Origin of the sequence: Acerihabitans arboris (assembly GCF_010131535.1) — a bacterium.
In the GTDB taxonomy this organism is placed as follows: Bacteria; Pseudomonadota; Gammaproteobacteria; order Enterobacterales; family Enterobacteriaceae; genus Acerihabitans; species Acerihabitans arboris.
Genome location: NZ_WUBS01000009.1, coordinates 1 through 57,671, shown reverse-complemented (window position 1 = coordinate 57,671; position 57,671 = coordinate 1). Strand labels below are relative to the sequence as shown.

The following is a 57,671-nucleotide window of genomic DNA, read 5'->3' as shown; positions in this document are numbered from 1 at the left end:
TGTATTTCATACTCTTGTTGCAGCAATTCCTCATTGGAGGAATATTCGCTGTTGACAATAAACCACCGCGGTTCAGGCCCCTGGGCAATCAATACCGGCGGAGGGAAATGCCAGGTGATCCCCTCCACCCGCGCCCATTGCCGGCTCACCCATACGTTTCCCCGCATGCCGCGCGCCTGGCTGGCGACCGCCACGTTTTCCAGCGTCGCCCACAGCGCGAGCGGCTGGAAATTTACCACCCATTCATCCGCCAGGCTCCCATCCATCCTAAAGGTGCGCAGCGCCACGCTTGAGGCATGCAGCAGTTCGGAACGCCGTGGCCGATCAAGACGTAGCAACAGCGCCACCTGGCGTAGCCGGGCAAGCAGGCCAGATTGCGGTGTGGCCGAAGAATTAACCGCAGTCTTTACCGTGGCGCAAAGCGCCGCCAGGTCAGGAAACAACCGTTTGGGATAAGTCCGGGCCGCTAGCTGGTCAAACCGGGATCGGGAAACGCCCCTTTCTTTATAGGGCGCGGGAAGACGGCCTTTGGCATCGGCAATATCAAAACTGCCGGTGAACAATTCATAACGCAGGGTCCAGGGTTCGTGGCCCGGCAACGCCTCCTCCCCCGGCAAGGTATGGTAGCCGGCATCAGACGGTACGATATGCAAAAATCGATCGCCCATTTTCAGGAACATATTGTTCCCGTACCTGAATGCGCCGTTCACCAATGGCGGCAGCAGGATATCGATATAAGGCGCCTGGGTGGCCCGTGGGTTGGCGGCAATTCGCCGGCGCAAGGCTTCGCCAATATGGTGGGCGTTAGGCGGCTCGTCCGGCGAGGCAAACACAAAATCGCCCCCGTCGATCAGATAGGCTACCCGGAACGCCGGCGCGGTTGCCTGGGTTGGATGACGCAACAAAAACGTGGCGGCGTTTTTCTCGGGCGACAGGAGATAATCCGCTTCGCCAATCTTCACGTTTAGATGTGCATCGCCATGGATAGCGGCTAAGAAACCGGCAATACCCTCATCAGCCAGGGTGTAATTAGCCAGCAGCCGGCTCCAGTCCTGTACCCTGTGCAACGCGGCATGGCGTTTGCGACGTTGCGGCAAGGGTGTCAGGTGCAGCCCGAGGGTCCGGTTATCATTACCGGGTTCAATCATCAATGCCCATTCATCCGTCCGGTCCGGCGGCATCTGCCACTCATCAATGTTATCCGCCGGTATCAGGCTCCCGGATTCCAGTTCAAAGGCCCAACGGCGATGGTTGATTTCAAATAACACCCATTGCCGGTCGGCAAAGTCGAGCGTGTGGAGCGGATGAACCACCACCAGTTGCAAAGGCGAACCAACGGAGAGCGACCAAAAATAGGGGCTATTCTTGGTGCCGGGAACATCGGCATTAGCTTCCAGCTCGAAATCCGGCCGGTGCCAGGCGTTAAGCCGGCATTGCGCATTGCCAGTGTAGAGGCAATAGTATTTTTTATAAATACCGAACCGGCTGTGCAAATCCAACTGGGCAAACATCAACTGGCCGTCGGCTGTGCGCTCTCCGGTCTCCACCGCCACCACGCTGCTGTTTTGTATCCGCATTACCGAATAAGGGATGCCTTTCACCGTCACGGTCTGGGGCGTACTCGCATCCGCGCCATAGCTTACCGGTAAATCAAAATCGAGCGTTTCGGTAATAATCTTGGGGATCTGCCCGGATACCTTGGCCAAATGGGGCGACAATCTGCTCAGCCCTATTGCCGCCCTGCCGAGCAGCGCCAGATAAAGTCCTTTGCCCACGATATTCAACGAGCGCAGGGCGGCAAAACCGGGATCGATGCTTTTAAGCGTTTCTTTTTGTATCACCTGCATAAACGGACCGATTTGCAATCGGGTGGCCAAGATACCGCCGCCGATTTGTACCGAAGCGGACGGTATATGCCTGAACACCGTGGTTTCGGCAGCGATAAACATCGGCCCCCCCATCGTCTGGCCGATACCCGTCGCCGTTTCCCGGAACAGGACCAGACCAGCCTTAACGCCGGCAAAGACCAACGGCAAGCCCACCAGCGCGCCATCCACCAGGCATTCGGTAAACGCGGCGCGATGCTGGCGGGCAATCAGGGAGTCGATACAGCCATAAAAGGGGATCACATAACTGGCAACCACCCCCGCAATGCGGGGGAAGGTCGATTGCGTGCCGTTATAGCCCTGGTCATGGATTTTTTGCCGGTAGGATTGATAATGCAGTTCCGCGTAACGTTCCATAAGGGTGGACAACGTGTCGTTCGGCGCTTTTAACCTGGTGTTAGGGTCAACCGGCAGCAGATGAAACCTGTGCTGGGGCAGGAGCCTTGGCGCCGGCCAGTTAATCATATAAGGTCCCAGCGCGCTCAGATCTTTACCCTTCAGCAAGATTTCGCGCAGCAGGTAGCCCTGTTCCGTGATACGCAGGGCAAACAGCCGGCGTGCATGTCCCTGCCTGGCCTGAAAAAAAATCGTGTCGGGTTTACCGTGACAGTGAACCTGCGCGTTTGAATAAAACATATCCTTAGCTCGCCGGATTTGAACCAGCCTGGGGATCACCCATGCAATGCCCGCGCGTTGCAAAAAATCCACGTCTTCGGACTGAAGGTTGTCATCCCGGACATCACTGGCCACAAAAGCGGCAGCCAGCAGCGCGATGTCCAGTTCGCGGATTTTGGCGGCAAAACTATCCACTACCAGCCGATAATACGCGTCCAGATCGGGAACAGGCTCGCCAGATTCACCGCATCGCTGCCCGGACGGCCATTTTATCAACTGTTGAACAGGGCTAAGCGGGGAAAACCGGCTATGCCCGGGCGCCGCCGGATCGGCGCTTGCCAGCGGCGCCTCCGCCCGGCCGCAGTGTCGTTTAATCAGTTCCGCCGCCGCGGTTTCACGGCTGCGCCAGGAGGGCTGCTGATAACCGCCCTCGTAAAGAAGAAAACCGTTATACAGGCGCTGGGCGGTAAGATGCCGCATCTCCATTTCGTCCTTTAACAGGGCGAATGCGGGGTCCAGCGTATCGGATTCCAGCACCTGGCCCAGGCCAAGTTCCGGACGCGCGCGCAGATAATAAAGCAATAGGCCCAGGTACAGGGTGGCCTCCACACCGGATGCCAGCAGGCCCTGCCGGAACAAACCGACCAAACCGATGCCCAATTCAATTAGGCCATGACAGGACACCTGCCGGAGTTTCACCGGGTCAAGCAGCGCCATGGATCGGGCGCCAAATTGCATCAATGTCCAGGTCAGGCTGCCGACCCACAAATTATCCAGATCCAGCGTCGCCGGCAAACCGTTTATTCCCGATGTCTGCCCTTCCCCCGCGCGATAAACACTGTTGAGATAAAGTGCGGGGATTTCCGGCGCTTCATACATTTCCCGCCATATTCGCTCTGCCCACTCGTAACCCCCGGGGTAAGGCCACGAACGCAGCACGGCGATAAAATCCTTCTGCGTGACGTGACGGTTACCGGCGAATAACGTCGCGATACGCAGGACAATACTCTCTTTTTGATAAATAAGCCGGCACAGCGCCTGTCCGATCAGGCCGCGTTGCTGCAGCGGGGTAAGGTTTTCACCGCGACGTTCGCCATACAGCTGGCTACCGTAAAGCGTCAGGCGGGCAATACCCGGCATAATGGACGGCTGGCGCGAGACGCTATCGAGCAGGGTGGCGGCCAGCCGTAACGGCTCGATGCTTTCCGGATTGATCCCGGCCGCGGCGTTTTTATTAAGATACACCCCCAGCAGATATTGCCAGTCCGTACGCAGGTAGCGGGAGGATGGCGCCGCATGGCGTTTGGCGCGTGAACCGTCATTTTTATTGAAACCAGAATATTTAATATTTTCCGCGAGACGGGGAATAGCGCGGTCGTTTATTGCAGAATGGCGGTGAGCAGGAATATCCATGGTGGAATACGCCGCAGTCATGTTCTGATTGAAGTTTGTATTGTACATTTTAACCTGATACAGAGGAGAGGCCGCTGGTGAATGTATGGATAAATCAATGTTATTCATCATAATGAGCACCTGTCTCTTGTTCAGGGCATGGTCGTATCACGGCGTTAAACAGGGAAATCGCGTTGGGGTTTCCAGCTAAAACAAATACCATGACTGTGATTTATATTTAAATTAACTTTAATTATTAGATATAATTTAAATATTAAACATTGTGATAAATATTTTCAGGCATCGTTATTTATTCTTTATTTTCGAAAACGCCTTGGATGCATTGCCAAATCATGTCTGATTTTATGGCGAATACAAAGATATTTTGTGGTAAACAGATATGTCTGATTAAAATATAAGAAAAATATTTTGGCCGTTTTTCAATTTCCGCGCAAGGTGGGAAAGCGTGTGTTGATGGCGTCGACATACATCCACCTCATGTCGATTTTTTCGGGAAACATCAACATGAGCCGGCAGCCGCATAGCCCCTACCATCACCTGCCATTGCTTCCACCGGCCAGGGAATCCATTGAAACGTCTGCCACATCAAAGGCCTGTATCCCTGCCCGCGCCGCTCTGGCAAAGCTGAAACCGGCTGGTGAACTGCCGCCGGTTCAAGCATCCCCCAGAGCCTGCCGATGCTTAACAGCCAAAAATCATTTACCCAGCATCCCCAGCGCATTTTCCCGTTGCTCGTTAGAATACAGATGGGTTAACAACAGCGATCCGCAGGACATGCAAACCGTTGCGTGTCTCGGCTGTTTTAACCCTACCTTGATCAAAAGCTCATGCAATGGATTTTCTCCAGGCAGAGCCCGATATTGCGTGCGCACCAGCTTATGGCATGACTTGCAAACGCTAAGCAATAGAAAATCGCTCGGCACATTATTATTCTGCAATACGATAAAATGACGCGCCAGTTTATCAATAAAGCGGTCCTTATTTTCCAATGTTAGTTCGGAATTCTCATAAGCAGAGTGACCGCAATAAAGCAGGGTTAAATCTTCAACAACCAGGTTCCAGAGCGAATAGATACTGGTATTGTAACTTTCATGGCGGTTGATATCCGCCAATAGCTTTGCCGTTGACTCAGGATCCCGTTGCTGGTTAACTATCTGATGACAAAGACAAAGGGAGTAATTTTTCAGGCCGGCATCCCTGTCCGGCTGGCTTTCGCCCTGCTCGCTTAAAGCCTGCCCGAAAAAGTATTCAACCTCGGTTCCGTCTGGGCTGGCATCCATACCGAGGCTCGCCAGGATAAGTATATTTTGCTCGCCGCAGCCGGCGATGACCTTTTCCTCCGCCCATAAAATACACTCATCCTGGTAAGGCTTACCAAGAAATTTCAGTCCCCATATTTCATCCAATGTCATCCCATCCGCTCCCTGTGTTTTGAAAGATGAAACCATGCCGCTCAACGCAAGCGTAAATCGGTTGGTTCTACCTCGCCAGCCCATAATAAATGTCACAGGAGCCGGCCCCCTCGATGCTTCCTACAGTTTAAAGGCGAAACCGGCAAACAGAACATCAACCAATCCCGTGCCCGACTTGACTCAGGTCACACTTTTTTTAAACAGCTTATCCCGGTGCCAGCGTAAAGACATCCCCCCTTTTTATCAAACAGCGTATCATTTTGTACCGGCAGCATTACGCCATTATGCGGGTTGTGACATTCTGTACCAGGGTCGCATTTCCACCAGGCTCTGCATCCATCAACCGCGATTTGGCGGGCTCGCCGGGGGTTTTATCCGCGTCTTTAATGTCAATATCTTGCGCAATAACATCCAACGTTGGGCCAGCGCCCGTTGTATTCAGCTGCAACAATATAATAATTCATTCGATAAATTAGCATTACAAATAATAATATATACCTATAACATAACGAGAAAATAAAAAACCGCACAAAACTGCTTCTTGACGGCCATGAATACCCTCGTGATATCAGGGTTGCGCTTGATAAAAAGTAAGATAATAATTAAGAAATTGATTATTAAAGCAGATTATTTTTTCTTAACCTTTATATCGCAATCGGGTTATCCAGGCCCGCGCACCGTGTTTTTTTTGATCTGACTCATTTTTATCTCAATTTTCCCGGCCCTCCCCCGGCAAAATCGGTAAAATTTTTACCCCAAAGATGCCATCTGCTTAAGAGTTGCCCGTGCCGACAAGCCTGATCACCCCCGAACGCCAGCTGTTTTCCTATCCGCTTTACTGGGCCGAATGTTTTGGCACCGCGCCGTTCCTGCCCATGTCCCGCGCTGAGATGGACCGACTGGGCTGGGACAGCTGCGATATCATCCTGGTCACCGGCGATGCCTATGTCGATCACCCAAGTTTTGGCATGGCGATCGTCGGCCGGATGCTGGAGGCGCAGGGTTTTAGGGTCGGCATCATCGCCCAGCCTCTTTGGACCCACAAAGCGGACTTTATGCGCCTGGGCAAACCGAACCTATTTTTTGGCGTCACGGCCGGCAATATGGACTCGATGATCAACCACTACACGGCGGATAGGAAAGCGCGCCATGACGATGCCTATACGCCGGGCAATGTGGCGGGTAAACGCCCGGACCGCGCCACGCTGGTCTACACCCAGCGCTGCAAGGAAGCATTCGGCGATGTGCCGGTATTGCTGGGCGGCATCGAGGCCAGCCTGCGGCGTATCGCCCATTACGATTACTGGTCCGATACCGTGCGCCGTTCAGTGCTGGTGGATGCCAAGGCCGATATGCTGATCTACGGCAACGGCGAGCGCCCGCTGGTTGAAGTGGCCCATCGGCTGGCGGCGGGCGAACCTATCAGCGAGATAAACGACGTGCGCAATACCGCCGTATTGCGTAAAACGGCGCTGCCCGGCTGGACCGGCGTCGATTCCAGCCGCCTGGATACGCCGGGACGTATCGACCCCATCCTTAATCCCTATGGCGACGACCTGCCCTGTACCACGCGGACGGTAAAAGCATACGCCCCCAACCCCGTCAGCGTGAGGGCGCCCAAACCCTGGGAAAAGACCTACGTACTGCTGCCCTCGTATGAAAAGGTCAAGAATGACAAGGTGATGTATGCCCATGCCTCGCGCATCCTGCATCACGAAACCAACCCCGGCTGCGCCCGCGCCCTGATGCAAAAGCATGGCGATCGTTATGTGTGGATCAACCCGCCGGCCATCCCGTTGCTGACCGGGGAAATGGACTCGGTATTTGCCCTGCCGTACCAGCGCGTGCCGCATCCGGCCTATGCGAATACCGCTATCCCGGCCTACGATATGATCCGCTTTTCGGTTAATATCATGCGCGGCTGCTACGGCGGCTGCGCGTTTTGTTCCATTACCGAACACGAGGGGCGGATTATCCAAAGCCGTTCCGAAAACTCCATTGTGCGGGAAATCGAGGAAATCCGCGACAGCGTCCCCGGTTTTACCGGCGTGATCTCCGATCTGGGCGGACCGACCGCCAATATGTATATGCTGCGCTGCCAATCGCCGCGCGCGGAGCAGACCTGCCGCCGGGCGTCATGCGTTTATCCTGAAATTTGTACGCATATGGATACCAACCATGAGCCGACCATCAGGCTCTATCGTCGCGCACGTTCGCTGAAAGGGATTAAAAAGATCCTGATTGCCTCTGGCGTGCGTTATGACCTGGCGGTGGAAGACCCGCGTTATATCAAGGAACTGGCGGAGCACCATGTCGGCGGTTACCTGAAAATAGCGCCGGAGCATACCGAAACCGGGCCGTTATCAAAAATGATGAAACCGGGCATGGGCAGCTATCAGCGCTTTAAGCAGCTGTTTGACACCTATTCCCGGCAGGCGGGCAAGGAGCAATACCTGATCCCCTATTTTATCTCGGCGCACCCCGGCACCCGCGACGAGGATATGGTGAACCTGGCGCTGTGGCTGAAGAAAAATCGATTCCGGTTGAACCAGGTGCAAAACTTTTACCCCTCGCCCCTCGCCAGCTCCACCACCATGTATTACAGCGGCAAAAACCCGCTGGCGAAAGTGGATTATAACAGTGAAGAGGTGGAAGTGCCCAAGGGCGACCGCCAGCGGCGATTGCATAAAGCGCTGCTGCGTTACCACGACCCGGCCAACTGGCCGCTGATACGCGAAGCGCTGGCGGCGATGGGGATGCGGCAGCTGATCGGCAACCGTGGGGAGTGTTTGGTTCCACCGGTAACGGCGGAAGAGCTCAGGGCGGGAAAAAACCGGGATCGCGGGGTTAGACCGGCGTTAACCCGGTTTACGGCAATGGGGGCGCGGGCGGCTGGGAGTAAGCCGGCACGGTCGGGGGGAAAGACGGCAGGAAAAACCAGGAAATAACGCTGAGATTGTTAGTGATCCGGTTACTGGCTTAAGGTTTACGTTGTCTGTACGTTTAGGTTTATTATTGACTCCAATAACAGGCGGCATAAACTTGCCGGTTATTGGGGAATCGATAATTGCGGGAACGATCGCGAAACATAAATACTTATTTTTATTGGGTATATTCGGGGTTGCAATAGGCAAAACGGGTAAGGTATAGTCCTCTCGCTGCGACATAATCCGTGGCCGGAATTGGCGTTCCGAATCCCCCAATGGTGCCCGAACACGCATGTTTTGCGTGTTCATTTAAAGGCACAGCTCGTGTTTACCAAGCTTCAATGGTGGCCCGGGCAAGGCTTCCGCAAGGAAGACCGGCAGTCATTGGGGCCGGTACGCCAACCTTGTTCGGGCTACCACCCAATGAGCCTGGCGTCTCTGGTGGTGGCTTTGTAAGTTACCCAATGGAGGCTTGCTTTATGGCTACTTCTTTGTTTCATTCATGCGCAAAAATGTCCCTCAATTCTATAGAGGTGCGCTATGTTTGATAATGCCGCTCTTAGCCTGGAAGAAATCGTGGTTCACTGCCGTGCCCTGTCTTATGCCATTATTGAAATCTCCCATCCGGGGATAAAAGAGCTGTTGTTGTATATCCTTTCGGAAAGGTTAGAACTTCTTAATAAGACATTGGAAATGGACGTGGTCGAGAAATAGGGATTGATAGAGGGTGGTTAGGTTGCTTATCAGATGATCGGAGCTTAACTATCCCTGTGTAAGGACTGGATAAGTAAACGGCTATAATGTAGCGGAAAGTATTTCTCTTCCACTATTAGTGGTAATCACCTATATCAAGGGAATTTTCATGTTGCGAGTATTGCAAGGCAGATTTCGTTTGATCCGTCACTGGAAAGCCCTTGCTTATCCCGAGCTGATCTTTAACAGGTTTGGCACTTGAGTGCCTCATATTAACTTCACTCAACTCGTGTACATGAGTTGGTCGCAGTTGGCATTCCCGCGCATCAGTGAATGTGAATTGCAAGTCGCGATTGTCGCTTATGAGCCTGCAGTGGAGTAGCAGAAGTGATCCCGAATATATGCATAGAAAACGTTACCTATCGCGGACAGGCGTGGCGGGAAAAGCATTGCGCAGCAACAAATTTTGAGAAAAAATTTTGCTAGGATCAGTAGATATGTCATATTAGAAAGCAAGAAAATGCAGAATAATAAGTTGCTGGAGTGAATCAGTCGAAGACTATCAAAGCGCAGCAATTAGACATTTGAAAGATGCAAAAAATTTGAAGGCTAGCGACTCGTTAGACAATGCTGGTTATTTAATAGGTTTTGCGGCCGAATGCGCAATAAAATACAAAATAAGTACCTTAGGCGGGGGTATTGATAACCCTAAAGTACATTTCCCCCAATTAATCGAGGCTGCTAGGAAAAGACTTAATAGTAGATCAGAAATTGGTATGCTAATGATTTTAGACAGTAAAATACTGAATGGTTGGGATGTAAATAGACGGTATCATGCTTCTGGCAATACTACATCAGAAGAAGTAGATTTATGGATAAAAGAGACTACTCGTTTAATGGGAGCTTCAGGCATTAAGGAGCGGCTATAATGAAAAATATTTACTTTGATAATTCTTTACCGCTATTTGCAAAGTTTATACAAAAAGAGCTTGGCTCGGAATATTTGAAAAATAATTTTTTTCTCCGTGACGCAACTGGAGTTCTTTCTTTTATTGTACTCGACTTTAGGATAACATCGGACAAGAGAGTAAAGCTTTCGAAAAAAATAGCGCGTTTGCTCGGGAATTATGTTGGCCATGATGGTTTTGCACTTACTACCGCAGACGAATTATTTGATGATACTTTAAAAGATATATCGATAGCTAGCGAAGTTAAAATTGAAAGTACTGAATTTACTGGTTCTGTACTTCTTTTTGAGCGGAGGCTTATTGGAGCTGACTGGTTAAGAGATCCTAAAAAAAATCTATCACCCAAAACCGCAAAAATCGTCTTCTCCAGTGTTAAGGGTGGCGTAGGACGTTCTACTGCTCTTTGTGTTGTTGCAGCGGCTTTGTCGAGGTCTGGTAAACGTGTTTTAGCCATTGATATGGACTTAGAAGCTCCTGGTCTTGGTAATATGCTTTTAAAAGAAGATGTATTGCCCATCTATGGTCTGTTGGACTATTTTGTTGAGAAAAATCTTTATGAGCTTGGCGCGGATTTTTTTATCGATATTATGGGGCCTTCATGGATATCTCAAGGAAGAGGGAGAGTAGACGTTGTACCAGCCCTGGGTAGAAACTGTTTAGAATATCCGCAAAATGTTTTAAGTAAAATCGCGCGGGCATATCTTTCAAAGAACAGTGATGGCATCATAAAATCATTCATGGATTATATGGATGATTTGATCGGGTTTTTCTCTCTTTCAGGTAATTATGATGTCATCCTTATTGATGCGCGAAGTGGTTTACATGAAACCACAGCTTCCGCAATGGTAGGACTGAATGCGGATATTTTTTGCTTTGGCATTGATCAACCCCAAACGATAACAGGCTATGAATTATTATTTTCTCATTTATCTACATTTAGCAAAAACAATATCTCTTGGGCCAATAAATTACATTTTGTTCATGCCAAGGCCCAAGAAAAATCCAAAGAAAGAGAAAAATTTTCTCAGTTAATAGAGCAAAAAATTATTGATTATTTCATTGATAAAATGCCTGAAAATGACATCGATGTGTCTTCATTAAAAGACACGTTCGAGATGGATTGGAATGAAGCTGACACTCAATTGTTAACAGATATTGAAAATATTGATATAGATGATAAAATAAATCCAGTGATCCCTATTTTAGACGATAACCGTTTTCAAAATTTTAACCCTTTAGCTGATAGTGATTCACTTTCCGAAAGTGTATATACTGTTACTTTCGGTCCTTTACTTGAAAGAGTTCGCACAATAGTCAGCGAAAGTATCGTGGATGATAATTTTAATGAGTGATATCAATTACATAGCAATAAGAGAGTCACTAAGTCGTCTTCCTTCCGATCATGATGCCAGTGGCGAACATAAGCCAACAGTTGATGAAATATTTGCTCCTGAGCAGCACGCAAATGCCTTAGACCCAAATACTAGTGTCGTAGTAGGGGCCAGAGGCACAGGCAAAAGCTTTTGGGCAGGCGTTTTGTCCCAGAATGAGACGAGAATTGTTGCATCCGAGGCCTACCCTAATTTAGGCCTTGATAATCTTATTGTAACAACTGGCTATGATGGATTTATTTCCCCTCTTATAATAGATTCTCTTGTACCCAAAGGTAAAGAAAATTCTGTTGGCTATGCATTCTGGCAAGCAGCGATCATTAGGTCTGTTGAAAAGCAACTATCCAGTAAAGATTTACAGTTATCTGAAATAATGGAAAGGTATGCTAACCCAGAAAAAATTGAAGTTTATTTTGATAAACTAGATGTCAAATTAGAAAAAATCGGCCGTACTCTTTTAATTACTTTTGACGCACTTGATCGTTTGTCAAAAGAATGGGGACGCTCAACATTATTATTAGATGCATTATTCGAAGTTGCATGGGGGCTGCGCGCACGTAAACGCATTAAAGCGAAAATATTCATCCGTCCCGAGCAACTAAATGATGAATCGCTTAGGTTCGTCGAAATACCTAAATTAAGAAGTTCGCGAATTGAACTTGAATGGTCCCAAGTAGAATTATATGGTCTATTATTTTCCCGGTTAGCTTACGCTGAATATGCCAAGGACTTTCATAAGTTGTCCGCTTTAATTGGCGCTCCTTTTAAAAACTTATCACATAAAAATAGGCGATCTTGGTCTCTTGTTTTTGATAAAGATTTACAAAAAAACATGATGACCCAACTAACGGGACCGTACATGGGTAAGAATTTTAAAAAGGGTGGTACCTACGATTGGCCTTATAAACATCTTGCTGACGCCAACGGTAATGTAACACCAAGAAGCTTCATAAAACTTTTTGCTGAGGCTGCTAAAGTTGGCACTATAGCCCCTGCAAAAATTTTATCAGCTGAAGGTATTCGGCATGGGCTTCGTGAAGCTTCAAAAGTGAGAGTTGACCAATTAAGCCTTGAGTATCAATGGGTGAAAAGAGCATTAGCACCATTGGCTGGATTAAGTTTGCCTTGTAAAAAAGAAGACATGTTCAAGCGCTGGCGCGATAGTGATACTATACCCGTTATTATGGAGGCGTCACGCTCTCCTGAAGGAGGTTTTCTTCCTCCTTTTCCACCAGATTTATATAATGGTAAATTCAAATTTGAGGCATTAGCCTTAACTGAAGCAATGGAAAAAATTGGACTTATGGAATATCGTGCTGATGGCCGTGTTGATATTCCCGATCTATTCCGTATCGCCGCTATGATGCTAAAAAAAGGCGGAACAACACCTCTTCGGAAGAACTAAAAGCCGAGCAGGCCTTTTAATTAAAATTGATAAATCGAGCTGAACGCGAAAAAGCGGTGTGATTCTCAGCGCGCTGGTCACCGGTAATAGTGAAACTGAAGGATGTTCGGAAAAAAGGTCAGACGAAATAGTTACATGTAACGCAAGTGCAAACCGACCCTGCCGTGTCGCTACTGCGAGGAGAAGCGCATCAGCTTCATATTTTATACATCAAGGGGCTGTCACCAGCCCCTTGATGTGCTATTTACAATACCTTATTCAAACCCCGCCCTCCTCCACCGCCACCTTCTTTTTCGCGGTAAAGTTATAAATCACCATCAGCACAAACACCCCGGATATCGCCATGGTGATGGTGCCTTTATCCAGGAAGCGCGCCATATTGCCCAGGATGATCCCCACCACGCCAAAATCGGTGTCCGAGAAGGTGGTGTTGGTCAGGCCCGTGGCCCCGAGTACCGGCAGTAGCGCGACAGGCAGGAAAGTGATTAATATCCCGTGGACAAAAGCCCCGGCCATGGCGCCGCGCCTGCCGCCGGTGGCATTGCCGAATACGCCGGCGGTGGCGCCGCAGAAAAAGTGCGGTACTACGCCCGGCAGGATTAATACCCAGTGCAATTGCCCGAGGAAAAACAACCCCACCAGGCCGCCGATAAAGCTGAAAATAAAGCCCAGCAGCACGGCGTTGGGCGCATAGGGATACACAATCGGGCAATCCAGCGCCGGGCGGGCGTTAGGCACCAGCTTTTCCGAGAAGCCGGTAAAGGCGGGCACGATTTCCGCTAAAATCAAGCGCACGCCTTGCAGGATAATAAATACGCCGGCGGCAAAGGTTATCGCCTGAACGAAGGAGTAAACCAGGTAATTTTGGCCATGGCTGAACTGGCTTTCTACATATTCCCTGCCCGCGGAGATCGACAGGATAAAATAAATGATCATCATGGTGATCGAGATCGAGATGGTGCTGTCGCGCAAAAAACTCAGGTTTTTCGGCATGTTCATCTCTTCGGTGGATTTGGATCCCTTACCCACCAACGAGCCTATCCAGCCGGAAAGAACATAACCGACGGTGCCGGTATGGGCTAAAGCCACCTGGTCGTTGCCGATTATCTTGCGCATATACGGCTGGGCCATCGCCGGGAAAATCGCCATCAGCAGGCCCAGCGTCAGGGAGCCGGTATAGATAAGCTGCACGCCCTCGAATCCGGCCACCGATAAAATAATCGCCACCATACAGGCCATATAGAAGGTGACATGGCCTGAAAGATAAATATATTTCAGGCGGGTAAAGCGGGCGACGATGATATTGGCCACCATGCCGAAGGCCATGATCAGCGTGGTCGAGGCGCCATATTTTTCCAGGGCGATGGAAACCATGGCTTCATTGTTGGGGATGATGCCCTGCACATCGAAGGCATGTTTAAAGATATCACCCAATGGCGACAGTGAGCCAACCAGGACGGTCGCCCCGCCGGCCAGCACCAGGAACCCCAGGATGGTTTTAACCGTGCCTTTTATCACGTCGGGAAAGGGCTTTTTCTGCGCGACCAGGCCGAACAGCGCCACTAGCCCGACTAAAATAGACGGTACTTTGAGTACGTCGACAACTACCAGTAAAAGGTTTTGTATGAACATAGCAACCTCAGCGGCAAGATTTATAACCTATTATTTTTTATCAAAATAATCGCTTATTTTGGTTTCAAGCTCTTTAATATCGATGATGCTGTTGACAATAATGAGCTTGTTTTCGGGTAGGTTGGCGCTATAGGCAATATCCCTGCCCATCACGAACACATCGGCCGCGTCCGGCGTTACCGAACCCAGGTCGGAATGGTCAACGTCAGCGGAAATGTTCAAGGTTTTAAGGACTTTCTTGATATTCATTTCCATCATAAAACTGCTGCCTAAGCCTGCGCCGCAAACCGCCATAATTTTCATGATTCACCTCATTGGTAGTATTAGATAATTATCGAAACTCAGTTAAAGCTGTTCAGGATACGGCTTAACTCCGCCCGATCTTGTGCGTTAAAAACGGTGTTCATCACGTCGTCGTCCGACAAAAACTCCGCCAATTGGGAAATCAGTTCCACATGGCTGTTGCCGTCGGGCGCGGAAAACATCACCAGAAAATCGACCGGATCGTTTTCGTCCGCGCCAAAAACCACGCCTTCGCGCAGCTTGAGGATCGACAAGCCAAGCCGGTTGGCCCCCTCCTCCGGCCTTGCGTGCGGCATGGCGATACGCGGCGCGATCACAAAATAGGGGCCGATGGCCTCTTTTTGTTTAATGATGTTCGCCACATAGTCGGCGGAAATCGTGCCATCGTTTAACAACGGCTCGGCTACCCGTTTGATGGCCTCCTGCCAGTCGCCGACGGCGTTAACATACTGGATGCGATCTTCATTTAACCATGTTGATAAAGCTGGCATATTTAACCCATTCAATTGATAAACGTTGAATCCCATCAATGCAGGCTGTGGCACGCGGCAGCCCCGCAAATGACCCCGGCGCGCATTAATCGGCAAGCAGCGCGCGGGCGGCGGCCAGGGCATTGTCTTTCGAGAAACCGAAATGCCCGAACAGCACGGCCGCCGGCGCTGATTCGCCAAAGCTGCTCATGCCGAGGACCTTGCCGTCCAGTCCCGCATATCCCCGCCAGAATCCTTCGATGCTGGCTTCAATCACCAGGCGCTTGCGCACCGCGATAGGCAGCACGCTTTCGCGCCAGGCCGCATCCTGCTTTTCGAAGCGTTCGACGCAGGGCATGGATACCACGCGTACCCGTTTGCCCCGTTCCGTGAGCTCGATGGCGGCATATACGGCCAGCTCTACCTCCGAGCCGCTCGAGATAATGATCAGCTCGGGAACGCCTTCGCAATCACGCAACACGTAGCCGCCCCTGGCGATATCGGCCAGTTGCCGCGCATCCCGGGGCTGCTGCTCCAGCGGCTGGCGGGTAAAAATCAGCGCGCTGGGGCCATTTTCACGTTCAATGGCCTGCTGCCATGACACGGCGGCCTCGACCCGATCGCAGCCGCGCCAGGTTTCCATATTCGGCGTCAGGCGTAATGCGGCGAGCTGTTCCACCGGCTGGTGCGTCGGACCGTCTTCGCCTAAGCCAATGGAATCATGAGTATAGACAAAGATGCTGCGTATCTTCATTAACGCCGCCATGCGCACGGCGTTGCGCGCATACTCCATAAACATCAGGAAGGTGCCGCCGTAGGGGATAAATCCGCCGTGCAGCGCCAGGCCGTTCATTATGGCGGACATGCCGAATTCGCGCACGCCATAGGAAATATAGTTGCCCGACGCATCATCCGGCGTGATATCGCGCGCCTGGCTGTGACGGGTTAAATTGGAGGGCGACAAATCCGCCGAGCCGCCCAGCAGTTCCGGCATCCATTGGATAAACTGATTGAGCGCTTGCTGACTGGCTTGACGGGTGGCCAGATTGGCCGGGTTATCCTGCAGCCGGCGGATATAGTCCTGGCTAGTGGAATGCCAGTCCGCCGGCAGGTTTTTCAGGCTGCGGCGTACTAATTCGGTAGCCTCCGCCGGGTAATTTTTTCGGTAGCGATCAAACAGGTCCTGCCAATCAGCCTGGGCGGCGGCGCCTTGTTCACGCGCGTTCCATTGGGCATAGATGTCCGGCGGAATATCAAAAGCCGCATGGGTCCAGCCCAGGGTTTCCCTGACCAGCGCCACTTCTTCTTTACCTAACGCGGAGCCATGGCTGTCATGGCTGTCCGCCTTGTTGGGCGAACCGAAACCGATGGTGGTTTTACAGCAGATAAGCGTGGGTTTTTGCCGTTCATTCCTGGCTTGCTCCAGGGCTGCCGCCACCTGCCGCGGATTATGCCCGTCAACATGATCGATCACATGCCAGCCATAAGCGCGGAAACGGGCCGGGGTATCATCGGTAAACCAGCCGTCGACATGCCCGTCGATGGAGATATTGTTGTTATCCCACAGCGCGATAAGCTTGCCGAGTTTAAGGGTGCCGGCCAGCGAGCAGGCTTCATGCGAAATCCCTTCCATCAGGCAGCCGTCGCCCAGGAAGGCATAGGTGAAATGGTCAACGACGGGAAACCCGTCCCGGTTAAACCGCGCGGCCAGCGCTTTTTCGGCCAGGGCCATGCCCACCGCGTTGGCGATCCCCTGGCCCAGCGGTCCGGAAGTGGTTTCAACCCCGGGGGTATAGCCATATTCCGGATGCCCGGGGGTTTTTGAATGCAGCTGGCGGAAGTTCCGCAGGTCTTCAAGGCTGAGGTCATACCCGGTCAGATGGAGCAACGAGTAGAGCAGCATTGAGCTGTGGCCGTTGGACAGCACAAAACGGTCGCGGTTAATCCACTGGGGATCCGCCGGATTATGTTTTAAAAAATCCCGCCATAATACGGCCGCCATGTCAGCCATGCCCAGCGGGGCGCCGGGATGCCCTGAGTTCGCCTTCTGCACGGCGTCGATACTCAGGAAACGTATGGCATTCGCGATCTGTTGTTGTTCCACGGTCTTCCCCTATCTAACTGAATTTAATCAACTGTATGAATTTTCACCGCGACATGCCGGTTGCCGGCATACCTGGACCGTCGGCCCTGAAAACACATACATTTTATATTGGTATGTACATCTTAAATTTGTATAGTCATCTTTAGGATGCACCTAGACGTGACTATACACAAGAGGTAAGCTTGCAAAGATGAGCAGACATGATGGCTTTACGGTAAAGCTGTTAACTTGATCACATTTATCATGAACATCGTGCCGGGAAGTGGACTTCTGTTCCCCTGTCCGGAAACAATGCCTTTGGTATGCATAACCTGATAACGCGGCGGAAGACGACAAGATGACCGACAACATTACGGAAAAACAAAAAGAGGTTATCGACTACATCCTCGCCAAAATCAAGGAAGAGGATCTGCAGCCCGGGGATAAACTGGACACTGAAATAGCCATTGCCAAGGCGCTTTGTTTAACTCGCGCAACGGTTCGCGAGGCCACCCGGATTCTTATCGATCAGCGCAGGATTTATCGTATCAAGGGTTCGGGTATCTATATTGGCTCCATCGGTAAAAATAATCAGTCCGGCAGGTTTCATGCGCTGTCCCCGTTTGATTACCAGGCGCAGAAGGGGGGGCATCGCGCCGGTCGTAAAGTCATTTCCGCCAGTATAGTAACCGTGCCGGATGCCTCCATGGCGCAGGCTTTACGCATCAAAAACAGCGATTCGGTTTATAAGATACTGCGGCTGATGAGCTTTGACGATATTCCTGTTTCGCTGGAATATATCCATTTCCCGGTTTCGCTGTTTAATTCCATTGAATTTAAAGAGCTGGAAAATTCAAAATATTCCTATATCGAGCGAATTTCGGGGAAAAAGGTCTACAAACGCGATCAAAATTTCCATGCGTTTAATGCAACGGATGAAGAAATGATCAAGCATATGAATATAAAACTCAATGATGCCATGATGGAATTATACGAAGTGGTGTATCTGGAAGACGGCACGCCCTTTGAGGTTAATATCGCGATCGTGAATACCAATATGCTCCATCTGAGCCAGGTCTCGGTACGGGGCGATTAAATCGTTGTCGTTACAATACGGGGCGATACAGGTATTTTCGCCCCGTCTCAGCCTTTGCATGGTACCCGGCAAACATCATCATCCTGGCTGCCCGCATCGTTATATCCCCCGCTGGGCACTATGCTGTCATAAAAATATAATACCATTATGTTATTATATATGTTATACCATAACAAAATAGCGGTAAGCCCGACCCCCATCGGTGCCAGCGTCTTGGATAGTATTTCAACATAGCAACGCGAGGTAACGAAACGACCACCCATACCACCCCCCAAGATTGACTCTGGAGGTCAATGATGTCGGAATCCGATAAACCCAAATCCGTTGCGCAATTACTTTCCCATCAGGCTCACTCATCGCTCAGCCCCGACGAGCTTCTCCGGTTCGTGAAGGAACGACTGCGGGAAGCCGGCGATTTGCCCAATGCCACCGTCGAGGCGCAAATTCTCCTCGCGGAGGAACTTGCCGAATTTAGCTTAGGCCGCTTCCTGCTGGAAAACCGCGGGCTGAACGCTTATTGGACGCATCAATTGGTAACCTGGGATTCCAACCCGGAAAAACTGCGCCGGTTGGGCAAACTGGAGCGCCTGATTTTTGCAAGGTTGCCCGCCGTGCTGGCGACCCGGGAACGCTTCGGCATATTCCGGCAACAGCTACAGGCGCTGTTACGACCGGGCATTATGATGGCGTCGGTGCCCTGTGGCCTTATGGGCGACCTGCTGTTGCTGGACTATAGCCGCCAGCCCAATGTGTGGCTATTTGGCGTCGATCTGGATATGCAGGCGCTGGCGGGCGCGCTGGAACTGGCAAAAGATCGCGGAATCGCCGATCGCATTTCATTGTCTTATGAAAATGCCTGGTCGATCGCCTCGCTGCCTAAAGTCGACGTGATAACCAGTAACGGCCTTAATGTGTATGAGCCGAACGACGATCGCGTCGTGGAATTGTATACTTCCTTCCATAATCATTTACTTCCCGGCGGCGTGCTGATAACCAGCTTCATGACGCCACCGCCGATACTGTCCGAAAAATCAGCCTGGGTAGAGGCGGAAATCGACCAGTCATTGCTGCCCTTGCAGCACTTGCTGTTTTCACGCATTATCGACGCCAAATGGACGTGTTTCCGCACCCATGAACAAACCCGTGCGCAATTGGAAAAGGCCGGCTTTACCGGGATCGGTTTTATCAACGATCGGGCGCGGATGTTTCCCACGGTAATTGCCCATAAACCTTTGTAATGGGAGGTATTTGATGAGCGCCGCCCCGAATCACGCCAAAAGGCCCGGGCGGCGCGGTTATTGCCGCGCCGACGGATGGCTACGCCATTTTAACAACCAAAATATTTTAGATATTTACTGTAATTCCATCATTTTATATAAAATTTAATTAATATAAGAATGATTAAAATAACTAATTAATATAAAATATTTTGCAACGATTTTTATTATAACTATAAAATGTACAGTCGGTGATTTCCGTCTTTAAATGTTATTATAATCCTTGCTTAGGTCTATTTCTTGTACGGCAGATTGCCGGTTTAAAAAGAGGGGTGATCATGGCAACAACCGCCAGGCTTGAAGCCCGTATCCCGCTTGAGCTGCATGTGTTAATAAAACATGCCGCCGGGCTGCAAGGAATATCCATGACAGACTTTATCATCACGGCGACGCACGACGCCGCCAAGCGCGCGATAGAAGAAACGGCGGTCCTTCAGTTGGCCATGGAAGATCAGCTGAAGTTTGCCGAAACATTGCTGGAAGATCGCGATCCCCCCACCGCCCTGCTGCGCGCCATGGGCCGGCGCAAGGAGTTTGGCAAAAAATAATGCGCAGCCTGAGCTACACGCTAATCTCAAAGCGCCATAATAAGCAGGGTTTTGATTGCGGTGTTCCCGGCCTGAACCACTATCTGGCAATCTATGCCGGGAATGATCACCAGGAACGGTTTACCAAATGTTATGTCGCCGCTGACGACGGGGATAACATCCTGGGGTTTTATACCCTCTCGTCCTATGCGGTCAATATCAATGCCCTGGCGGCATCCGCCACCAGTGAATTGCCGCGCTACCCAACCGTGCCCACCGCCCTGCTTGGCAGGCTGGCAATCGATGTTAACCACCAGGGGAAGGGGCTCGGCGGCTCGCTTATCGTCGATGCCATTTTCAACACCATTAATTCCGCCCTTGGCGTTTGGGCTATTAATGTCGAAGTAAAGGATCGCCAAGCCAAATCATTTTATATAAAGTATGGTTTCTACCCATTTGAAAAAAATGAATATGCGTTGTATCTGCCGTTAAACGACAAAATTACCCGTAATATATTTTTTTTAAAATTACATTAATAAATATTCATATTTAAAATAATAATACGCATAAAAGGCGTTTACTCCGGTTAGAGTGCAAAGCAGGCCTGTTCCCATAGGTTTCGCCCGTCATTTTGCGCTATTTAATCCTCAATTTTAGCTGATAGTCGTTATGCGGCCGTAAGCGGCACGGGCAAAGGGTTCGGTGTAATGCTATCGTCATAGTGTCGTTGTTTGCGCGTTGAAACTAACCTCGCTTCCCGGCGGGAAGCCCCAAAAGAGTCCGGATCATGCTGACAAATCTGAACCATGACGAAAAGAAACGACTGGCGGCGATCAAGCTGCTAAAAGCCGATGAGCATGATCGCGATGAGATTTTGGCAAAAATGACCAGGCTGACCGGCCAGACGCTGGGGATAGCCACCTGCTTTATTTCCATTCTTGACGATGAAAGGCAGTATTTAAAGGCGGCATCCGGGCTGCCGGCGCCGGTACAGCAAACGCGGCGGGAAGAGGCTTTTTGCCTGCACGTCGTCGAGGCGAACGACATACTGGTATGTCCCGATATGCGCCTGGACAGCCGGTTCGATGACCACCCGTTCGTCCAGCCACCCCATGATTTCAGGTTTTATGCCGGAGCCCCGCTGAGGTCGCGGGATGGCGTTATTATCGGCACCCTGTGCCTGATTGATGTCAAGCCCCATATCTTGTCCGACGGCCAGGTCGCGACATTTCGGGTTATGGCCGGGCTGATCTCGGCATTCCTCGAGGCATGGCATAACATCGGTTATGTCGACGCCGTGACCTTGCTGCCCAACCGCCAGCGTTTAATAAACGATCTCCGGCTAATGCAGGCTCCCGGGACGGTTAGCCGGTATCGCCTGATGCTGGTCGATTGCATCGATATGCCCTTCGCCTATGAAATCGCCCGCTCCCTGGGTATGACGGTGGTTGAGGATATGCTGCGGGATATGGCCACCCTGCTCAGGCTCAAGCTGGAATGGCATGACGTGCTTTATACCGTCGCCACCGGCCGGTACGCGCTGATTATGGATGAAGCCAATCCCATCCATTCCGCTACGCTGAAAGAGCGGCTGGTGGGCTTGAGCGCGCATATCAGCACGCGAATCAATATTGACCTGCATATTTCGGCCGGTTTTGTCAGTTTTTCGCCGGGCGAACTTGAGCCGTCTGAAATCCTGCGCCGGGCGGTGAGCGCGCTGCATGACGCCATCAGCCGTAAAAAACGGGTCATGGCCTACGACGCGGCTTCCGATGCCGGCAAAAAGCAGGATTTCCGCCTGCTGAATGATTTTTACACGTACCTGCATGGTAAACCGGGGCTGTATCTGGTGTTCCAGCCTAAAGTCGGCTTGCAAGACGGGCGGGTGACGGGGCTGGAGGCGCTGATCCGGTGGCGGCATCCGGAGTTGGGCAATATCGCGCCCGACCGGTTTATTCCGTTGCTGGCCAAAACCACCTTAATGGCCGCGCTGACCGACTGGGTGATAGACGCGGCCCTGGGGCAGATTGAGATATGGTCGGGCAAAGGAATACAGTTACCCGTTTCCGTTAATGTCAGCGTCAGCGATCTTTCCCGGCCGGGCTTTGCCGACTCGCTGGCGGAAAAAACCAGAGCGCATGGCCTGTTACCCGGCTTGCTGGGCATTGAATGCCTGGAGACCGAGCGGGTGCTGGAAAGCGCCGATGCGTTGCATGGCCTTGAGATGCTTAAACTGCGGGGTTTTACCATCTCGTTGGACGACTTCGGCACCGGATACAGCAATATCAGCTATCTGCGTAAAATGCCGATGGATATCATCAAGCTCGATCGTTCCATTATCAAAACCCTGACCACCGACAAGGCCAGCCAGACTATCGTCAGCCATGTTATCAGCATGCTCAAGGCGCTTGACTATACCGTGCTGGCGGAAGGCGTCGAGGACGAGGCCACATTTGCGTCGCTGCGTGAACTGGGCTGTGACGAGGTGCAGGGCTACTACCACTCGCAGCCGCTGACGGCGGAACACCTGGAAACCTGGCTGGAGAACTATCGAACAACGAACATTTAACCTGCTCAAGACCGCGTCATTAATATGGTATTGACCTTTACTGGGACTGGGCGCCTTCCCATACGCCCTCCGGGGAGCCAGGTGCGGATACAGGGTGTGGAACGTCAGCGCGCTTTGACGGCTTTTCCCGGCTGGCTCAACGCTGCGCCTGGGCCAGCGCCAGCACCGCCTCCAGATAAGCCCGGATAGCCGCCGCCACGTCCGGCGTGGTGACCGCTTCATCGGGGTGGTGGCTGATGCCCCGGTCGCAGCGGACAAACAGCATGCCCACCGGCCAGCATGGCGCCAGGGCAATGGCGTCATGGCCGGCGCCGCTGGTCAATACCGGGCTCGCGCCCTGGACCTTGCGCACGCTATGGGCAAGCAGGGACCGTAGCCGTTCATCGCAGGGCGTGGCGTCGATACGATAAAACTCCTCGGCGCTGAATACACAATCATGCTGCCCGGCAATATCATCGGCACATCCCAGCAGGCTGGTCAATAAAGCAGCCAACGCCCGGTCGTCCGGGCCACGGACATCCAGCGTTAACCGCACCTCGCCCGGAATCACGTTCACCGCCCCCGGCAGGCATTGCAGCGACCCCACCGTCGCCACCATATCCGGGCCGTGCGCGGCCACGATACCGTTAACCCGCGCCATCCAGCGCGCGGCGGTATTGAGCGCGTCCTTACGGTGCGCCATCGGCACGGTGCCGGCATGTCCGGCCTCGCCGTCAAAACGGCAGTTCAGGCGTCTGGCGCCGTTAATGGCCGAAACCACTCCCAGCGCCAGGCCGGCGTTTTCAAGAATGGGACCCTGCTCGATATGCAGTTCCAGGTAAGCGCTGAACGCGGCCTTATCCCGTTTGGCCCGGCCGATATGCTTAGGGTCAAGCCCGGCCTGGCGCAGCGCCTGCCCGACGCTGATACCCCCGGCATCCCGCCGTTCCAGCCAGTCCGCCGGCCAGGTGCCGGCGATGCCCCGGCTGCCGAGGAGCGCGATGCCGAAACGCGTGCCCTCCTCGTCGGCAAAGCCGATGACTTCAATCGCCATCGGCAGGCGCAACCGGTGCTGATGCAGGTAATGTACCGCCTCGATGGCCGTAAGCACGCCCAGCATACCATCGTAACGCCCGGCATTACGCACCGTGTCCAGATGGGAGCCGAGCAGGATGGCCGGCAGTTCCGGCTGTAGTCCTTCATAACGGCCGCACAGGTTGCCAACCTCATCCTGCCACACGCGCATCCCCACCGCGCGCATCCAGTCGCCCACCCGCTGATTGGCGCGCAAATGTTCGGGTGATAGATAAACCCGTGTCAGCTCGCCCGGCGTTGCGCTGATTTCCGCTAACGCATCGCAACGCGCCATCACCCTGAGGGCGGCGCTGTCGGCCAGTTCGGCTGGTATTCGCAGTTCCGCCATTACGCCTCCGCCACGCTCGCGTAATGATCCCACGCCGCCTGCAAACCGGCGCCCTGCGGGCTGGCAAAACCGAGGCGATTCAGCACCGCTTCCAGCGCGGCCAGGGTCTGCATCACGCAATCCTTGCGCGCGTTATACCCCATGGTGCCGATACGCCAGATCTTGCCGTTCAGCGGTCCGAACGAGGTGCCGATTTCAATGGCGAAATCATTTAGCAGCAGTTGGCGCACCTGCTCGCCGTCGACGCCCCCGGGTATCACCACCCCCAGCACATTATTCATTTTATGGGCTATATCGCCGAATACCCCCAACCCCATGCCCCGGATGCCGGACAGCATCGCCGCGCCGTGCAGTTCATGGCGGGCAATGGCGTTATCCAGCCCTTCCTGCAACAGGAGGCGCGCGCATTCGCGGGCGGCAAACAGCATGCTGGTAGCCTCGGTGTGATGATTAAGCCGCTCCGGCCCCCAGTAATCCATGATCATGCCGAGATCAAAATAATTGGAATAGATCATCTCGTCGTCGCCGTCCCGGTGGGTGTCGGTACGGATCCCCTGTTCCACGCATTTGCGGCGGCGGATCTGTTCTTCGAAGCGTGGGCTGAGGGTGACCGGCGCGCTGCCGGACGGGCCGCCGAGGCACTTTTGCAGGCCGGCCGACACCGCGTCCAGCCCCCAGGCATCGGTATCCAGCCGGTTGCCGCCGAACGACGCGGTGGCGTCGCTGTAGAACAGCACGTCATAACGACGGCAGATAGCGCCCAGTTCCGCCAGCGGTTGCAGCATGGTGGTGGAGGTATCTCCCTGCACCGTCAGCAACGCGCGCGGGCGGATCCGTTTAATCGCGTCCTCGATGCGATCGGCGCTGAACACCTGGCCCCAAGGCGCCTCGATGGTATGCACCTCGGCGCGGCAGCGGCGGGCAATTTCGCACAACAGATGGCCGAAACGACCGAATACCGGCACCAGCACCTTATCGCCCGGCCGGATGGCGGACAGCAGTACCGCCTCGATACCGGCGCGGGACGTACCGTCGATCAGCATGGTCCAGCGGTTGGCGGTGTTAAACAGACCACGGTACAGCACCATCACCTCATTCATATAACCGGTCATGGACGGATCATACTGGCCGATCAGCTGGCTCGACATCGCCCTCAGCACACGCGGATCGGCGTTAATCGGTCCCGGCCCCATCAACAGCCGGGCCGGCGGGTTAATCTGGTCATAGCTAGCAATATCCAACATGGTTTATCCCTTCCTACATCATTATCATTTGTAATATCAATACGTTATTCAGGACAGCGACAGCGCGGCGGTCTCACGGGCCGCGCGCGGGCCAATGGCCGGTCTAGGCGTCGCCCAGGCCGCGCACCGAGGCAATGAACTGTTTCAGTTCCGCCGTTTGCGGCCGGGCGAACAGCTCGCGGCTTTCTCCCTGCTCCCAGACCCTGCCCTGATGCATAAACACCACCCGGTCGCCGACTTCGCGGGCGAAATTCATTTCGTGGGTCACCAGGATCAGGGTCATGCCTTCGCCGGCCAGTTTTTCCAGCACCTTCAGGACTTCCCCCACCAGCTCCGGATCCAGCGCCGAGGTGATCTCATCGCACAGCAGTACCTTGGGATCCATCGCCAGCGCGCGGGCAATGGCCACCCGCTGCTGCTGGCCGCCGGAAAGACTGGCAGGATAATAATCCAGCCTGTCGCCCAGGCCGACTTTATCAAGCATCAGTTCGGCCAGTTCGCGGCATTCGGCCGCATTTTTTCCCAGCACCCGGCGCGGCGCCAGCATGACGTTTTGCAGCGCGGTCATATGCGGGAACAGGTTAAAGCTCTGGAACACCATGCCTATCGAACGGCTGATTTCCCGCGCCTGGGAATCGCGGTCGGTAACCGTCATGCCGCCCAGCTTGATGCTGCCTTCCTGATACTCTTCCAGGCCGTTGATACAGCGCAGCAGGGTGCTTTTACCGGAGCCGCTGCGCCCGATGATCGACACCACCTCGCCCGCGTCGATATCCAGATCGATCCCCTTAAGCACATGATTCTGTCCGTAATATTTTTGAACCTGGTTAATGGTGATCAGCGGCATGAAACTTTTTCTCCAGATAGTGGCTGAAGCGGGAAAGGGGATAACACATCAGGAAATAACCCAGCGCCACCAGGCCGAAGACTTTAAACGGCTGGAAGGTGACATTGGTCAGCATGGTTCCCGCTTTGGTCAGCTCGACAAACCCGATAATGGACGCCAGGGCGGTGCCTTTGATCACCTGCACCGAAAATCCCACCGTCGGCGCAATGGCGATGCGGATGGCCTGCGGCGCCATCACCCGCAGCAGAGTCTGGCCGAAGCTCAAGCCCAGGCAACGGGACGCTTCCCATTGTCCTTTGGGCAAGGCATCAATACTGCCGCACCAGATATCCACCAGGAACGCGCTGGTAAACAGGGTCAATGCCAGCGCCGCCGCCAGCCAGGGACTGACATCGATGCCAAACAACGCCAGGCCGAAAAAGGCCAGGAACAGCTGCATCAGCAGCGGCGTGCCCTGGAACAGGTTACTGTAGGCGCGGATGCCATGTTTAAGCCAGCGCCGGCGCGACAGGCGCATCAGCATCAGCGGCAAGGTCACCAGGCCGCCGCCGGCAAAGGCCACCAGCGACAGCAAGAGGGTCCAGCGCGCGGCCAGCAGCAGGTTGCGCAGGATATCCCAGTCGGTAAATGACGTCATAACGCTCCTCCGCCGAAGATCAGGCGACCGGCCCGCAGCAAGACTTGTCGCATCAGCAGCGACAGCGCCAGGTAAATCAGCGTCACCACCAGATACACTTCAAAACTCAGGAACGTACGCGATTGGATGAGGCTGCCGGCAAACGTCAGCTCCTCATAAGAGACCTGGGAGACCACCGACGATCCGAGCATCACAATCACGCACTGGCTGACCAGCGACGGATAAATGCGTTTTAATGCCGGCGGCAACACCACCCGCAGGAAAACCTGGCCGCGCGTCAGGCCGAGCACCCGCCCGGCCTCCCACTGTCCTTTCGGCGTCACCTGGATGCCCGCGCGGATGATTTCGGTGCTATAGGCGCCAAGGTTGACCAGCATCGCCAGCAGCGCCGCCTCCCCGGCGGTCATTTTCAACCCCAGCGCCGGCAGGCCGAAAACGATGAAAAACAGCTGCACCACAAAAGGCGTGTTGCGGATAAGTTCAACATACAGGCCCCACAACCGGCCCGGCAAGGCATACCGGCTGCTGCGGATAGCCGCCCCGCAAACGCCGATGGCGACGCCCCCCGCCGTGGCGACGGTGGTCAGCATGATGGTGACCCACAGGCCGGACAGCAGCTCCGGCAGATAGGGCCACAGGGCGGGGAAATTCAGCTGGTAGGTCATGGGCGCCAGGTCCTCAGGCGCCCAGGTCGGCCGGCAGCGGCGCTTTCATCCATTTTTCGGACAGGCGGTTAAGGGTGTTGTCCTTAAGCGCTTCGCCGATCAGGGCGTCAACTTTCTCTTTCAGCGCCGGTTCATCCTTGCGCAGGCCGACATAACAAGGCGAGTCCTTAAGCATAAATTTCGCCGCCGGCGCCTTGTCCGGATTCTGGCGGGCAATGGCGCTGACCACCAGATTGCCGGTCGCCACATACTGCACCTGGCCGGACATATAGGCGGACAGCGTGGTGTTGTTGTCTTCATAACGTTTGATCTGCGCATCCTTCGGCGCCAGTTCGGTCAACACCATATCCTCGACCGCGCCACGGGTGACCCCCACCGTTTTACCGCCCAGCTCGGCCGGCGCCTTCAGCGCATCGTCCCTAGGCCCAAAAACACCGAGGAAAAACGGCGCGTAAGCGCGGCTGAAATCGATGGTTTTTTCACGCTCGGCGTTTTTACCCAAACTGGAAATCACCAGATCGACCTTATCCGTTTGCAGATAAGGCACCCGGTTGGCGCTGGTCACCGGCACCAATTGCAATTTCAGCTTCATTTTATCAGCCAGATAATGCGCCATGTCGATATCGTAACCCTGGGGTTGCAGGTCGGTGCCGACCGACCCAAAAGGCGGGAAATCCTGCGGAATGGCCACCCGCAGCACGCCCCGCTGCTGGATTTGCTGTAACTGATCGGCCATGGCCGCGCCGGCCTGGGTCAACAACAGGGCCGCGCCCGCCAGGGCAATAAGCTGTTTTCTGATATTCATGGTCGGTTCCCGAGGTGAAGTTATGAAACAAATGATTCTCTATTTAGACAACTGCAACTAATGTGCCAACTGAAACCATTGGGTCACTTGAGGGACGGACAGCGGCCAATGGCTTGCAGGGCGATGGTTGGCAATGGAATAGCAGTTTATTGGCAAAGGAATAATCATCTCTTTGGTGTAAATTTATCGCACCATTATTGAGCAACCGCACCGCGACGATGCGCAGGTTTCATTAGGGCCTCATCGCTTCGCGTTCCTCATCAGCATAAAACCATGTAAGATATTGATTTAATTATAAAATTTTATAGAAATATAATCATATTCCCTTGATCACAAAGCTTACCGCTTGAAAATACACATATAGACGTGGGCGGTTCGATCGATCCGCCAACAGGCTCACTGCCGGTTTTCATCGTACTATCAGGCGGTCTCTAAAACGTGGGGTAATAAAATTTTTTGTTTTAAGGCGAGTCCGATAGTGATCATTTGAATAGACTTCTAATTATTTAATAATATTTATAATAGTTAAACCAAAGTTGAGGCGGGATGTTAGAAGCCACTAAATAATTTTCAGTATAAAAGAGTAGCAACATGGCACTCATCTTACCGTTCCATCTACAACAAACTGAGATAAAACGCAGGTAAACAGTGTTAAAAATAATTATAAACTTCAGAAACAAGATAAATAAAATGGCTGTTTTAACGTGCATTCATAAATTTTCAACTGTGATTATAAAATTTATAGTTTTCAATGCCTAAGTCTTTTCTTAGGAAAATTCTCGCAACAATCACTTTATTTATAAGCATTTTCTTAAAAATTAAAATTACACTGCCTTATTTATAAAGTGATGATTGAATTTTTAATTTCCCAAGTGTAGACTAAATTCGTAATGTTTCTTTAACAAAAGAAATTAAAGATCAAAACAACATTCCCTCTTTTTTTGCAACTATAAATTTTTATATAAGGTTGCGTTTTTAAATAAGATACAGCAAGGAATAAAAAGTGAATAAATCAATTACTCTTGCCTCATTGGTATTTTTTATCATGTTTTCTTCTGGCTGTGCTTATTTTAGCGGCAGCCCGGGGGAAAAGCCTTCTGATACCTCACCCAAAATTTCCACACCTCCTGGTCAAAAACAGTATTGGAATAATGCGAGTTTATTTGGACCTGTACCAAATAATCTGAAAAAAGAGGGGGATAAAAAATGTGCTATGGATGGAAATGGAGAAGCAATTGGTTATCATCCCCGGCCTAAAAAGTATGATGGCAGCTATTTTTCCGGGCCGGGATATTTGTGCTTAATGATATAAATAAATTTTCATAAAAAACAATATTCATCTAATGATCGGCTATTTCTCTGGAATTTACAGGGCCACTCAGGCCTTTTTCCTTTACTATTTTAGCACCCGAATTTCTTTTCCGCTAATCCCGGAAAAAAGCCGTGAGAGGGTCGAACGAAGAAATAGGAAATAATAGTGTCATTGATATTTGCTTGATTTTTAGTCATTTTATACCCAGATGATTGACAAAAAAACGCCGGTTTCCTGAGATGTTTTCTCTCACAGTGGTATCCTTCCACTACAAAACCGTATGCAGATACCGCAAGTTTGAATTGTCTGGAAATTTTCTTTCATATAATTTTTGTGCGTCAAAATTCTGCATTTTTCAGTATTTAACCAACACTCTTAGCACGGATTTTTAATCGATTGGCCCTCACATCCCTAATTCACCAAGCTCGCCATACCAGTGCGCGATAGCATGGATGCGCTGCCGTCCTTGGGCCAAGGCATCGTGCAGCAAGGCGTTGCTGATGAGGTTTACCAGGCTCATGGCCGAAGAGTAGGAATCAAAGGCCGATACGCTGTCCAGCGAAGCGGCAAAATGCCAACGCGCCAGTGGAATAAGCGCCTGCGCCTGGGGTTCGCTTATCAGCAACACCGGCACGCCGTTATTTTTAAGCTGCAATAATAGCGGTCGGATTTGCGGCGTGCGCCGGCGAAACGCCACCACCACCACCATATCTGCGCCGGTCAGATCCACCGTCTCTTCGGCCAGGGTCTGCCCCGGCTGCGGCAGCAGGCTCACCTGCCCGCGCACCTGCAACAGCTGCTGGCGCAGGTGCATCGCCACCGGATAGCTGTTGCGCAAGCCCACCAGGCAAAGGCGCCGGGCGTCGGTCATCGCCGTTATCACCTCGGAGAAGCACGCGCCGTCCAACCGGTTGACCCAGTAGGTCAGGTTGGCCATTTCCTGCTTGTAATGCCGCGACAACAGCGTGTTGCCCTGCACCGCGTCGCGACTGTCGGTCAACGGCATCCCGCTTTGGCGCAGCACCCGCAGTTCGTCGCGCATCTGGCGGTAGCTTTCATAACCCAGACGCTTGAACAGCCGGCTGACGGTAGCCTTGGAGACGCCGCTTAAGCGCGACAGCTCCGCGCTGTTATAACCGATCAGATCGTCAAAATGATCGAGGATAAATCCGGCGACCCGCTGCTCCTGCGGCGAAAGCTGCGCATAGCTAGCGCGCAGGCGCTCATCAAACTGCTTCATATCCCCTTCCCGGCTGCAACCTTCGTTTCATGTTACCCTAACATATCCTGCCGTGGTGCAGGCAAATGAATCTTGCTGAGCAGGTTGGAACGCCTCTTGCTTAACAGTTGCCAGACTTTGCCCGTTAACCAGAGATATTGACCACTATGATCAACAGTAGCATGGCGCCGATGGGCATGGCGGTAACGCCGCATCATCTTGCCAGTGAAAGCGCGCTCGCCGTCCTGCGCGCGGGCGGCAACGCCATCGAGGCGATAGTGGCCGCCGCCGCTTCCATCGCGGTGGTTTATCCGCATATGAACGGACTCGGCGGCGATGGCTTTTGGCTTATCGTGCCGCCGCGCGGCGATCCCATTGCCATCGACGCCGGCGGGCCAGCGGGTTCGCTGGCGACGCCCGCATTTTACCGGGATCAGACGCGTATCCCCCATCGCGGCGTAAAATCGGCGCTGACGGTGGCGGGCACGGTGGCCGGCTGGGCGGAAGCGCTGGCCCTGTCGGCGGAGATGGGATATCCGGGGCTGCCGTTGTCCCGACTGCTGGCGGATGCCATTCGTTATGCCGCCGACGGCATGCCGCTTTCGTTATCGCAGGAGCAGGCCTCCCGCGCTAAATTTACCGAACTGGCTGGCCGCGCGGATTTTGCCCGGCTGTTTTTCCCCCACGGCGAAATCCCGCTGGCCGGCAGCCGGTTTACCCAGCCACGGCTGGCCGCCACCCTGATCAACCTGGCGGAACAGGGACTGGACAGTTTTTACCGTGGTCCGATAGCGGCCGGCATGGCGCGGGAGATGGCGGATATAGGCATGCCGGTCACCGCCGCGGATTTGGCCGCCTTCCGCGCCAAACGACGTACCCCGCTGCGCCTGGCGCATGGCAAAGGCGAACTGTTCAACCTGACGCCGCCTACCCAGGGGCTGGTCTCGCTGGCGATCCTGGGCATTACCGATCGGCTGTCCATGGCCGGGCAATCGGAAAGCCAGACCATACATCGCATCGTCGAGGCCACCAAACTGGCATTCGCGCTGCGCGATGAGTTTATTACCGACCCCGCGCACATGGCCCGCGATCCCCAGTCCCTGCTGACGGCGGGCTTCCTCGACGGGCTGGCGCGCCGGATAGATGTCGAACGGGCCGCGTCCTGGGGCAGCCAACTGGCGCCGGGGGATACGGTTTGGATGGGCGCCGTCGACAGCAGCGGGCTGGCGGTCTCCTTTATCCAGAGTATTTATCATGAATTCGGCAGCGGCGTGGTATTGCCCGAAAGCGGTATATTATGGCAAAACCGCGGCGCGTCGTTCAGTCTCGATCCCGGACATTTATGGGCGCTCAAACCGGGCAAATACCCGTTCCATACGCTCAATCCCGCCGCCGCAAGGCTGCATGACGGCCGCACCCTGGTCTACGGCTCCATGGGCGGCGACGGCCAGCCGCAGACCCAGGCGGCGATCTTTGTCCGCCATATTATGCAGGGCATGCCGCTGCAACAGGCCATCAGCGCGCCGCGCTGGCTGCTGGGACGCACCTGGGGACAAACCACCGATACCCTGAAGCTTGAAGGGCGATTTAGCCCGGCCATCTTTGACGCCCTGCGCGCGCTCGGCCACGAGGTGGAGACCCTACCGGACTTCAGTGAATCCACGGGACACGCCGGGGCGATAGTGCGCCATACCAACGGTATGCTGGAAGGGGCGTTCGACCCGCGCAGCAACGGCAGCGCCGCCGGCTTTTAATCATCTTTAACCCGGAGAACGCGATGAATACTCCATTAGTACCGGCCGATTGGACGGCTTATATCCGGCAGATGGAAAGCATGCTGGAACTTGAACTCGACGACGCCAGACGCGAAGCGCTGCTGGCGCAGTTTACCCGCATCGCCGCCATGGCTGGCCCGTTGATGGCCTTCCCGCTGGATGACCGGCTGGACGTGGCGGGGGTATATAAGGCATGAATATCGACACCCTCGCGTCGTTGTCCATCGCGGAGATTACCGGCTCGCTGGCCGCGGGCGAGGTATCGGCCCGTGATATTGCCCGCGCCACCCTCGACGCTATCGACGCCGCCAATCCGGCGCTGAACGCCTGGACGCACGTCACGGCAAATCGGATGTTAAACGAAGCCGACGCGCTGGATACATTGCGGCAACGCCACGCCCCCCTGCCGCCGTTGGCCGGCGTGCCTTACGGCGTAAAAAACCTGTTTGACGTAGCGGGCGAGACCACGCTTGCCGGCGCCAGCCTGTACAGCGAACGCCCTCCCGCGCGCCAGGACGCCTGGGCGGTGGCAAAGCTGGCCGGCAGCGGCGCCATGCTGTCCGGCATGCTGAATATGGATGCCTACGCGTATGGTTTTACCACCGAAAACAGTCATTATGGCGTGACCCGTAATCCCCGCGACCTGACGCGCATCGCCGGCGGATCGTCCGGTGGCTCGGCCGCCGCGGTGGCCGCCGGGCTGGTGAAGTTTTCCCTGGGCAGCGACACCAACGGATCGATCAGGGTGCCGTCGTCCCTGTGCGGCATCCTGGGTTTAAAACCGACCTTCGGCCGGCTGTCGCGCAGCGGCACGCATCCGTTTGTCGCCAGTTTGGATCATATCGGGCCGATGGCGCTTTGCTGCGAAGATCTCAGCGCGGTCTATGACGCCTTGCTGGGTATTGACCGCGAGGATGGATTCCAGGCCGACCGGCCGACCGGCCCGACCCTGCCGCTGCTGGGCCGGGGACAGGAGGGACTGCGCTGCGCCGTGTTGGGCGGCTATTTCCGCGACTGGTGCGACGCGGAAACCACCCATGCGCTGGACACCGTCGCCCGGGCGCTGGAAGCCGGCGACGAGGCGATATTCCCCGACGCGGCGCTCGCCCGCTCCGCGGCCTTTATCCTCAGCGCGTCGGAGGGAGGCAACCGCTACCTGCCGGCGTTACGGCGGGAGCCGGAAAGGTTTGAACCCCTATCGCGCGAGCGCCTGCTGGCCGGGGCGATGATCCCCTCCGCGTGGTACATCCAGGCGCAGCGTTTGCGCCGTTATCTGCGGGAGCAGATCCAGCCGTTATTTCAACACTGGGATATTTTGCTGGCGCCGGCCACGCCCTGTAGCGCAACGCTTATCGGCCAGGAAAATTTCACCATCAACGGCCAGGAATTACCGGTGCGCGCCAGCATGGGCATGCTGACCCAGCCGATATCGTTCCTGGGCCTGCCGGTGGTCACCGTACCGGTCAATAGCTTAGGCGGCATGCCGGTCGGCCTGCAGCTTATCGCCCCGCCGTGGCGTGAAGATCTCTGCTTGCGCGCCGCCAGGGCGCTGGAGCAGAGCGGCGTGGTTAAGGTGACCACGGCCCGCGTGAAATGAATACGGCGAGCGCCGCGGATCCGCGCGGGGGGCATGCAGTCCCGGCGAGGTTAATGCATGCTCATGGCAGGCGCAGGCGCGGCAATGTAAAGCATGTGCATGGCCGGAGCAGGCGCGGATACCGCGAGCGTCCCGGCTGTTAAATGCCCGGCCAGCGCCTTATTTTGGCTGGGTGTGCTGGAGTTGGGTGTATTGGGGCCGGGTGTAGTGGTTTAGCCCGCTAAAGCGGCCGCTGATTTCTTTTTGCACCGGGTAGTTGAGATCGCCGTATTTACTGGTGGACAGCCCCATGGCATAAAGGGACTCGATCAGCTTGATGGCGGCGCTGACGCCGTCTATCACCGGCAGTTGCAGCTCGCGGGTAAGCTCACCCGCCAGATCGGCCATGCCGGCGCACCCCAGCACGATAGCGCCGATGTCGTCGTCGCGCTTGGCCTGGATACATTGTTCACGCACCTGCTGCTGCGCCAGCCCCGACGCATCCTCAAGCGCCAGCACCGGTAAATCGATGGCGCGCAGCCGCGCGCAGTGACGCTCAAAACCATAGTGGTGCAATAGATGTCGGGCTATGGTCAGGGTGCGCGGCAGGGTGGTGACCACCGAAAAACGGGTCGCCACCAGGGTCGCCATATGCATTGCCGCCTCGGCAATGCCGACCACCGGCGCGCCGGCCAGCTCACGCGCCGCCAGCAGGCCCGGATCGCCGAAACAGGCGATGACATGCCCGTTCACGCCCTGTCCGCGCCCCTGTTTAACCAGTTGCAGCACCCCCATGGTCGCCACCGCTTCGTCGAAATGTCCTTCCACCGAAGGCACGCCCTCCGCCGGACAGACCGCCACGATCTCGGTGCCCGGCGCGGCGACAAGGCGCGCCGCCCCCTGGATCCGTTCGGTCATGGCTATGCTGGTATTGGGATTGATTAATTGTATACAACAAGCGGCCATAATCGCGGCTCCTTTCTACGCCTGTGCCGAATATACGGCGATGTTTACCCGGTTGCGCCTTGGGCGGGCGGACATGTATTCCCCGTCCCGCCCAAGGCAAAAACCGGACACATTGCTACCCTTTTATCGCCGGCGAGAACAGGCGCGTAAAGTCCGGCGTGGTTTCGCCGCTGCGCTCGAAATGAAGATTCGCCATGATGTCGTCGAAATGTTGTTCCATCTGATGCACCAGCGGCCCGGCGGCGCCCGCTTGTAGCAGCGCGACCAGCTGTTGATGATCATGACAGCGGCAGCCCTGCTGCCACGGCGCGCCATAGGCGGCGATCACCAGCGAGGAGCGCAGGGTCAGTTGCGATACCATTTGCGTCAGCACCTCATTGCCGGAAATGGCCTGCAATTGCACATGAAACAGCGCGGAGAGCCGGATGGCGGTGGCGCCGTCCCGCTCTTCGTGCGCCCTGGCCTCCCCCGCCAGCAGATCCTCCAGCGCGCTGATATGCACCGCCTCACATTTCTCCACTACCCGCGGTAAATTCGCGCACTCCAGCATGCAACGGGTCACCAGCACGTTACGGGCCTCATCCACTCCCGGCGTAACCACCTGCGCACCGCGTTTGGGCGTAAGCCGGATCAAATGCACCGCCGCAAGGCGTTGCAGCACTTTGCGAATGCCGGTACGGCTGATGCCGAATGCCGCCGCCAGCGCCTCTTCGGGTAATTTACTGCCGGGAGGCAACTGATGTTCGACGATGGCTTTCACTACCGCGTGGTAAATCTCATCGTCCTTATCCTGCGAAAATATAGTGCTTTTTAGCCCGTACCAACTGGACATTGACAACTCCTGTATACTATTTTTATCTGTTACCGTATACCAAAATTAAAATTTAAGTATACATATATTGTCATATTGGCCTGGATCCTGCAATTCACTACCCGGTAATAAATAAATAGTTGCTTAGCAAATTAGTAAGCCAACAGCCAAGGGTAGTGATAAGAGGAGCACATTTCATGCCAAATAATCACCAGGTAACCGATAGCATTGGATCCATCGATCACAGCCAGTATAGCCCCAAGCTCTGCAACGAGGATTTAGCCCCCACCCGACAGCAGGACTGGAGTTGGTACAATATCTTTTCATTTTGGATGTCGGACGTGCACAGCATGGGCGGCTACGTGGTGGCCGCGAGCTTTTTCACCCTGGGGCTGGCAAGCTGGCAGGTATTGTTATGTCTGCTGCTCGGTATCTGCATCGTGCAAATCTGCGCCAATCTGGTGGCGAAACCCAGCCAGATGGCAGGGGTGCCCTATGCGGTGATCTGCCGCCAGGCGTTCGGCGTGTTCGGCGCCAATATCCCGGCGGTGATCCGCGGGCTGATCGCCTTTGCCTGGTACGGCATCCAGACCTATCTGGCGGCTAACGCGCTGATGCTGGTGCTGCTGAAATTCGCGCCATCATTACAGCCGCTGACCCAAAGCCATTGGCTGGGACTGTCCACGCTGGGATGGATATGCTTTGGCGTGATGTGGGTGCTGCAGGCGATGGTGTTCTGGCACGGCATGAGCGCCATCAAGAAGTTTATCGATTTTGCCGGCCCGGCGGTGTATGTCGTGATGCTGGCGCTGGCCGGCTGGATCCTGTACCAGACCGGCCTAAGCAATATCTCCTTTACCCTGAGCAGCAAATCCTTGACCACCGGCCAGCAGGCCTGGGAAATGCTGACCGCGGTGGCGCTGGTGGTGTCCTATTTTTCAGGACCGCTGCTGAACTTCGGTGATTTCTCCCGCTATGGTAAAAGCATGGATGAGATCCGCCGTGGCAATCGCTGGGGCCTGCCGTTTAACTTCCTGCTGTTTTCCATTGTCACCGTGGTGATCGTCTCCGGCACCCAAAGCCTGTTCGGCCAGATGATTACCGATCCGATTGAAACCGTCAGCCGGGTCGGCAGCAGCGTGGCGGTGGCGCTGGGCCTGCTGACCATGATTATCGCCACGATCGGCATCAATATCGTGGCGAACTTTGTCTCGCCGGCGTTCGACTTTTCCAACTGCTCGCCGCAGAAAATCAGCTTCCGCACCGGCGGCATGATCGCGGCGGTGGGTTCGGTGCTGCTGACGCCGTGGAATCTGTTCCAGTCGCCGGAGCTGATCCATTATACGCTGGATGTGCTCGGCGCCTTTATCGGTCCGCTGTTCGGCATCCTGATTGCCGATTTCTATGTAATCAAGCGCGGCAAGGTATCGGTGGACGACCTGTTTAACGCCACCCCGTCGGGCCGTTACTGGTACAACAACGGCTTTAATCCCAAGGCGATCATGGCCCTGGTGCCGGCGGTGCTGATAGGCCTGGCGATAAGTTTCACCCCCGGCCTGCATCAGGTGGCGAACTTCAGCTGGTTTATCGGGGTATTTTTGGGCGCCGGCTGCTATCGCTATCTGGCGCGCCGCGATATCGTGGCCAGCACCGCCATGAATTACGCGGGCCTGGCGTCGGCGCCGAAAGAGTAAGCATCCGCGGAGAAATGCATACCCTGGACCTGATAAAATCCGGGGTTGATTATCAGCCGGTGGAGGATCATAAAAAACTGTCTTGATGATATCCCATATCTTTATTGCGCGGCAAAAAAATGCCCTTTATGCAATTTGGATTTATGACAGCTATTTGGATGTGATTTTGCTCCCGGAAACCGGCGTTGGGGTAGAGTTCCTTTCCTTCCCAAAATGCGGCTCTGACAGTATCGAATTTACTTCCCTCAAACTTGGCCTTGTTATGGGCCCATCGAATAACCGCGCAATCGAGCTCGCGTTTTTTGAAATCAGTATCTTTAGAAATGAAAGACTGATTGGATGGTAGGAATTTTTTTTCTTTCCTGACATCTTCCTTAAAATTTTCATACATAAGCGCTAAATGATCTAAGTGCTTCTGGTTAAGAAGATCCAGGCAGTTACCTAAATCAATCACAGCACCCAAAACAAAAGGTCTTTTTACCGTTGAAGATCCGCGTCTGCTTGTTTCATCAGCATACTGTTTAGCCCGTTCAAAATTATTCTCCCAAAAATAGGTGCCGTCACCTAACCAATCATAATTATTTTTACTTACTTTGAAATATCTTTTACCATTTAATATTTCAAAAGCTATATTTTCGTCTGTTCCATGGAAACCATATACAAAAGAGGTTTTGGTGTTGTACATTATAAAACCGTCGGTTTTCCGTTAGCTCTATCCCTGGCAATGGTTTCCTCAGAAAAGAAACCTTCCTTATAATAGCCTTCTTCATCAATGATATGCGCATCACGAAGCAGTTTTATCCGCTCCGCGCGCGTCATGGTTTTAGACCTTTCCATTATTCTTCGGCCCAACTCTTCGATATCCATTATTTATCTCCTTGAATTGACGTCTACCTGACCATTTTGATTCTACCCTATCCGCCGGGATTTATACAATAAGCGCCATGTAAATATCAGCTTTTGGCCAACACTATAAATAAGAGAAGAGTATTAATGAAAATTATTTAATTTAAAATAACTATTATTTTGACGTCATGCTTATTTATCGGTTTTAGTTAATCTTCCCGCTAATTCTTACGCCGCTATTATTACCTGAAGTAAAGACCGGAGGGTTAATCCTGATAAAAAAGAGGATCCGTTTATTCAGGAAATATTCCCGCTCGCATTACAGGGGCGTATAAACCGCTGCTCGACCATTTCCTTACCCCATTGCCGGCCGGGGAATTCCTCGGCCAGGACAAAACCGAACGACTCATAGAGGCGCCGCGCCGCATCCAGCCCCCTGAACGTCCACAGCTGGGTGGCGGTAAACGCCCGGCGATCGCAAAACGCCAGTGCCTCCCGCAGCAATCGCCGGCCGACGCCCGCGCCACGCAGGCCATCGTCAACGATGAACCAGCGCAGATGGGCCTGGCGGTCGGCCAGATCCTCGCCGTCGATGGCCACCGAACCCACGATGCGATCGCCATCAACCGCGGTCCATAATTGATTGGCGGGATGGTCCAGCCTGGCGGTGAATTCGGCCAGGCCGCCGGCAACCTTGCCTTCAAAGTACCGGCCGAAACCCGCGTGGCGCGCATAAAAACGCGCATGCATTTCCACGATGCGGCCGATAACGGCGGGTTGATAACCGGTCCCGATGCGTACCGGCGCGACGGCCCGCTCCGGCGGGCCCTGCCGGTGAGACGTTAATGACCGGGCATAGATTGCCAAACCCCGGGCCACGGCCCGCCGCTCTGCCGGTTGCATGCGATCCAACGCCGCGCTCACCCGCCGCCGCGCAAAGGTTTCGATGGCGGCCCGGGTATGCTGGCCCTGCGCGGTTAAGGCCAGGAGTTTAACGCGTCTATCTTCAGCGCCGGCAGTCTCTTTCAGTTCACCCGCATTGATCAGCTTGCGCACCATACGGCTCACGCTGGACTTTTCCAGGCCCAGCAGTTCGCTAAGCTGTGCCGCAGCCATCCGGCCCCGCGCGCCAATTTCCAGAATGGCATGCACGGCGGATGGCGCGTAGTTCGTAGCCGCCAGGGTTGACTGCATAAAACCCAGTTCGCGCACCATCTGACGCGAGGCCGCGCGGATACCATCAATCAGCGGAAGGTTATGATCTGCCATAAGTCGCCCACAGATATAGTTGCATAATACAACTTATTATATGGCCGCTCCATGGCCGCTGTCCAGAGTGACGGTGGATTAAGATAGCGCTGCTAAAACCTGTAACGCCATTAGGCTTTAATCGTTAAAGCTGGGCTTCGATGGCTGCTTTATCTATAACCGACCATACTTGCCAAATTTTCCCTGCCTGGAATTCATAAAAAACATTCTCGTTGAAGGAAACCCGCTTCCCATTTACCGGCAGTCCAAGAAACTGCCCCTTGGGGGCACAGTCGAATTTCAGCCGGCTCGCTATATAAGGCGCATCGGAAATCAATAGTTCAACAGCGAAATAAAGATCGGGGATTTCAGCAAAGTCGCGCTCCAGCATCGCGCGATAGCCTGATAACCCGATCCGCTGGCCGTTGTAATGCACGTCATCATGAACGAACCGTTTCAGCGTTGGCCAATCCTGCTGATTAAGGCAGGCAATGTACGCACGATAGACGTCGGAGAGATCGGTGTTAATCATGGCAATGATTCCTCTCATTCTGCAATAAGGTAGCGCAGGGTGGAATTCCGCTCCCCTGGTAAAATCCCGGCAATCGGTTTGGTTGCCCCCGCATTTGCCGCTGCCCCCCGTCCGACATCGATTCAGCGCGATCGGCCGGGTGTGCGCGAACTCGCGCCGCCAATATCCTACCTGTATGAACCCAGCCTCTCATTGATCGTCCGCGGCCGCAAGAGGATGACCTTGGGAGATATGACCTACATCTATGATGAGTCGCGTTTTTTGCTGACATCGGTGAATCTTCCGACCGTCACCGAAGTGCTTCAGGCAAGCGACGATACCCCCTATATTTCATTGCTTATGCGGCTGTATTTACCTCTGGCTCGCCGGTTGATAGCGGACATTGAGCAGCAAAATACCCCTTTGCCGGTTAAAGGCACGGGCATGGCCACCAGCCCGGCAACGCCTGAACTTTTTGCAGGTGGTCCCTGTAACAGGTGCGGCTCATCAATCCTGTCGCTGGAAAGAAACCGATAAGCGGCTTTTGTCGCTGCACGATCCCGGCAGGAAAAAGGAAGGCTGTTGCCCATCCCGCGCCAGAGTTTTTGCAACAAAGATTTAAAGCGACTGGCATGGCGGCGATCGCTAAACACAGAACAATTAATTTCCTCATCTAGCCATGAAAGCAAAACTTGTTCCTGATTAACCATTGTTCAGCCATCAATGAAAATAACTTTATCCGATTATCCTTATGATTATATTAGTATAATTGTGGGTAGTTGCAAGACGCCCAATCCCTTCTGTTAATTACCCGCTGGACTTCAAATCAACCTGGTTGAGCAGGTGCTCAGCCCGGCGGGAGTACCCACTGGAGAACGTGCCGGTGGCGACGTTCCGGCTCGTCGACACGGTGGTTATTCTGTCGGCGCCGAAATTAAACCGCAGGGGGATCCGCAACCAGGCGCAGGAGCGTGATTTCAGACGGGGCGGCCAGTCGTATCGGCGGCCCCCAATAGCCCGTGCCGCGGCTGGTGTACACCCAAAGATCATTGAGCTTGGCCAGCCCGTGAACAAACGGCTGCTGTAACCGGATAAAGAAATTCCAAGGCAGAAACTGGCCGCCGTGCGTATGGCCGGACAATTGCAGCGTAAAGCCAGCCTGCGATGCGGCCGCCGCAGAGCGTGGCTGATGGGCCAGCAGCAGCCGAAACAGGATATCGCTCGGCGCACCCTGTATGGCTTTCGCCGGATCGCTCATGTGCGCCGGGTCAATATTGCCCGCGCCGTAATCCGTCACGCCCGCGACGATAGCATGTGCGCCGTCGTGATTCACGACCACATGTTCGTTCATCAACACGTTGAAGCCAAGCCTGCGAAACTCAACGATCCAGTTATCCGCACCGGCATAGTATTCATGATTTCCGGTGACGAAAAAGGTCCCGTGCCGTGCCGATAACGCGCCAAGCGGCCGCGCATCAGCCGCAAGTTGAGGCACGGTTCCATCGACGACATCACCCGTCACCGCAATCAGGTCCGGGTTAAGCGCATTCACCGTCGCGACGATTTTCTCGACATAGCCTCGTTTAATGGTGGGACCGATGTGGATGTCGGTGATTTGCACTATCGAGAAACCATTCAGCGCCGCCGCCAGCCCCGCGATAGGGACATCGATAATCTTCACCGGCGCATTCCTACGCGCGTTATAGACCCCCAACAAAGTAAGGAGTACGGCCAACACCGGCACGCCCAGCGCGCTAGGAGCGATAAAATCCGCCATGATCGCGCCTACGCCCCACACACTATTCACGGCGTAAAGCACGAGAAGCAAGATATCGCGAAGAATTGTCAGCACCAATAGCGACGAGAAGAAACCCATCACAAGATAGCCTACCCACGCGAGCAGGTCTGACAATGGCTGTTTTCCGATGTTGCGCGCGGCCATGCCGAGCGGGATCAGCAAAACAGACGCAACCAGCAGCAGCGCCGCGGACCATTTGAACGGGATGCCGACAGGCAAGGCAGGAATAAGCCGCGCGCCGATATACCCATGCAAAAGAATGACGATGCTGATGAGGCGAATGAAAAATGCAGAGCGAAGCATAGGCAATCTTCCCTTTTTCAAAAGGGATCCCAATGAGAATTTATGTCCTCAACGCATGTCTTTGCATTGACCTTATGCCACCAAGCCCATGCGTGGTCGTAGCCCCGCAGCCATCCCGGGGCGAAACGCTGTACTTCTGCAATATGCCTAAGCCAGTCTGATTTAGACAGCCATAATGTGCTGTGCGGTGGTATCCTGGTGTATAAGCGGAACTCGCGCCGCCGTATCGCTTGTAGCGCCGGAGATCCTTTTCAGCTAAAGCGATCACGCTACGGGTCATCAGCACCCTCTCCCGGATGACCTTTGGTAGACATCATCATCGATCAAAATAGTGTTTACCTCCACAAATTTTATTAGCATCCCCAACGGATGACCAGGCAATATCTTTCATCATGTACTGATAAAGAAAACATAACGTTTAAAAATCTGATTAATATCATTGATGAAATGGAATTAAAATATCAAATTAAAAAGTGAAGCTGTTGCATAATTAGCTTTATATTTTTAATTTGCCGAAAGCTTATGAAATATAAATCTATCTGGCCTATATGAAAAACAAGCCCCCGGGGGCATGCTTGCACAAAGGTCGCACCGGGGGTCTACAAGAATGATATTAATCTTTCCCTGTCGTTTGATCAATATGGTGGCATAGCATAAAAAGAAGCAGAAAGTGGCCGACAAAAGACTTCCCAGATCGGGCGTCGGCAATCAAAGCATGGGTAAAGGCTTAATTGAATGCTTTATGTTTTTTTTAAAAATCGTCTATCGACATGCCATTGATGGTCGGCGGCGCGCTGGGCTTAAAAGGTGCGGGTCCCATAGGAACCGTTGGCATAGGCACCGCCACGGGGCCGTGCTCCACCGCTCACCGCACCACATTTTGCACGGCGGCACATCTGCCCCCCACTATTATTGCCCCGACGAGGCCGCCGCTCACCGCGCCGAACGTCGCCCCCCAGGCCGTGTCGCTACGTATTCCGCGCGCTATTTCGGCATTATCCGGTCCTGCATTAACGTTATTCATTTTTTCCCCTGTTGAAGTGAGAATAAAAAAATAACACGATAAACATAATCATTATCGTAAGTGATGATGCATAGAGGTACGATAACATACCGTCTTGGGTGATATTATCAGTACTTAGGTTATCGGGCGAGGGTTATACCACAAAATTGGCCAGAAGAGAATAACATATGCCTTTGTAAAAGTTTTTGGGTTCAGACCATTATTGCGGACCGTAAAATACATCGCTACCAGAACACAGGTTAGCGTAATATATATTTGCATTAACATTATTATCATTTCCTGTGGCATTCCCAGTATTAAAATATAACAGTTCAGGAAACTGTTCGTCTAACGCCATACCGGAATTGGCAGGGACATTAACAATTAAACGCAACCTCATTATTGTTGCCTGCACCTAATAACGCAGGTCCCCGGCGAACATTGGCCGATAGATAATTTGATTTACAGGCTCCCGGCGTTTCACCAAAGATGCCAAATAGGAGGCCGATCGCGCCTCCATTCCATTGGCAATCTGGACACTGGATTACGTAGTTCGTGCTCCTATTGAACACGACGATGCCACAGACGCCGAAGCCAAGCGCATCATGCCACTCAAGCGACTTTATGGGCCAGCTTGACCCCACATGCTTTTCGATGCTTAAAACTTCATATGTATTCTAATTATAAGCGGATGGCGAACTCACCCTGCCGTTCGATATTGACCTGAGGATACTGACTCCCGCGCCCCATCATCCTGATTTGGCAACATTAGGAACCGTTAAAGAACTATTGAGGCTCTCTCTGCCACTATACAACCCCCATAATGTCTCTGCTGTGGGCTGTAGGTAGGCTAATGTTGCCGGCCGGGCTGTCGGGCCTGGCTCTTTTTCAACACTTGGACAGGTTCCGTTTGCGATGCTCTTTCATAAGCGAGTGGCGGGCTGGCAAGATGCCGGAGATAACGCGCCCTTCGCTCTGGAACAAACGCATCCATTTGTACAGGACATTGTCATTCACATTGTGGCGGCGAGCAACCTAGGCAACCGATGCGCCGGGCTACCGGGCTGTAGTGCGAGCTGTACCAGCTTTAGCTTAAATTCTGGAGAGTAAAACTGGCGCGGAACGGAACGCCGGCCCGACTTGATCTGAGGGGTTTACATGGTAGATGCCCTTCTGTTACAGATGGACACCCAGGTTATCTAACGGCTTCTGTTAAAAACAGGGGGTACTGGCGCGACGTTTACAATTAACCGACGGTGTGGGCCATACGCTTACACACAGCGGAAGATTATGGACATAAAAAAACCACCCTCGGTGTGACCTGATTATGTACTAATGGTGCGAAGGCGGACTCGAACAACGAAATAATTATTTAATTTTAGTAAGTTAGTTAGAACGCCGTTTTATCGAAGCCCCCAAAAAGGCCCCAATTTGTTAAGCAGGGGTAACGCCAACCTGTTTCTACGCTGAATTTGGCACTGGCCAAACCAGATTGCGAGGACTTTTTCAGCGCCATTTTAAAACTGATAGCGATGTCGAACGAAGCCCATCTAAGACTTATTCCCACTCCTTGCGGACGTGGTTTTCATAGAAGGCTCCGTCAGTGTTTTTATTAGCCCATAAGCCAAATGCATCATTATTACTACTGGCTCGATTATCGGCAAGATAGCCCGACAAGGCTTGCCTGATTAACTCTGGCCGGGAAAGATGGCGTATAGCGGCCAGATTATCCCATTGCCGGAGATCTTCTTCAGGTAAATCGATCACGATGCGGGTCATCAGCGCCCTCTCCCGGATGATTTTTCATGGATATCATGATCGATCACAATAGTGCTCCGATCCACTTATTTTATTAACATCATCAACGGCTGGCCGATGACATAGGCAATATTTTTCATCATGTACTGATATAAATGAAAGATAACACCTAAGGAACTAAACAGGCCAATTGATAAAATCTGAGTAAAATATCAAATTAAAGAGTGAAGTTGCTACATAATTAGCTTCTGATTTTTAATTTACTAAAAAATCCTATAAAATAAAAAAAGAAGGCGTCTGGTTTAGCTGAGTTGAAACACTCGGAAGAGTTAACTATCAAAATATTTGACACTGAAATGAAGGTTGAATAGAAGCAGGCAAGTATCTAGAAAAAGCAAGCCCCCGGGGGCATGCTTGCGCAGAGGTCGCACCGGGGGTCTACAAGAATGATATTAACCTTTCCCAGTTGTCTAGTCAACACAGCGGATTACAATGATATTACCATAGCGATAATTATTATCAAGACATAGAACCCTTAAATTTTAGTGGCGAGGTTCCTTGATTATACATTGTTGCGCTATATTAAGTTTAACGTGAAAAAAATACTGATTTCATTCATTTATGTAACTGACCCGTCTCAATAATCTTCAATTTTATTTCGTTTATTAATTATAGCAGACTGTTATTATCCCTAAAATACTTGATGTGGTAAAATATGGAATTTAATATAGGCACTCCTTTATCGTATGTACTATTAGCTTTATTTTTTGATATTACTAATAGCGGAACAACGAATAAAGCATTTTATCTGTTAATAATCGGTCCCTTTTTTTCAAATATCTACATTTATTTATGGGAAAGAGGGTTCACTTTCGATAATATAACTCAGGACGGGGTTTATAGCTTTTTTTACTCCTCTTTTATCACCATGATTAGTGCAACAATCATATTCTTTTTTTATCGTTTTATAAAGAAGGGAAATCATACATTATGAATTGTTCAAAAGGGTCAGCCAATGCGCAAACGGCATGTTCTATAAGTCGGGACATGATGATTGGGGCAGCGGGAGGGGCGGCAAAAGCCGGCGTCCCAGGTGCACTGATTGGCGCGGGTGTAGCTGGGGTGCAAAATGTGAGTCTTCGATTAATGGATCATGGTCCAGTCAATGTCCGCATGCCTAAGGTTCCTATGAATCCCTCTCATATAGGGCAAAGTGGTAATAATTACGGCGGGATGCCAAACTTGCCGATGGGACCGTCATGGACCCAGCGGCGATAGCGAGTGATGTTGAAAAGTGATCTCTAGGGTAGGTCTTTTATAAATCCGACCCACCTTATTATGTCAATTGAAGATATTATCTCGATTAATATCAATCTCGGCATGCAAAGTAAATTGCTATTCAGGAGATTTTTTCTTTGTGCATGGTTTCTCTTCATCCCGATCTCCGATTACGGTTTTAATCGATCATTGATTACGCTCTTATCCGATCAAATCCGACCTTCTCCGAAATCTATAATTGGCTTAACGTAACTTATGCCATTCACACCGGAATTTCGCGCTTTCTATGGATAAATTACGGGGTGGTAACCTTCTCATTTTCAACGGAAGCTTTAAGTAGAGTCATAAATCCAATGCGCGTTTATGCAGTTCAATACTTATGAGCACCCCATTATTATGGGGAGATTACAAACACGCTCTCCCTGTTGAATGTTGATAAATATATCATCAATCAAAATGGTGCGTACCCCCACTAATTTTATTAGCATCAGAGTAAGCTGACGTAACCGACAACAAAGGAGACTTGTATCATGACCGCATCGCACAACGATTTATCCCAACAGAATGTGTACGATAATCCCGATTTTTTCGAAGGGTATAAGACATTACGCCAGAAGGACTCCGGCCTGAACGGCGCGTTGGAGCTGCCCGCAATCCGCGCGTTACTGCCGGAACTGAGCCATTTGAACGTGCTCGATCTTGGTAGCGGTTTTGGCGATTTTGCGCGCTACGCCCGGGCCAATGGTGCCGCCCATGTCACGGGAATTGAGCTGTCAACGCGTATGCTGGCTGAAGCCCAACGCCTGACGGATGATCCGGGCATTAGCTTTCAGCATATTTCGATGGAGGATTTTGCTGCTGATGACAGCACCTATGACCTGGTGCTGTCGTCATTAGCCATGCATTACATCGAGGATTATTCGGGGATATGCCGCAAGGTTTATCATGCGCTAAAGCCCGGCGGATATTTTATTTTCAGCGTTGAACATCCGGTTTGTACCGCCTGGCCGGTAGGATGGATCACCACTGATACCGGCGAACATTGGCCGCTGGATAATTATCACGATCAGTCGATACGCCATACCAGGTGGTTTATAAATGACGTCATTAAATACCATCGCACGACAGAAAACTATGTGAATACCCTGCTGGGTTGTGGTTTTACCCTGCGCGCATTGTCGGAGCCGCAGCCGACAGAAGAAGCCCTGGCACAACGGCCCGAATTAGTGAAACACTGCCGCCGGCCACCTTTTTTGATACTTAAAGCGCAAAAGTAACTGTCAGCATCAGAACTCGATGAATATTGGCCGCTATTTCCCGCGTCTGAGGTAAATCCTTACACCCTACTTATCGTCCCGAATAAACAGTGGTGATCGGGGTACGTTCATGCCCCAGCTCTCGGCTTATGGTCTGGCGTGCGATCGTATCCTTGGTATGCTCCGAGGGTGTTAGCATGTGGCTAGACTTGCCACCTGCCGCCGGAACCGACCATCCCGTCAATGCCTGATATCTGGCTTGGGCATAATGATGTCGCAGTCCGTGCATATTGCTTAGCCCTGCCGCTTTGCATTGTCCATCATAAACATGGCGCTGCTGTATATAGGTTTTATATGCTGGTATCAGCGAACCAGCTCCTGCCAATCTATGCGACCGATTGAGCACGTCTCGCTGCTCAGCAGTTATAATGGGTATCATTCGTTCACGCCCGCCCTTGGTCCATGTTCTCTTGAGAACGAGGCAATCGCCACGGTTAGCATAGCCGGGTCGGAACTTGATGGACTCCTCGCGGCGCAGCCTAAAAGCCTTTTGTAAAAGCAGACTCATGCGTACAAAGGGATCATTCACTTTGTCCCAACTGTCGCCTAACACGCGCGCCTTGTTCTCGCTGGCGACAAATCGCCGCTCAGGGATACCCAGTTGCGTGTTATCGGCGGGGATAACGCCGGCCTTGCCGACCTTCTCGGCCCACCATCGCAAATGCGCCAGGCGATTCTTGATTGTGCCTGCCGGCAATCCTTCGCCCTGCCAACGCTCCAGTAATACCGCGACATGCTTGCCCTTAAGCGACGTTACCCGCATTTGCCGAAATCCCGCCTCGCGTAGCTGGCGGCTGACCAAAGTCAGTGACCGTATCCGGTCGGCCTGCGTCGCATGGCTGCCATCGCGATTACGCCGGCAAAGCTGGCGTAGCGCATAGGTGAGATCATCCATCGATATCTCCTGTTGTTCCATCGTGTTTTCTGTCCTGAGCAAAAAAAGGTGAGTGTTATTGCCAACTCGCTACAGCGAGATCCCCGAGGGGCATGGGCCAGGTGCTCAGATCACCTGTTGCCTCGAATGAGGCCACCGTCCCGCTTCCTGTGGTAAGACCGGACGGTGTTTACCGCAAGGAATAGCAATGCAAACAATTTGGATCATGACCTCCTGTGAAGTGATGGGAATGGGAAGGACGGCTACGCCAGGCAGGCGTTTATAACGCCGAATTAAAACGACCAAAGAAGCACCGAAAGGCGCGATGTGATGATGGCTCGGTGTATCAAGCCGGGGATAAGTCAGGCTCCCCCATGGATAGGGGCGGCGTGAGATGTTGAGCCGAAACGCGCCAGGGATGGCAACCGGTTGGGCACGGCATCGGTGAAGTGGCGACTTCAGCCAGAGTGGCGCTTATTGCCCTGTGCCTAGTATTCCGGCATTTAAACCTGCCGGTGGGTTATTACCCTGCCAGTGTGCCAGGGCATCATCATGTGCGCAGCATGAAATAGGATACAGCGCCAACCCGCATTGTTGCCGCAATTCTCCGGGCCGTCACTGCGGAGTGCAGTGACGGCCTCATGCCCAAAACGCATCTGCAGCAGGTAAATACTTACCCGGAAAAATGTAATGCCATGACGTACCGATCCCTGCTTTCACCATCAACGATCCGCGACTCACAGCAGCACATTGCGCCATAAGCAAGGTTAGCCGTCGAATGTGGTAGAAAAGGCGTTGAATCATACTATTGGCGGGGTGCGAGGCGTCTATAATCGCGCGAAATATGCGCAGCAGTGGCGCAACATGTTGCAGGCATGGGCGGACTTTATTGATAGGTTGGAACCAATCGATCTCCTTGTTATAAAAAGATAGGTTTATCGAAGCAAGACGATGCCAATTGCCTTTTAAGCCGTTTGGGATAGGGCTGTTTCCCTTTCTCTTATCCCTTTGAAACTGGCCTTTACCCATAGCCTCTCACCGTAAACGCTGGCTTGGTCTAAATGGAGTAACGGATCTATTAAATGGGGTAATTTCGTAGATTTTACCCCATTTAATAGATATGATTACCTTGTTTAAACGCCCTGAGCTTATATCATATGCATTCTTTTACACCCGAGTACCTTGACGCGCTTCGCTATGATGGCACACAGTTGGCGACACTGCGCGCGCTAGGGGAATATCAAGGCAAGCAACAACTATACGCCGCTCAATCGCCAGAGGCTCTAAAGGATTTACGGCAGGTCGCGGTAGTCGAATCCGCCGAGTCATCCAACCGATTAGAGGGGGTTATTGTCAGGCCTGAGCGCTTGAAATCCTTGATGATTCGTAACGCGGAACCTAAAAGCCGCTCGGAGCAAGAGGTGGCGGGATATCGCGATGCGCTCGCGCTTATCCATGAATCCGCTGACTATATGCCCTTTAACGATGGTGTTGTATTACAACTGCACTCTTTGTTATATCGTTATATGCCGCAATCAGGCGGGCGTTGGAAGGCGACGAATAATGATATTATTGAACGCCACCCGGACGGGACATCCAGACTTCGCTTCCAGCCTGTTGCTGCGCATCTGACACCGATGGCTATGACCAGCCTGACAGAGCGCTACGCCGGCGCGCTTGACCACCATCTGGCCGATCCATTGGTGCTGGTGCCGCTGGCCATGCTCGACTTCCTGTGCATCCACCCCTTTCCCGATGGCAACGGGCGCATGTCACGATTGCTCACGTCGCTCTTACTTTACCAATTCAATTATGTCGTTGGTCGCTATATCAGCCTGGAGCGCATATTTGAAGAGACCAAAGAAGGCTATTACGAAACGCTGGAAGCCAGCTCCCAAGGCTGGCATGATGGCAAACATAATGTTAAACCTTGGCTTGATTATTTTTGGGGTGCGTTGCTACGTGCCTACCGAGAGTTCGAGGAACGCGTTGGCACTATCGAACATGGTCACGGTAATAAAGGCGACAGAGTGAGAGCCGAAATCCTCAAGCGCACATTACCTTTTTCAATCTCGGAAATTGAAGAAACCTGTCCGGGCGTGAGTAGGGATATGGTGAGGCTGGTGTTGCGATCATTGAAGGCAGAGGGCTTGATTGAACCGACGGGTAAAGGACGCGGTGCGAAATGGTCCCAAACTGATAAAGAAATGGATGCATGACGGACATGATGGATAAGCAACGGGCAATGGACAGCGATATAAAGTCAGGCGGTAATAGGTCTAATTCGAAAAGGAAAACGAAATGACGCGGATGTGTATGGTACGCGGCGAAGGTGGAAGCCTATATGACTCTTTTCGGGAGCGTGGTGAGCTTTTCCCGGACCCAACTCTCCAGGCCCATCAGTAACGGTCGGGATCGCGCTTCGCGCACCTGTTGTCGTTCTTCGGCCGGACGCCCCCGGATGGTAAGCGTCAACTCAGGGCCGTATTGACGCTTATTCAGCAGGGATGGTGAGGTTCCACGGCAGGAGCTCTTTGAGTTTATTGATGGGATGATCCGCGATTGTCGCCAGCACATGGCGCAGATACGCTTCCGGCTCCACGCCGTTCAGTTTGCAACTGCCGATTAGCGTGTACATCAACGCCGCCCGGTCCCCACCGCTATCGGATCCCATGAACAGATAGTTTTTCCGGCCAAGACTCACCACCCGCAGCGCGTTTTCCGCGATATTGTTGTCGATCTCCGCCCAGCCATCGCCGGCGTAGTAGCACAACGCCGGCCAGTGGTTCATCAGATAGTTGAACGCCTTTGCCGTATCGGCCTGGCGCGATAACGTCGTTAACTTTTCCCGGATCCAGCTTTCCAGGCTCATCAGTAACGGTCGGGATCGCGTTTCGCGCACCTGCCTTCGTTCTTCGGCCGGACGCCCCCGGATGCCGGCTTCGATCGCATACAGCTGGCCGATACGGCGCAGGGCTTCGTCGGTGGTCGGCGACGGGTGGCGAACATGGATATCATGGATTTTACGCCGGGCATGGGCCATGCAGCCGACCTCGCGGATATGGCCTTCTTCATACAGCGGATTGAAGCCCGCATACGCATCCGCCTGCAACAGTCCGCTGAACCCGGCCAGATGCATTTGCGGATGAGCACCCTTGCGGTCCGGGCTGTAGGCGAACCACACCGCGGGTGGAAGTCGCGAACCCGCATTGCGGTCGTCACGCACATAGACCCACAGCCGGCCGGTTTTAGGCTTGCCGTTGCCCGGTTGCAGCACGTCCACCGGCGTGTCGTCGACGTGCACTTTGCCTGTGTCCATAACATAGTCGCATACCGCGTCGGCCAGCGGCGCCAGCAGATTACTGCACAACCCCACCCAGCCGGCCATCGTGGCCCGGCTCAGCGCCACGCCCTGACGGGCAAAGATTTCCGACAGGCGATACAGCGGCGAGTACTCCGCGTATTTCGCCGTCATCACGCGCGCCAGCAGGCCCGGCCCGGCGATGCCGCGCTCGATGGGACGCGACGGCGCCGGTGCCTGGACGATGACATTGCAGCGGGCGCAGGCCTGCTTTGTCCGCCGGGTTTTTATCACCTTGAACGCGCTTTTAATCAGCTCAAGCTGTTCGCTCACATCCCCGCCCAGCGGCTTAAGGTCGCCGCCGCAGGCTGGACAGGCCGGCTCCCGCGGCTCCAGGCAGCGCTCTTCGCGCGGCAGGTGTGCCGGCAAAGGCCGACGTACCGGCGAGGGGCGTAAGGCCGGCAGTACAGCGGGGCCATCGACGGGCGCATGCTGTACCTTCTCTTCCGTCAGCAGTTCCTCAAGGCGATGCTCCAGCTGGACTATCTGCCGCCCGGCCTTTTCCGAGCTGCGCCCGAAGTACAGACGCCGCAGTGTCGCCAGTTGCGCCAGCAGGCGGTCGATTTCCGATTTCCGTGCGTTAAGGTCGTCGTGCAGGGATGCGATGGTCGCCTGTTTTTGCGCGACCAGCGTTTGTTGTTGCAGTACCAGTGCCTGCAGCGCGGGCACGTCAGTGGGCAGGGCATGATTTTTTCTTTTCATGCCGGGATGGTAAGGGAGACTATCGGGTTATTACAATATCGCCAGGTTAAACGAAGTGCGTTCCGGTTGTTTCCAATTGATGCCCTCAAGCAGCATCGATAACTGGGCTGGCGTCAGGAAGACTTTTCCCTCCCGGGCCAGCGGCCAGACAAAGCGGCCGCGCTCAAGGCGTTTTGCCAACAGGCACAGGCCGTCATCGGTTGACCACAGGACCTTTATCAGGTTGCCGCGTTTTCCCCGGAAGACGAAGACATGGCCGGATAACGGATTTTCCTGGAGGGCGGACACGACTTTGGCGGCGAGGCCCTGGAAGCCGTTTCGCATATCGATGTGGCCGGCGACGAGCCAGATACGGGTGCCCGCCAGTAAGCCCATCATGCTTGCGGGCCTTTGAGTTCATGGATAAGTGCGCATAACAGCGCCGGTGTCAGATTGCCGGCCAGCCGTAACCGGGCACCGGTGAACTCAATATCGCAGGTTACAAGTTCGGCAGCGGGTGAAGGCGGACTGAGGGGTGATGGCTCAGTAGTCAGCGTGACCGCCAACAGCTTAGCTTTCTCTATAGCGGAGGTTTTAGGTTGAACACCGAACTTGCCCTGGCGGTAGAGCTGGCGCCAGTTGAACAGCAAATTGTCATTGATACCGGTAAACGGGCGGCGAACTCGCCTTGCCGTTCGATATTGACCTGACGATACTGACTCCCCTCCCGTGCCCCATCATCCTGATTTGGCAACATTAGGAACCGTTAAGGAACTATTGAGGCTCTCTCTGCCATTATGCAACCTCATTCATTTCCCTGTTGTGCATGTAGGTAGGTTAATGTTATCGGCCGGGCTGTGGGGGCCCGGCTATTTTTCATCACCCAGGCAGGTTCCGTTTGCGGTGCTCTTTCATCAGCGAGTGGCGGGCCGGCAGGATGCCGCGGATATCCCGCCCGGATTACGTGAAGCTATTTTCAGCGTAGGGTAACAGTTCGGTTATCCGGCTGTTGGGCCAGGAAGGCAAGCGCGTCAGCACATCCCGCAGCCAGAGATAAGGGTCATGACCATTTAGTTTCGCGGTTTCCAGCAGGCTCAGGATAGCGGCCATGCGTTGCCCCGCGCGCAACGACCCGGCGAACATCCGGTTTTTCCTGCCTACGGCCACCGGACGTATCGCATTGTCGGGTAGTCAGACGCGGTTACCGTAACGTTCAATATCCTGCTCAATGCATTCCTGCACGAAGTGCTTCAAAACAGGAACGTCAGCACCTTTTTCTCTAACAATACAAAAATTGTCGTAGATATGACGCACCAGTGACTCATCCACTGCACGTTCCACATCACGCATGCTTGCAGCCGTTCTGCGCATCATCGAAATCAGCTTTTCAGCCTGCGTGCTGGCGATAGTGGCGCAGGGAAAAGCCCTCACTACTTCACCCTTCTTTGTTAGATCCATTATCAGTGAGCTAATAGAACGGTTTTCCGCAGCCTCAAGCAAATCCGTTTCCATTAGTTCCAGTTTGATAAATGGCCTTAAGCAGGGAGCTTGTGCATATTTCTGCGGGTAACGCACCGGAATTTCATTATAGCGGTTTTCATCACGAGTAACCTTTGGGTACTCCTCATCCATGCTAAACATACCTGAAGCTACAATCGTTTCGGTGATGGTCTTAATAATACCTTTACGGATATTTTTACACTGATTTCTGGAATATTGCAGGGAAAAACCGGCGATGGGGGCAAGCTTAATGTCCACGTCCTCTGACATCCTGTTCAAAGATATCCCCGCTTTTGACAATGCAGTTCCACCGGCAAAAACCAGTTGATGCGTATCAAAAGCCAGAGGCTGGAGCAATCGCAATAACTCAACGATGTAATAATCTTTTTCTACAATTGCAACGGATTCAATGCCCAGAGCATCGGCAACGTCCGGGAATAGCTTTGTTAAATCATCCATTTAATTTACTGTTCCCTACTGACAATGTTCTCTTAAAACGTGGCGAGGTTTTGATTTCCAGTGAAGCGGGGATCTGGGTGGATTTACCGCTATTATAGGCGCTTGTTGCCCCAACCAAGCGGTAATCCACTTTCAGACGTTCCAACGCCTCAATCACTACCGCAGCAGAACCTCCGGGAGCAGCAGGCATCAGCTTACCGGTAATCGCATTTTGCCGCGCTTTGGTATAGACGCCATAGCCTACTTTCAACAGCTGCCCTTCCTTCACCAGTTCACGCAGTGCTCTACCAATTTGATCGTAGCCAGCAAGATCTTTGAAATCGTCACGAGTGAAAACATAACGCTTTGAGCGTTTCAGTCGTGACTGAATACGAGCTTTTGTGGTCATGTCATCCTCCTTTGGTCATTTCTTCATCATAGCAAACATACGACATTTTTAACAGCAAATATACGACACTAAACTTACCCTGCAGCCCGGTAACTTTCAAGGTAGTTGTCGTATTTTTTATGCCACCCGGCGTACCTTGTCCGGATTTAGTGATACTGATTCCACGGGGTCCCAGTTCCTTGTTTCCCGCGACCAGCGTGCCGGATTCTGTCTTCGGGCTTCCTCATACAATGCTTTGCGCTGCGCCAGGATCTCGACATCCTGTTGCTGATGCTTTTCATCCGGCGTCACGTACCGAAGCCCACTGTGGCGATGTTGTTTGTTATACCAGACCACGAACTCGTGAACCCATTTGCGCGCACTGTCCAGGCTACTAAAGCCGCCTTGTGGCCATTGTGGACAATATTTCAGCGTACGGAACAGCGATTCTGAGTAAGGATTATCATTGCTGACTCGTGGTCGACTGTGCGACGGCCTCACACCCAGGTCGTATAGCTTTGCCTGCATCGTAAAGCTTTTCATCGGGCCACCGTTATCAGCATGCAACACGAGTTGATCGCCCCGACATTTTTCAATCCACACCGCCCGTTGCAACAACATCGAGGCGTATTGACCTGATTCTTTTTCATACACCTCTGCGCCCACCACTTTACGACTGAACACATCCATTATCATGTACAGGTAAAAGCGGTGTCCCACCACTGCTGACGGCAAGTGGCTTATATCCCATGACCACAGCCGGTTGGGTGCTGTTGCCGTGTAGCTCTTCGGTTTTACGTATGTGCCGTGCGCTTTCGCCCGGCCTCGATGATGGCCTAATCCTTCAGCCTTCAGCACCCGGTAAAAACTAGACTCTGACGCTACATAGGTCCCCCTATCTGCGAGAGCTGGTACTATCTGGCACGGCGGCTTATCGGCATAGTTCGGGTCTGAACACACCTGTAGGATGCGTTGCCGTTCTGACTCCGAAAGCTGGTTAGCTGGGGCCGGACGTAGTGCCTCAGGACGCTTGTCTTCGTGAATAAAGCCATTGTGCTGCCATCGCTGCAACGTCCGGACCGATATTCCTGCGGTTTCACAGGCCCGGTGTTGGCGGGCACCGTTGCTGATAGCTTCATCGATCAGTGCAATATACTGCAGCCGCTCTGGGTATGAGGTCATTCGTCCTCGCCGTCGTCCCAGAGGGCTGTCAACTTTCCCTGCAGCACCAGAAGTGCAGCAGCCTCGGCCAGCGCTTTATCTTTGCGTCTAGGCTCTTTTTCAAGTTGCCGGATACGTGCTTTTTCGGATCGAGCCGCTTTCTGAATATCGGCCAGTTGTCGATGTTGTGGTTGGTTGGCGGCGAGACAGTTTTGTTTCCACATGCTGATTTGTTCTGTGTAAAGCCCATTTTCGCGGCAGTATATATCAAGTTCGTATTCTGACAGGGCGGCGGTTTCCAGCAAGATGATGAAGATTTGCTCTGGAGACCGGGCTTCAGTCAAGTCATCTTTCGGTGTAATAAATCCTTACATTTCAAGCTGCTTTCGCCATTGTTGAACGTAAGCGTATGCTCAGTGCCGTATTGATAGTTATTCCTTAGGGATGTTGAGGTTCCACGGCAGGAGATCTTTGATCTTATTGATGGGATGATCCGCGATAATCGCCAGCACATGACGCAGATACGCTTCAGGCTCCACGCCATTCAGTTTGCAACTGCCGAGCAGCGTATACATCAGCGCCGCACGGTCGCCGCCGCTGTCCGAACCGAAGAACAAGTAGTTTTTGCGGCCCAGACTTATCACCCGAAGCGCGTTTTCCGCGATATTATTGTCGATCTCCGCCCAGCCATCGGTACTGTAATAACACAGTGCCTGCCAGTGGTTCATCAGGTAGTTGAACGCCTTTGCCGTATCGGCCTGTCGCGACAATGTGGTGAGCTTTTCCCGGATCCAGCACTCCAGGCTGTTGAGTACCGGTCGGGAGCGCGCTTCTCGCACCTGTCGTCGCTCCTCGGCCCCACATCCCCGGATGCCGGCTTCGATCGCATACAGCTCACCGATCCGGCGCAGGGCCTCGGCGGTAGTCGGTGAGGGATGCCGGACGTGGATATCATGGATTTTACGCCGGGCGTGCGCCATGCAACCGACCTCGCGGATATGGCCTTCTTCATACAACGGGTTGAAGCCTGCATACGCATCCGCCTGCAACAGGCCGCTGAACCCGGTCAGATGCGTTTGCGGGTGAACGCCTTTGCGATCGGGGCTGTAGGCGAACCACACCGCGGGCGGCAGCACCGAACCGGCATTTCTGTCGTCACGCACATAGACCCACAGCCGTCCGGTTTTGGGCTTGCCGTTGCCCGGTTGCAGCACATCCACCGGCGTGTCATCGACGTGCACTTTGCCCGTATCCATGACATAGTCGCATACCGCATCGGCCAGCGGCGCCAGCAGGTTGCTGCACAGTCCCACCCACCCGGCCATCGTGGCCCGACTCAGCGCCACGCCCTGGCGGGCGAAGATTTCCGACAGGCGATACAGCGGCGAGTGCTCGGCGTATTTCGCCGTCATCACGCGCGCCAGCAGGCCCGGTCCGGCGATCCCGCGCTCGATGGGACGCGATGGCGCCGGCGCCTGGACGATGACATCGCAGCGAGCGCAGGCTTTCTTTTTGCGCCGGGTTTTTATCACCTTGAAGGCGCTTTTGATAAGCTCAAGCTGTTCGCTGACATCCTCGCCCAGCGGC

Annotated in this window: 46 protein-coding genes and 6 pseudogenes (1 of these 52 running past the window's edge); 21 read left to right on the top strand and 31 right to left on the bottom strand. The window is 53.2% G+C overall.

Translation table 11 applies throughout. The features are described from left to right. Both GRH90_RS13540 and GRH90_RS13535 read right to left on the bottom strand, forming a co-directional pair. A protein-coding gene (locus tag GRH90_RS13540; RefSeq protein ID WP_162366487.1) for a hypothetical protein crosses the window boundary here: on the bottom strand, nucleotides 1-3,914 show its 5' portion. Its footprint begins 976 nt before the window's first position; the window shows 3,914 of its 4,890 coding nt (coding positions 1-3,914); its start codon is at nucleotides 3,912-3,914; the stop codon falls past the left edge of the window. Nucleotides 3,915-4,609: 695 nt separating this feature from the next. After that, the gene (locus tag GRH90_RS13535; RefSeq protein WP_162366486.1) at nucleotides 4,610-5,326 is read right to left on the bottom strand and encodes a hypothetical protein; all 717 of its coding nucleotides are present in this window, start codon (nucleotides 5,324-5,326) and stop codon (nucleotides 4,610-4,612) included. Nucleotides 5,327-6,111: 785 nt separating this feature from the next. Here GRH90_RS13535 and GRH90_RS13530 point away from each other — a divergent pair. The 6 genes from GRH90_RS13530 to GRH90_RS13510 all read left to right on the top strand — a co-directional run bounded on the left by GRH90_RS13530 (nucleotide 6,112) and on the right by GRH90_RS13510 (nucleotide 12,710). Further along, nucleotides 6,112-8,274, top strand: a complete 2,163-nt coding sequence (locus tag GRH90_RS13530; RefSeq protein ID WP_162366485.1) for a YgiQ family radical SAM protein — start codon at nucleotides 6,112-6,114, stop codon at nucleotides 8,272-8,274. Between the two features lie 224 nt (nucleotides 8,275-8,498). After that, nucleotides 8,499-8,801 carry an ash family protein gene (locus tag GRH90_RS26695; protein WP_376766079.1) on the top strand — a complete coding sequence of 101 codons (303 nt, stop codon included), beginning with the start codon at nucleotides 8,499-8,501 and terminating at the stop codon, nucleotides 8,799-8,801. After that, the gene (locus GRH90_RS25930; RefSeq protein WP_178113150.1) at nucleotides 8,794-8,967 is read left to right on the top strand and encodes a hypothetical protein; all 174 of its coding nucleotides are present in this window, start codon (nucleotides 8,794-8,796) and stop codon (nucleotides 8,965-8,967) included. Before GRH90_RS26695 ends, GRH90_RS25930 begins: the two co-directional genes overlap by 8 nt. Nucleotides 8,968-9,530: 563 nt before the next feature. Next, entirely contained in the window at nucleotides 9,531-9,875 is a 345-nt protein-coding gene (locus GRH90_RS13520; protein ID WP_162366483.1) for a hypothetical protein, read from the top strand. Then, nucleotides 9,875-11,266 (top strand): tyrosine-protein kinase family protein, encoded by a 1,392-nt coding sequence (locus GRH90_RS13515; RefSeq protein WP_162366482.1) that lies wholly within the window; start codon nucleotides 9,875-9,877, stop codon nucleotides 11,264-11,266. The genes GRH90_RS13520 and GRH90_RS13515 overlap by 1 nt, the downstream gene beginning before the upstream one ends. Further along, a complete protein-coding gene (locus tag GRH90_RS13510; RefSeq protein ID WP_162366481.1) occupies nucleotides 11,259-12,710 on the top strand; it encodes a hypothetical protein in 1,452 nt (483 codons plus the stop codon). The genes GRH90_RS13515 and GRH90_RS13510 overlap by 8 nt, the downstream gene beginning before the upstream one ends. A 258-nt stretch (nucleotides 12,711-12,968) precedes the next feature. Here the strand turns inward: GRH90_RS13510 and ulaA are convergent, their stop codons facing one another. From ulaA to tkt, 4 genes are all read right to left on the bottom strand, one after another. Then, nucleotides 12,969-14,342 carry a PTS ascorbate transporter subunit IIC gene (gene ulaA, locus GRH90_RS13505; protein WP_162366480.1) on the bottom strand — a complete coding sequence of 458 codons (1,374 nt, stop codon included), beginning with the start codon at nucleotides 14,340-14,342 and terminating at the stop codon, nucleotides 12,969-12,971. Between the two features lie 30 nt (nucleotides 14,343-14,372). Next, nucleotides 14,373-14,645 carry a PTS sugar transporter subunit IIB gene (locus GRH90_RS13500; protein WP_162366479.1) on the bottom strand — a complete coding sequence of 91 codons (273 nt, stop codon included), beginning with the start codon at nucleotides 14,643-14,645 and terminating at the stop codon, nucleotides 14,373-14,375. Nucleotides 14,646-14,683: 38 nt separating this feature from the next. Further along, complete coding sequence (locus GRH90_RS13495) at nucleotides 14,684-15,136, bottom strand: PTS sugar transporter subunit IIA (RefSeq protein WP_162366478.1); 453 nt, start codon at nucleotides 15,134-15,136, stop codon at nucleotides 14,684-14,686. Nucleotides 15,137-15,221: 85 nt separating this feature from the next. Next, nucleotides 15,222-17,219, bottom strand: coding sequence for a transketolase (gene tkt / locus GRH90_RS13490; RefSeq protein WP_162366477.1), 1,998 nt, complete (start codon nucleotides 17,217-17,219; stop codon nucleotides 15,222-15,224). A 337-nt stretch (nucleotides 17,220-17,556) separates the two neighbouring features. Between tkt and GRH90_RS13485 the strand changes: the two genes are divergently transcribed. The 5 genes from GRH90_RS13485 to GRH90_RS13465 all read left to right on the top strand — a co-directional run bounded on the left by GRH90_RS13485 (nucleotide 17,557) and on the right by GRH90_RS13465 (nucleotide 22,667). Beyond that, nucleotides 17,557-18,294, top strand: a complete 738-nt coding sequence (locus GRH90_RS13485) for a GntR family transcriptional regulator (RefSeq protein WP_162366476.1) — start codon at nucleotides 17,557-17,559, stop codon at nucleotides 18,292-18,294. A 293-nt stretch (nucleotides 18,295-18,587) separates the two neighbouring features. Then, a complete protein-coding gene (locus GRH90_RS13480; protein ID WP_376766078.1) occupies nucleotides 18,588-19,532 on the top strand; it encodes a class I SAM-dependent methyltransferase in 945 nt (314 codons plus the stop codon). Between the two features lie 317 nt (nucleotides 19,533-19,849). Continuing rightward, nucleotides 19,850-20,119 (top strand): type II toxin-antitoxin system TacA family antitoxin, encoded by a 270-nt coding sequence (locus GRH90_RS13475; protein WP_162366475.1) that lies wholly within the window; start codon nucleotides 19,850-19,852, stop codon nucleotides 20,117-20,119. Next, the gene (locus tag GRH90_RS13470; RefSeq protein WP_162366474.1) at nucleotides 20,119-20,634 is read left to right on the top strand and encodes a GNAT family N-acetyltransferase; all 516 of its coding nucleotides are present in this window, start codon (nucleotides 20,119-20,121) and stop codon (nucleotides 20,632-20,634) included. Before GRH90_RS13475 ends, GRH90_RS13470 begins: the two co-directional genes overlap by 1 nt. A 251-nt stretch (nucleotides 20,635-20,885) precedes the next feature. Continuing rightward, nucleotides 20,886-22,667 carry an EAL domain-containing protein gene (locus GRH90_RS13465; RefSeq protein ID WP_162366473.1) on the top strand — a complete coding sequence of 594 codons (1,782 nt, stop codon included), beginning with the start codon at nucleotides 20,886-20,888 and terminating at the stop codon, nucleotides 22,665-22,667. Between the two features lie 136 nt (nucleotides 22,668-22,803). Here GRH90_RS13465 and hpxK read toward each other — a convergent pair whose 3' ends face one another. The 6 genes from hpxK to GRH90_RS13435 form a co-directional block, all read right to left on the bottom strand. Then, a complete protein-coding gene (hpxK, locus tag GRH90_RS13460; protein ID WP_162366472.1) occupies nucleotides 22,804-24,069 on the bottom strand; it encodes an allantoate amidohydrolase in 1,266 nt (421 codons plus the stop codon). Next, complete coding sequence (locus GRH90_RS13455) at nucleotides 24,069-25,313, bottom strand: (S)-ureidoglycine--glyoxylate transaminase (protein ID WP_162366471.1); 1,245 nt, start codon at nucleotides 25,311-25,313, stop codon at nucleotides 24,069-24,071. The genes hpxK and GRH90_RS13455 overlap by 1 nt, the downstream gene beginning before the upstream one ends. A gap of 103 nt (nucleotides 25,314-25,416) precedes the next feature. Next, nucleotides 25,417-26,160 (bottom strand): amino acid ABC transporter ATP-binding protein, encoded by a 744-nt coding sequence (locus tag GRH90_RS13450; protein ID WP_162366470.1) that lies wholly within the window; start codon nucleotides 26,158-26,160, stop codon nucleotides 25,417-25,419. Beyond that, nucleotides 26,141-26,797: an amino acid ABC transporter permease gene (locus GRH90_RS13445; RefSeq protein WP_162366469.1), complete on the bottom strand. Its 657-nt coding sequence runs from the start codon at nucleotides 26,795-26,797 to the stop codon at nucleotides 26,141-26,143. The genes GRH90_RS13450 and GRH90_RS13445 overlap by 20 nt, the downstream gene beginning before the upstream one ends. Beyond that, nucleotides 26,794-27,462 carry an amino acid ABC transporter permease gene (locus GRH90_RS13440; RefSeq protein WP_162366468.1) on the bottom strand — a complete coding sequence of 223 codons (669 nt, stop codon included), beginning with the start codon at nucleotides 27,460-27,462 and terminating at the stop codon, nucleotides 26,794-26,796. Before GRH90_RS13440 ends, GRH90_RS13445 begins: the two co-directional genes overlap by 4 nt. Before the next feature lie 13 nt (nucleotides 27,463-27,475). Continuing rightward, on the bottom strand, nucleotides 27,476-28,267 hold the full coding sequence (locus GRH90_RS13435) for a transporter substrate-binding domain-containing protein (protein WP_162366467.1): 792 nt from the start codon (nucleotides 28,265-28,267) through the stop codon (nucleotides 27,476-27,478). Nucleotides 28,268-29,270: 1,003 nt separating this feature from the next. On the opposite strand from GRH90_RS13435, the gene GRH90_RS13430 reads away from it, so the two are divergent. Then, nucleotides 29,271-29,579 carry a hypothetical protein gene (locus GRH90_RS13430; RefSeq protein ID WP_162366466.1) on the top strand — a complete coding sequence of 103 codons (309 nt, stop codon included), beginning with the start codon at nucleotides 29,271-29,273 and terminating at the stop codon, nucleotides 29,577-29,579. 403 nt (nucleotides 29,580-29,982) lie between these two features. Here GRH90_RS13430 and GRH90_RS13425 read toward each other — a convergent pair whose 3' ends face one another. After that, the gene (locus tag GRH90_RS13425) at nucleotides 29,983-30,819 is read right to left on the bottom strand and encodes a MurR/RpiR family transcriptional regulator (protein WP_162366465.1); all 837 of its coding nucleotides are present in this window, start codon (nucleotides 30,817-30,819) and stop codon (nucleotides 29,983-29,985) included. 146 nt (nucleotides 30,820-30,965) lie between these two features. Here GRH90_RS13425 and GRH90_RS13420 point away from each other — a divergent pair, with 146 nt between their 5' ends. Genes GRH90_RS13420 through GRH90_RS13410 form a run of 3 tightly spaced genes read left to right on the top strand, consistent with a single transcriptional unit; the run spans nucleotide 30,966 to nucleotide 34,170 of the window. Next, entirely contained in the window at nucleotides 30,966-32,552 is a 1,587-nt protein-coding gene (locus GRH90_RS13420; RefSeq protein ID WP_162366464.1) for a gamma-glutamyltransferase family protein, read from the top strand. A 23-nt stretch (nucleotides 32,553-32,575) separates the two neighbouring features. Next, nucleotides 32,576-32,770, top strand: a complete 195-nt coding sequence (gene hpxX, locus GRH90_RS13415; protein WP_162366463.1) for an oxalurate catabolism protein HpxX — start codon at nucleotides 32,576-32,578, stop codon at nucleotides 32,768-32,770. After that, complete coding sequence (locus tag GRH90_RS13410) at nucleotides 32,767-34,170, top strand: AtzE family amidohydrolase (RefSeq protein WP_178113149.1); 1,404 nt, start codon at nucleotides 32,767-32,769, stop codon at nucleotides 34,168-34,170. Before hpxX ends, GRH90_RS13410 begins: the two co-directional genes overlap by 4 nt. A 159-nt stretch (nucleotides 34,171-34,329) precedes the next feature. Here GRH90_RS13410 and GRH90_RS13405 read toward each other — a convergent pair whose 3' ends face one another. After that, entirely contained in the window at nucleotides 34,330-35,115 is a 786-nt protein-coding gene (locus GRH90_RS13405) for an aspartate/glutamate racemase family protein (protein ID WP_162366462.1), read from the bottom strand. Nucleotides 35,116-35,230: 115 nt separating this feature from the next. After that, the gene (locus GRH90_RS13400) at nucleotides 35,231-35,947 is read right to left on the bottom strand and encodes a GntR family transcriptional regulator (protein ID WP_162366461.1); all 717 of its coding nucleotides are present in this window, start codon (nucleotides 35,945-35,947) and stop codon (nucleotides 35,231-35,233) included. A gap of 176 nt (nucleotides 35,948-36,123) precedes the next feature. Here GRH90_RS13400 and GRH90_RS13395 point away from each other — a divergent pair, with 176 nt between their 5' ends. Then, nucleotides 36,124-37,620, top strand: coding sequence for an NCS1 family nucleobase:cation symporter-1 (locus GRH90_RS13395; protein WP_162366460.1), 1,497 nt, complete (start codon nucleotides 36,124-36,126; stop codon nucleotides 37,618-37,620). Nucleotides 37,621-37,687: 67 nt separating this feature from the next. Here the strand turns inward: GRH90_RS13395 and GRH90_RS13390 are convergent, their stop codons facing one another. The 4 genes from GRH90_RS13390 to GRH90_RS13375 all read right to left on the bottom strand — a co-directional run bounded on the left by GRH90_RS13390 (nucleotide 37,688) and on the right by GRH90_RS13375 (nucleotide 40,246). After that, nucleotides 37,688-38,305 carry a hypothetical protein gene (locus GRH90_RS13390; protein ID WP_162366459.1) on the bottom strand — a complete coding sequence of 206 codons (618 nt, stop codon included), beginning with the start codon at nucleotides 38,303-38,305 and terminating at the stop codon, nucleotides 37,688-37,690. Next, nucleotides 38,305-38,487 (bottom strand): hypothetical protein, encoded by a 183-nt coding sequence (locus GRH90_RS13385; RefSeq protein WP_162366458.1) that lies wholly within the window; start codon nucleotides 38,485-38,487, stop codon nucleotides 38,305-38,307. Before GRH90_RS13385 ends, GRH90_RS13390 begins: the two co-directional genes overlap by 1 nt. Before the next feature lie 276 nt (nucleotides 38,488-38,763). Beyond that, nucleotides 38,764-39,735, bottom strand: a complete 972-nt coding sequence (locus tag GRH90_RS13380) for a bifunctional helix-turn-helix transcriptional regulator/GNAT family N-acetyltransferase (protein ID WP_162366457.1) — start codon at nucleotides 39,733-39,735, stop codon at nucleotides 38,764-38,766. A 124-nt stretch (nucleotides 39,736-39,859) separates the two neighbouring features. Further along, nucleotides 39,860-40,246 carry an ester cyclase gene (locus GRH90_RS13375; protein ID WP_162366456.1) on the bottom strand — a complete coding sequence of 129 codons (387 nt, stop codon included), beginning with the start codon at nucleotides 40,244-40,246 and terminating at the stop codon, nucleotides 39,860-39,862. A gap of 39 nt (nucleotides 40,247-40,285) precedes the next feature. Here GRH90_RS13375 and GRH90_RS13370 point away from each other — a divergent pair, with 39 nt between their 5' ends. Next, entirely contained in the window at nucleotides 40,286-40,762 is a 477-nt protein-coding gene (locus GRH90_RS13370; protein ID WP_162366455.1) for an AraC family transcriptional regulator, read from the top strand. A 32-nt stretch (nucleotides 40,763-40,794) separates the two neighbouring features. Here GRH90_RS13370 and GRH90_RS26250 read toward each other — a convergent pair. The 4 genes and pseudogenes from GRH90_RS26250 to GRH90_RS13350 form a co-directional block, all read right to left on the bottom strand. Continuing rightward, nucleotides 40,795-40,935, bottom strand: a pseudogene (locus tag GRH90_RS26250) (transposase DNA-binding-containing protein); the annotation flags it as partial. 224 nt (nucleotides 40,936-41,159) lie between these two features. Continuing rightward, nucleotides 41,160-42,326: a metallophosphoesterase gene (locus tag GRH90_RS13360; protein ID WP_162366454.1), complete on the bottom strand. Its 1,167-nt coding sequence runs from the start codon at nucleotides 42,324-42,326 to the stop codon at nucleotides 41,160-41,162. A gap of 1,891 nt (nucleotides 42,327-44,217) precedes the next feature. Beyond that, nucleotides 44,218-44,358 (bottom strand): annotated as a pseudogene (locus GRH90_RS26690) (hypothetical protein); the annotation flags it as partial. A 528-nt stretch (nucleotides 44,359-44,886) separates the two neighbouring features. Next, the gene (locus GRH90_RS13350) at nucleotides 44,887-45,108 is read right to left on the bottom strand and encodes a ribbon-helix-helix protein, CopG family (RefSeq protein WP_162366453.1); all 222 of its coding nucleotides are present in this window, start codon (nucleotides 45,106-45,108) and stop codon (nucleotides 44,887-44,889) included. 969 nt (nucleotides 45,109-46,077) lie between these two features. Here GRH90_RS13350 and GRH90_RS26830 point away from each other — a divergent pair. Together GRH90_RS26830 and GRH90_RS13345 are read left to right on the top strand one after the other, a co-directional pair. After that, the gene (locus tag GRH90_RS26830; RefSeq protein ID WP_446678251.1) at nucleotides 46,078-46,365 is read left to right on the top strand and encodes an E492 group microcin; all 288 of its coding nucleotides are present in this window, start codon (nucleotides 46,078-46,080) and stop codon (nucleotides 46,363-46,365) included. A 530-nt stretch (nucleotides 46,366-46,895) separates the two neighbouring features. Next, the gene (locus tag GRH90_RS13345) at nucleotides 46,896-47,642 is read left to right on the top strand and encodes a class I SAM-dependent methyltransferase (protein WP_162366452.1); all 747 of its coding nucleotides are present in this window, start codon (nucleotides 46,896-46,898) and stop codon (nucleotides 47,640-47,642) included. A gap of 70 nt (nucleotides 47,643-47,712) precedes the next feature. On the opposite strand, the gene GRH90_RS13340 is transcribed toward GRH90_RS13345, so the two are convergent. Continuing rightward, a complete protein-coding gene (locus GRH90_RS13340) occupies nucleotides 47,713-48,576 on the bottom strand; it encodes a phage integrase N-terminal domain-containing protein (protein WP_162366451.1) in 864 nt (287 codons plus the stop codon). 694 nt (nucleotides 48,577-49,270) lie between these two features. Here GRH90_RS13340 and GRH90_RS26245 point away from each other — a divergent pair. Both GRH90_RS26245 and GRH90_RS13330 read left to right on the top strand, forming a co-directional pair. Next, a pseudogene (locus tag GRH90_RS26245) lies at nucleotides 49,271-49,449 on the top strand (tyrosine-type recombinase/integrase); the annotation flags it as partial. 263 nt (nucleotides 49,450-49,712) lie between these two features. Further along, the gene (locus tag GRH90_RS13330) at nucleotides 49,713-50,774 is read left to right on the top strand and encodes a Fic family protein (RefSeq protein ID WP_162366450.1); all 1,062 of its coding nucleotides are present in this window, start codon (nucleotides 49,713-49,715) and stop codon (nucleotides 50,772-50,774) included. A 275-nt stretch (nucleotides 50,775-51,049) separates the two neighbouring features. Here GRH90_RS13330 and tnpC (GRH90_RS13325) read toward each other — a convergent pair whose 3' ends face one another. The 7 genes and pseudogenes from tnpC (GRH90_RS13325) to tnpC (GRH90_RS13290) all read right to left on the bottom strand — a co-directional run. Then, nucleotides 51,050-52,618, bottom strand: a complete 1,569-nt coding sequence (gene tnpC, locus GRH90_RS13325) for an IS66 family transposase (protein ID WP_162366449.1) — start codon at nucleotides 52,616-52,618, stop codon at nucleotides 51,050-51,052. A 30-nt stretch (nucleotides 52,619-52,648) separates the two neighbouring features. Continuing rightward, entirely contained in the window at nucleotides 52,649-52,996 is a 348-nt protein-coding gene (gene tnpB / locus GRH90_RS13320; RefSeq protein ID WP_162366448.1) for an IS66 family insertion sequence element accessory protein TnpB, read from the bottom strand. Nucleotides 52,997-53,557: 561 nt separating this feature from the next. Continuing rightward, nucleotides 53,558-53,782: pseudogene (locus GRH90_RS13315) on the bottom strand (transposase domain-containing protein); the annotation flags it as partial. 12 nt (nucleotides 53,783-53,794) lie between these two features. Beyond that, nucleotides 53,795-54,556: pseudogene (locus GRH90_RS13310) on the bottom strand (nucleotidyl transferase AbiEii/AbiGii toxin family protein); the annotation flags it as partial. After that, on the bottom strand, nucleotides 54,549-54,944 hold the full coding sequence (locus tag GRH90_RS13305) for a DUF6088 family protein (RefSeq protein WP_042527235.1): 396 nt from the start codon (nucleotides 54,942-54,944) through the stop codon (nucleotides 54,549-54,551). The gene GRH90_RS13305 and the pseudogene GRH90_RS13310, both read right to left, overlap by 8 nt. Nucleotides 54,945-55,061: 117 nt before the next feature. Further along, nucleotides 55,062-56,491: pseudogene (locus tag GRH90_RS13300) on the bottom strand (IS3 family transposase); the annotation flags it as partial. Nucleotides 56,492-56,515: 24 nt separating this feature from the next. Next, on the bottom strand, nucleotides 56,516-57,671 hold a 1,156-nt coding region (tnpC, locus tag GRH90_RS13290), incomplete at its 5' end, for an IS66 family transposase (RefSeq protein ID WP_162366443.1).

What these genes read in the sequence shown, in the direction of transcription:
- GRH90_RS13450 (WP_162366470.1), bottom strand. Translation starts at nt 26,160, where the DNA reads ATGCCGCTGATCACCATTAACCAGGTTCAAAAATATTACGGACAGAAT.
- hpxX (WP_162366463.1), top strand. Translation starts at nt 32,576, where the DNA reads ATGAATACTCCATTAGTACCGGCCGATTGGACGGCTTATATCCGGCAG.
- GRH90_RS13410 (WP_178113149.1), top strand. Translation starts at nt 32,767, where the DNA reads ATGAATATCGACACCCTCGCGTCGTTGTCCATCGCGGAGATTACCGGC.
- GRH90_RS13440 (WP_162366468.1), bottom strand. Translation starts at nt 27,462, where the DNA reads ATGACCTACCAGCTGAATTTCCCCGCCCTGTGGCCCTATCTGCCGGAG.
- GRH90_RS13345 (WP_162366452.1), top strand. Translation starts at nt 46,896, where the DNA reads ATGACCGCATCGCACAACGATTTATCCCAACAGAATGTGTACGATAAT.
- GRH90_RS13470 (WP_162366474.1), top strand. Translation starts at nt 20,119, where the DNA reads ATGCGCAGCCTGAGCTACACGCTAATCTCAAAGCGCCATAATAAGCAG.
- GRH90_RS13485 (WP_162366476.1), top strand. Translation starts at nt 17,557, where the DNA reads ATGACCGACAACATTACGGAAAAACAAAAAGAGGTTATCGACTACATC.
- GRH90_RS13330 (WP_162366450.1), top strand. Translation starts at nt 49,713, where the DNA reads ATGCATTCTTTTACACCCGAGTACCTTGACGCGCTTCGCTATGATGGC.
- GRH90_RS13500 (WP_162366479.1), bottom strand. Translation starts at nt 14,645, where the DNA reads ATGAAAATTATGGCGGTTTGCGGCGCAGGCTTAGGCAGCAGTTTTATG.
- GRH90_RS13455 (WP_162366471.1), bottom strand. Translation starts at nt 25,313, where the DNA reads ATGTTGGATATTGCTAGCTATGACCAGATTAACCCGCCGGCCCGGCTG.
- GRH90_RS13510 (WP_162366481.1), top strand. Translation starts at nt 11,259, where the DNA reads ATGAGTGATATCAATTACATAGCAATAAGAGAGTCACTAAGTCGTCTT.
- GRH90_RS26830 (WP_446678251.1), top strand. Translation starts at nt 46,078, where the DNA reads ATGAATTGTTCAAAAGGGTCAGCCAATGCGCAAACGGCATGTTCTATA.
- GRH90_RS13375 (WP_162366456.1), bottom strand. Translation starts at nt 40,246, where the DNA reads ATGATTAACACCGATCTCTCCGACGTCTATCGTGCGTACATTGCCTGC.
- GRH90_RS13340 (WP_162366451.1), bottom strand. Translation starts at nt 48,576, where the DNA reads ATGGATGATCTCACCTATGCGCTACGCCAGCTTTGCCGGCGTAATCGC.
- GRH90_RS13390 (WP_162366459.1), bottom strand. Translation starts at nt 38,305, where the DNA reads ATGTACAACACCAAAACCTCTTTTGTATATGGTTTCCATGGAACAGAC.
- GRH90_RS13305 (WP_042527235.1), bottom strand. Translation starts at nt 54,944, where the DNA reads ATGACCACAAAAGCTCGTATTCAGTCACGACTGAAACGCTCAAAGCGT.
- GRH90_RS13435 (WP_162366467.1), bottom strand. Translation starts at nt 28,267, where the DNA reads ATGAATATCAGAAAACAGCTTATTGCCCTGGCGGGCGCGGCCCTGTTG.
- hpxK (WP_162366472.1), bottom strand. Translation starts at nt 24,069, where the DNA reads ATGGCGGAACTGCGAATACCAGCCGAACTGGCCGACAGCGCCGCCCTC.
- GRH90_RS13535 (WP_162366486.1), bottom strand. Translation starts at nt 5,326, where the DNA reads ATGACATTGGATGAAATATGGGGACTGAAATTTCTTGGTAAGCCTTAC.
- GRH90_RS13395 (WP_162366460.1), top strand. Translation starts at nt 36,124, where the DNA reads ATGCCAAATAATCACCAGGTAACCGATAGCATTGGATCCATCGATCAC.
- tnpC (WP_162366449.1), bottom strand. Translation starts at nt 52,618, where the DNA reads ATGAAAAGAAAAAATCATGCCCTGCCCACTGACGTGCCCGCGCTGCAG.
- GRH90_RS13380 (WP_162366457.1), bottom strand. Translation starts at nt 39,735, where the DNA reads ATGGCAGATCATAACCTTCCGCTGATTGATGGTATCCGCGCGGCCTCG.
- ulaA (WP_162366480.1), bottom strand. Translation starts at nt 14,342, where the DNA reads ATGTTCATACAAAACCTTTTACTGGTAGTTGTCGACGTACTCAAAGTA.
- GRH90_RS13465 (WP_162366473.1), top strand. Translation starts at nt 20,886, where the DNA reads ATGCTGACAAATCTGAACCATGACGAAAAGAAACGACTGGCGGCGATC.
- GRH90_RS13480 (WP_376766078.1), top strand. Translation starts at nt 18,588, where the DNA reads ATGATGTCGGAATCCGATAAACCCAAATCCGTTGCGCAATTACTTTCC.
- tnpB (WP_162366448.1), bottom strand. Translation starts at nt 52,996, where the DNA reads ATGATGGGCTTACTGGCGGGCACCCGTATCTGGCTCGTCGCCGGCCAC.
- GRH90_RS13400 (WP_162366461.1), bottom strand. Translation starts at nt 35,947, where the DNA reads ATGTCCAGTTGGTACGGGCTAAAAAGCACTATATTTTCGCAGGATAAG.
- GRH90_RS13445 (WP_162366469.1), bottom strand. Translation starts at nt 26,797, where the DNA reads ATGACGTCATTTACCGACTGGGATATCCTGCGCAACCTGCTGCTGGCC.
- GRH90_RS13405 (WP_162366462.1), bottom strand. Translation starts at nt 35,115, where the DNA reads ATGGCCGCTTGTTGTATACAATTAATCAATCCCAATACCAGCATAGCC.
- GRH90_RS13475 (WP_162366475.1), top strand. Translation starts at nt 19,850, where the DNA reads ATGGCAACAACCGCCAGGCTTGAAGCCCGTATCCCGCTTGAGCTGCAT.
- GRH90_RS13350 (WP_162366453.1), bottom strand. Translation starts at nt 45,108, where the DNA reads ATGACCCGCATCGTGATCGATTTACCTGAAGAAGATCTCCGGCAATGG.
- GRH90_RS13495 (WP_162366478.1), bottom strand. Translation starts at nt 15,136, where the DNA reads ATGCCAGCTTTATCAACATGGTTAAATGAAGATCGCATCCAGTATGTT.
- GRH90_RS13385 (WP_162366458.1), bottom strand. Translation starts at nt 38,487, where the DNA reads ATGGATATCGAAGAGTTGGGCCGAAGAATAATGGAAAGGTCTAAAACC.
- GRH90_RS13420 (WP_162366464.1), top strand. Translation starts at nt 30,966, where the DNA reads ATGATCAACAGTAGCATGGCGCCGATGGGCATGGCGGTAACGCCGCAT.
- GRH90_RS13360 (WP_162366454.1), bottom strand. Translation starts at nt 42,326, where the DNA reads ATGCTTCGCTCTGCATTTTTCATTCGCCTCATCAGCATCGTCATTCTT.
- GRH90_RS25930 (WP_178113150.1), top strand. Translation starts at nt 8,794, where the DNA reads ATGTTTGATAATGCCGCTCTTAGCCTGGAAGAAATCGTGGTTCACTGC.
- GRH90_RS13425 (WP_162366465.1), bottom strand. Translation starts at nt 30,819, where the DNA reads ATGAAGCAGTTTGATGAGCGCCTGCGCGCTAGCTATGCGCAGCTTTCG.
- GRH90_RS13515 (WP_162366482.1), top strand. Translation starts at nt 9,875, where the DNA reads ATGAAAAATATTTACTTTGATAATTCTTTACCGCTATTTGCAAAGTTT.